Genomic DNA, 55,677 nt, shown 5'->3' on the forward strand with positions numbered 1-55,677 from the left:
GGCGAACTCAGATTTGAAAACCCGACCGAGCCGGAAGCGGCCCTGACAAGTGCAACCAATATCAACGACAAGTCCTGATAGATGATGCAAAACAGAGTACTTCACGCGACGGCGTCGCTCGTTGCCGCAACGTTCATCACGTTGCTGGCATTCACCCGCCTTGCTCATGCAGTCGAGGTTGAAAAGGTTGTCAGTCCCAAGGGTATAGAAGCCTGGCTTGTCGAGGATCACACCGTCCCGATCATTGCGCTGAATTTCTCCTTTGACGGCGGCACGACACAGGATCCCGCCGGGAAAGAGGGGCTGACGCGCCTTCTTGCCGCCTCCCTGGATGAAGGGGCCGGCGACCTCAGCTCCGAGGAATTCCAGGGCAAGCTGGAAGAACTGGCCGTCAGCATTAGCTTCAGTGCCGGCAGAGACCGTTTTTACGGCAGCCTGCGCACGCTGAAACCGATGCTGCCGCAGGCCACAGAGCTTCTGTCTCTGGCAGTGAACGCGCCGCGTTTCGACGACAACCCGGTCGAACGCATGAAAGTGCAGCTGACGACGCAGATCAGGCGTAACGAAAGCAGCCCGAATGCGATTGCAGGTCGTCAGCTTGCCGATTTCATGTTCAGCGATCATCCCTACGCCCGTCCGACGATGGGGACTGTCGACACGATGGCAGCCCTCAGCCCGGACGATTTGCGCGCGCAGCATGAGAAGATCCTGTCGCGGCGCGACCTGAAAATCGGCGTCGTCGGTGCGATCGACGCAGACATGCTCGCCCAGATGCTGGACACGGTTTTCGCGTCCCTTCCGGACGACTCGGACCTTGCAGAAGTGGCCGAACTCATGCCCCAGACCGGTTCGAACCTGCACCGGGAACTCGAGGTGCCGCAAACCACCATCCTTGTGGCTCTGCCCGGCCTGAAGCGTGACGATCCGGACTACCAGGCCGCCTATGTCATGAACCACATCCTCGGCGGCGGCACGTTCACGTCCTGGATGTATCAGGAAGTCCGGGAAAAGCGCGGTCTGTCCTACGGCGCAAGCACCTCCTTGTCTCCCTACCGGCACACGGGACTGCTGATCGGATCGGCAGCGACCAGGTCGGACCGCGCCGACGAAACGGTGGATGTGATGCTGGATCAGCTACAGCGCATGGCGACGACCGGCCCGACGGAAGCGGAACTGGATGCGGCGAAACGCTTCATCACCGGCTCCTACGCGCTCCGGTTCGACACATCGGGCAAGATCGCACGCCAACTGGTCGCCCTGCAGAACGCGGATCTCGGCATCGACTATTTCGACCGCCGCAACAGCGAGATCGAAGCGGTGACGCTGGAAGATGTGCAGCGTGTCGCCAAGCGGCTGCTCGCCGAGCAGACGCCGACAATCGTAACGGTCGGCATGAAGCAGATCTGATCTGAAGGCATCCAAAACGACGGCAGGCTCATCAGGCTGCCCTGGCGGTTTCGGGATCTACCCGGCCGCCGTTCGCGCCGGGCCCGGCGCCGCCGTGCCTTGCAGGACCTCAGCCCTGACGGGGCGCGGTGGCGAGAACAGGTTGCCCTGGGCGAACTTCACGTCATAGTCGAGCAGTTCCAGGACCTGGGACTCCGTCTCCACGTGATCGGTGATCAGTTCCATTCCGTAGCGATGCAGCAGATCGCCGAAATCCGACGGATGAATGTGACCGTGGTTGGCTTCCCGTCTGCCGATCAGATAGTCGCCATGTAACTTGGCGAATTTGAAGCCCCGGCCCGCGAGCGAGTTGAAATCCATCTTCATGTCGCTGATGCGATCTATGGAAAACCGGAAGCCGGCTTCGTAGAGCGCATTCAGGCTTTCAAGTTCGATGCCACCCATTGCGGCGACGTCGGTCTGGGAAAACTCGAACACGAGCACGTCGGCATAGGCCCGGTTGGACTGGACGAATTCAAGGAAGCTCGGGAAAAAGGCGTCATCAATCAGGGACGCCGAAGAGATGTTGCAAAACAGGACCGCATTCCGATTGCGTGACGTCAGCCGCTTGATCACCTGCAGCGACCGCTGCAGAAGCAGGCTGTCGATGCGCGCGATTTGCCCGGAAAGAACGGCTTCGGGAAGAAACACGCTTGCCTCGACCGCATTGCCTTCGGTGTCGCGCAACCTGGTGAAGGCCTCGTAGTATTTCACCTGCCTCTGGGGCAGAGTCACGATCGGCTGCAGGAAAAGTTCGACCCGATTGGCATTGAGGGCGGAGGTGATCAATTCCCGCATGGCCAAGTTCGGTTTCGGCTGATCGGCGGCGGCCGCGCCGGTGTCAGCGAACGGGAAATCGTCTTCCGGACCAGCCTCGTGTCCGGCCTGCGAACCGGCTCCGAAGGGAACAGGCGCAGGCCCGGCCGCCGCGACCGGTGTGACCCCGTATTTGCGGTCCCAGGCATCCATGTCGGCCTGTGCGGCGCTTTCACCGGCCTGCACCTGGCCGTGATGCCAGTGCGGCTGTTCGGCAGGCATGGCTGGCGTCTGACCGGGGCCCTGCTGCTGCCCGGCATGCGGCGTGGTGACAGGCGGCGGGGCGGCGGCGTGCGGCGGGGCTGAAAAGGCAGGAGGCTGTGCGAATGCCTGAGCGCGCATGTCCGGCTGGGTTTGAGGATAGTGCGGCAAGGATGGTGCCGGAGGCGGTGGTGCCAGCGCCTGTTGGTCTTCGACCCGCGTTTCAAGGTCCGACATGGCCTCGGCCATCTGCTTCACCAGGGTTCCCAGAACCTCCACTTCCGCGAAGAGCGGGTCCATCTCGGCACGCGTTCTGCGGGGCATGGTGTGTTCCATGCCGGTCAACCGTCCCTCCAGGTTACCGACATCCTCGTCCAGATCCGCCATCCGGTCCTCGAGGCGATCGACCGCTTCGCTGACCGCGCCGCGATCACGCGCCCGGCCGACCAGCAGGTGGATCAGGATCATGGTGCACATGAGAGCAAGCGACAGGGACACAGCTTCACCGAACGGCCGGCCGAACTGGAATATCAGCACCGTCGCGGACGACAGTGCGATAATGGCCATGCATATTGCTACAAAGATGGTCCCCGTCCGGCCCATGGTGTCTGAGAGTTCCGACCCGAATCAAAATTACCGGTCAATCATGCCTTAAGATCTGGCACACTCCGAATCCGCAAGCCCGTTTCCGGTGCGAAATGCGTGACTTGTCCCCGACTAAGCACAACCAAAGGCGCTGACAATCGGGTTTGCTCCCGAATCCAAGGACGGCGTGCATACCTGCTCGATCTAGAAGACGCTACGTGACGCTGCGGATTTAGGGATTTGCAATCACCTGTAAGTCGGTTAAAATTACGTTAGGGCAATTTGTCGTGGTGCTTTTGGACCGGTTACCATAGGGGACTGGAATGCACGCCGCCGCCCGCACGGGACGTCATCGCACAGATCGAAGAGACCAGGACGACCAGACCGAAACCGGCCCGCTCGCCCGGTCCGGCGCGATCGCCCCCCCTCCCGTGGAGCGCAGCGACGGTCCCGTGTGCAGCGACGAAACCGTGAAGGCCGCCCTGGTCAACGCGCTTGAGAGCCCCGAGTTTCGATCCGCACCGCAGCTCAGGTCTTTCCTCGACTTCATCGTGCACGCGGCGCTGGAGAACAATCAGGAAAAGATAAAGGGCTACACGATTGCCGTGGAAGCGCTGGGGCGCTCCGAGGACTTCAATCCCGTCACCGATCCGATTGTGCGCGTCGAGGCCGCGCGGCTGCGCCGCCGGCTGGCGAAGTATTACGCGGGAACCGGAGCATCCGAACGCGTGCGCATCGTCATTCCGAAAGGAAGCTACGCCCCGGAGTTCGAGGCCATCCCGCAACCTGTGATCGACAAGGACGGTCCATCACCTTCCGACGATGTCGCCACCATGTCGGCTTTACAGGGAAGTGGTGATGCACTCGCTTCGTCCGAAATGCCGGCAAACGCGGACGCTGCCGAGACTCGTCACATTGACCCGGAAGACAGAAATGTCGAGACCTCGCCCCTGGGCACCTACAAGGAAGTGCAAACGTTGAGCGGCGGCACCGCCCAACCCCTGTTCCGCAAGCACGTCTCGTTACCGGTCGCGCTCACATTGGCCCTGGCATGCTTTCTTGCAGGCTTGCTGGCGGGCTCGCTCTGACAGCCGGTTTTTGCCTCACAACTCGTAATCTTGGCGAGATAACTCAGCAAAAACTGCAAATTGCATCATCTGACAACGCTTTGTTTACCCTGTTCTGAGAATTATCAGGATGACGAATCTTTCGATGTCCGTCTGACCCAGATCTAGTGATGGGAGTTGCCCAGCGATGGGGAGTAATGAGGGCAATGCGTTGCCTGTGATTGTACGTGTACTTGATGCATCGGCTTCCGAAGCCGCACGCACCTCCGCTGTTTGCGCAAAACTGTCCACCTCTTGCGCCGATCCAATTCTCTATACGGACTCCGCCTCCTGCCTTCAGGATCTTGCGGACAAGTCAACCGACATTCTCATCATCGACCTGGAAACGATCGGCGGCGACGAAGCCCTGGAGGCCTATGCCGTCAGATGTCCGAAAGCCGTGATCATGGCGGTTTCGGCCAAGGGGTCCGTCTCGCGCGCCGTCAGTGCGATGCGCGCCGGAGCGCACGATTTCCTGACCAAGCCGTTTTCCCTGGACGCACTTGCGTCAAAGATCTCGTTTCAGCTGAAGCAGCGCAGACCGGTCCCGGACGCGCCATCAGTCAACGCGAGTGCACCCCTGGACGTGAGCAGAGCACCCGACCGCCAGCCTTCCAAGGCTCCGCCGGCGCCGGCCATACAGGCCGAAACACCGGGTACCGGCAAACTGATCGGCGTCTCGGTCCAGATGCGCGATGTGCACGAGCAGATTGCCCGGATGGCGCCTTCCCAGGCCCCGGTTTTCATCACGGGTGAATCGGGAACGGGCAAGGAACTGTGCGCGAATGCCATTCACGATCTGTCGGAGCGCAATCCGAACCGGTTCGTCACGCTGAACTGTGCCGCGATCCCGCGCGACCTGATCGAGAGCGAAATTTTCGGCTACATGCGGGGCGCTTTCACCGGCGCCACGGAAAACCGGACCGGCGCCGCCGAGCAAGCCGACGGCGGCACGCTGTTTCTTGATGAGATCGGTGAAATGGATCTCATGCTGCAGAGCAAGCTGCTGAGGTTCCTGCAGACCGGCACGTTCCAGCGGCTGGGTGACACGCAATCCCGCCAGGTCGATGCCCGCATCATTTGCGCGACAAACAGAAACCCGGTTGCGGAAATCACCGCCGGCCGGTTCCGCGAAGACCTCTACTACCGGCTTCACGTGCTGCCGATCCACTTGCCGCCCCTGAGGGAACGCAGGGATGACATCCTGCCCCTGGCGGAAGCCTTCCTGACGCGGTACTCCACCGAAGAGCGCCGGAGCTTCAAGGGCTTCGATGCGGATGCCGAGGCGCGGATCCTGTCCTATTCCTGGCCCGGAAACGTGCGGCAGCTCGAAAACACCGTCCGGCAGATCGTTGTCATGAACGAAGGCGCAGCGGTCACGTTCGACATGCTGCCGATGGTCATCCGCGATCAGAGCGGCCGCCCGAATGCCGTTATCGACCTTTCCAGGGAACGCTCGCGCATCAGCGTGCCAAGCCGGCCGTTCGGTGCCATCGAACCGTTGTGGGCGCAGGAGCGCAAAATCATCGAGGATGCGCTCGACGCCTTTGACGGCAACATCGCGATGGCAGCCGCGGCGCTGGAAATCAGCCCGTCGACAATATACCGCAAACGGCAGTCCTGGACGGCGCGCAGCGTTTAACCGGCTATTGTTTACTGCATTGCACACATTTTCTTGTGTAACGCCTTAAGTCAGTCTATATCGGCAAAAATTCGCCAAGAATCGACAAGACTAAAAGGTGTTCCGGAAAGTGAACATGCTGCGCAACAATCGGATATCCCGAAAGGCCATTTCCGCTCTCCTCGTGACAACGGGCGTCGTTGCTGGGACGTGTTCCGCACTTGCGCAATCCCCCATCATTGCCACCCCCGCCGCAGCCTTCACCACGGCACAGGGCGCCTATGACGCCGCCTGGACCGACAACGGCCTTGCCTTCGTGGTCGCGACCTTCACCCAGGATGGCGGGACGGCTTACGGCCAGTACACACCGCGCAGCGGATCGGTTTTTCGCGACGACGAAGTGATGTCGATCTACGCCGAACCCGTGGGTTACGCCTTCACGGAAACGGATGGCGTTTATGCCTTTGACCTCACCGCAAGCTACAGGCTCCTCAACTCCTCCGGGCAGGTACTGGCCGAACAGGAGAATTTCGCGGCGTTTTCCGGCGAAGGCCGGTCGAAGCAGCGCGAGCTTGCCGCGGCACTTTCGTTCCAGTTCAGCGGGCTTCCGGCCGGCGAATACGAGCTCGAAACGCGTTTCAAGGACCGGGCCGACGGAAAAGAAGCCGGTTTCACCTTGCCATTCACCATCGCCGATCCCAACTAGGTGATGGACTCATAAATGAGACTGAAATGGCATGCGAAATGGCGAAATCCCGTTAGGAAGGGTGTGCGGAGCGGGCTTCCTGCCCGGTCAAGCACGCTGACGACACGGGGTGAAGCCATTTCCATATCCTTCGGATTTGACCGGATTGCGCCTCCCCGGTGTCGCGAAAGGCTTGAAAATGAACCACATTTCCTGCGCTTCCGCTCCTTGAGGAGACGCAATCCGCCTCAAACCATTTCCGCCTCATTTATGGGTCCATCACCTAGGGCGTGAGCGCGTCGCGCGGGCAACGGAGGGCCGGAAACCTGTCCGTACCGCTGCAACCGCGTCGCCGGGTCGCGACGGCAGGCAATCCGGCCGGATCTCCGGATTAAATTCTCGTCACAAAGCATTGACAAAACGGGCGCCGCTGCATAAATCCATGGCGCTGTTAGCACTCGCCTTGAGGGAGTGCTAGCGTGCAGCGGGAATAACGCATTCCTGCTTCAGTCAACCCAATAATCATGTCTCGCGCGCTGCCAATTGCGTGGGGCGCGCTCATGAGAGGAAACAGTCTTATGGCATTTCGTCCACTGCACGACCGTGTCGTAGTTCGCCGCGTCGACTCCGAAGAGAAGACCGCCGGCGGCATCATCATTCCGGATACCGCTAAAGAGAAGCCGCAGGAAGGCGAGATCATTTCCGTCGGCACCGGCGCCCGCAAAGACAACGGCGAAATCGTTGCGCTCGATGTCAAAGCCGGCGACCGCGTTCTGTTCGGCAAGTGGTCCGGCACCGAAGTCAAGATCGATGGTGAAGACCTCCTGATCATGAAGGAATCCGACATCATGGGCGTGATCGCTTAATCCGACAGCGAACCGCTCCTGATCTCTTCAACTTCCCAATTTAGGTGAGACGACTCTATGTCTGCTAAAGAAGTAAAATTCTCCTCCGACGCACGTGAGCGCATGCTCCGTGGTGTCGACACCCTCGCAAACGCCGTCAAGGTAACCCTCGGCCCGAAAGGCCGCAACGTCGTTCTCGACAAAGCCTTCGGTGCACCGCGCATCACCAAGGATGGTGTTTCCGTTGCGAAGGAAATCGAACTGGAAGACAAGTTCGAAAACATGGGCGCACAGATGGTGCGTGAAGTCGCTTCCAAGACCAACGACATCGCTGGTGACGGCACGACGACCGCAACCGTCCTGGCCCAGTCCATCGTCAAGGAAGGCGCCAAGTCCGTTGCCGCCGGCATGAACCCGATGGACCTGAAGCGCGGCGTCGACATGGCTGCGGCTGAAGCCGTCAAGGCTCTGGAAGCCGCCTCCAAAACCATCACCACGTCCGAAGAAGTTGCCCAGGTCGGCACGATCTCCGCAAACGGCGACGTTCAGGTTGGCCAAGACATTTCTGAAGCCATGCAGAAAGTCGGCAACGAAGGCGTGATCACCGTCGAGGAAGCCAAGTCCCTGGAAACCGAACTTGAAGTCGTTGAAGGCATGCAGTTCGACCGTGGCTACCTGTCTCCCTACTTCGTCACCAATGCCGACAAGATGCTGGCTGACCTGGAAAAGCCGTACATCCTGCTGCACGAGAAGAAACTTTCCAACCTGCAGGCCATGCTGCCGATCCTGGAAGCTGTCGTTCAGTCTTCCCGTCCGCTCCTGATCATCGCTGAAGATGTCGAAGGCGAAGCGCTGGCAACTCTCGTCGTCAACAAACTGCGCGGCGGCCTGAAAATCGCAGCCGTCAAGGCACCGGGCTTCGGCGACCGCCGCAAGGCCATGCTCGAAGACATCGCGATCCTGACCGGCGGCACCGTGATCTCCGAAGATCTCGGCATCAAGCTGGAAAACGTTTCCCTCGACATGCTCGGCACCGCCGAGAAAGTTGCGATCACCAAGGAAACCACCACCATCGTTGACGGTGCCGGTTCCAAGGAAGACATCGACGGCCGCGTCGGTCAGATCAAGGCCCAGATCGAGGAAACCACGTCCGATTACGACCGCGAGAAGCTCCAGGAGCGTCTTGCCAAGCTCGCAGGCGGTGTTGCCGTTATCCGCGTTGGCGGTGCGACCGAAATCGAAGTGAAGGAAAAGAAAGACCGCGTCGACGATGCTCTGAACGCAACGCGTGCCGCTGTCGAAGAAGGCATCGTACCGGGTGGCGGCGCAGCCCTGCTGCGTGCGAAGAAAGCCGTCTCCGCTCTGTCTTCCGACAATGCCGACATCGAAGCCGGTATCAAGATCGTTCTGCGTGCTCTTGAAGCTCCGATCCGTCAGATCGCTGAAAACGCTGGTGTCGAAGGCTCCATCGTGGTCGGCAAGATCCAGGAAAACGACGACGACAGCTTCGGCTTCAACGCGCAGACCGAAGAGTTCGTCAACATGATCGAAGCCGGCATCATCGACCCGACCAAGGTTGTCCGCACGGCTCTGCAGGACGCAGCTTCCGTTGCCGGCCTGCTGATCACCACCGAAGCCATGGTTGCCGAGCTGCCGAAGAAAGACGCAGCACCGGCAATGCCGGGTGGCGACATGGGCGGCATGGGCGGCATGGGCTTCTAAGAAGCCTCAGCTCACAAGCTTTGCGGAAAGGGCGGCTCTCGGGCCGCCCTTTTTTACATGACACGCCGCCCACCTTTTTCAGTTTGTGCCGCTGTGCGGCACGGGGGAGCGGCATGGGCTTCCAGGAAGCCTCAGCTCACAAGCTTTGCGGAAAGGGCGGCTCCCGGGCCGCCCTTTTTGCGTGTCGCGCTCTTTGTCTGTCTGTCCCCAGTCTGTTACAGCTAGCGCATGGATCCTGCTTCTCTTCTTCTGCTGGCAACCGCAACCGGCATCCTCGTCCTGATTCCCGGACCCAATGTGGCGCTCTTTATTGCGAACACGCTCGCCCACGGCCCGCGCTACGGTTGCGCAACGGTGGTCGGAACGACGATCGGCGTGGGCGTTCAGCTCGTGATTGTCGTGCTGGGGTTTTCCGCCCTGCTTCAGTTTGCTGCAAGCGCGCTCACCTGGCTGAAATGGGTTGGCGTTGTCTACCTGATCTATCTGGGCGTCCGTGCCTGGCGTCAGGGAATTGACGATGCGGACCAGGTTCAGGCAACCGGAGGAACCTTGACCGGGCTTTTCTTTCAGGGCCTGTTCCTCGCAATTGCCAATCCGAAGACCCTGGTCTTCATCGCGGCCTTCCTGCCCCAGTTCACCGGCGATGTCCCGACTGCGGCCCACATGGCAACGGCGGCGTCCGTCTATCTCACGATCGTCTTTTTCGGTGATCTCTTGTGGGTGGCGGCAGCGAATATCTCCCGGCCTCTGGTCCTGCAATTGGGGCGCATTCGTCACAGACTGACCGGCGCGCTTTTCATAGGCGCCGGCGTCGGTCTCGCGCTGGCCCGCGTCGAGCGCTGACACTCAGTTTTCCTCACATCCGCACCGAAACAGACCTTTTCACAGAAGATCTAGAAAGCGCGTCATGTCCGTTGTCGAGTATGTCTATTCCGCCCATTCCGCATTTGCCTATCTCGGCTCGGCCGAGATCCTGCGCATCTGTGCGGACCATGACGCCGTTCTGGTGCATCGGCCTATCCTTCTTTCGCCCGTCGTCGAAGCGCAGCGAAGTCCCGCCTTCCGCAAGCGGACACAGCAGCATGTCGACTATTTTTTCGGGCGGGAGATCGAACGGTGGGCGGAGTTCCGCTCCGTTCCGATCATCAACCACCGGCCAAGCCAGCATGACGCCGATTACAGCGTCGCGTCGGGCATGATCATCGCCCTCGGGGCAACGGGTCCCGACACCGACAGGATGGCGCACCGGCTCATGGAAGCGCACTGGCGCGACGACGTCGACCTGTCGGATGTGACCGCCCTCAAGGCGATTGCGAGGGAACTCGAGCTCGACCCGGAAGCGCATCTTGCGCAAGCCGCTTCACAGGAAGTCCAGGACAGGCTGAAGGAAAATACACAATGGGCGGTCTCGAAAGCGCTGTTCGGGTCTCCAACCTACGTCGTCGACGGCGATCCGTTCTACGGACAGGATCACCTGCAACTTGTGGAGCGCGCGCTTCAAACCCCGTTCAGGCCGAATGACTGGGCCAATCCGAACGTCGAATGAATATCCCGGCGCTATGCCAACGCCGCCAACCGCGCGCGCAGAAGATTGATCGTCGGCAGATCGGTTGCGAGGGAAATTGCCTTTTCATAGCAGCGTGACGCCGCCTCGCGGTTGCCGCACCCCGCGTTGAGGTCTGCCCGGGCCGCCCAGAGCGGCTGGAAGCCGGTTCCGGCCTGTGCCTCTGCAATCTCGAGCGCCCGCAATCCCGCAGCCGCTCCGTGGAGCCTGCCGGTGATGACAGCCTGCGCAACCAGTCCGCCGGCGGACGGCGCCAGTTGCTGAAGCGCGAAATAGAGCTTGTTCAACGCCTGCCAGTCGGTCTGACCGGTGTCCTTTCGCGCGACATGAACGGCTTCAATCGCCGCTTCGATCTGAAACCTTCCGACCGCTGATTTGCCATAGGCGCGGGTCAGTTGCCGGTTGCCGTAGGCGATGAGGTCGTCGCGCCAGAGGGAGACATCCTGTTCACCGGTCGGCACCAGCATGCCGTCCATGATCCGCGCCCCGGCCCTTGCATGGCTGAAGGCGATCAGCGCCGCCAGGCCAAGAGCCTCGGGATTGTCTGCCATCAGGCGGCTGGAGAGATCGGCAAGATAGAGCGCCTCGTCACCCAAAGTGTCAGCCGGGTCCAGCCAGTCATGAGCATGCAGGGCATAAAGCGCTTCAAACAATGCGGAGCTGCGTTCCTCCAGAACGGCCCCCTCCGGGATCTGGAACGGAATGCCCGCGTCCCTGATTTTGGCCTTTGCGCGGACCAGGCGCTTGGCGAGCGCAGCGGGCGAGATCAGGAACAATCGCGCGATGATCCTGGCTTCCATGCCGAGAACGGTCTGCAGCATCAGCGGAACATGCAAATCAGCCGCGATCGCCGGATGGGCACATACCAGCAGCAGCGACAGCCGCTTGTCAGGCAGGCCCTCTTCCCCCCGATCATCGTCGGGCATATCCGGAATTTCAGATTCGCTCGGAAAACGCAGCTGTTTTCGCTGCCAGTCGGTCAACCTGTTGCGGGCCGTGGTGAGCAGCCACGCATCAGGCTTGTCCGGAACACCGTGCGAGGGCCAGTGATCAAGCGCCTTGGCAAAGGCGTCCGCCAGGGCATCTTCCGCCAGCGCAATATCATGGGTGCGCGCCGACAGGAGCGCCAGGAGGCGTCCATAACTGTCCCGCGCAGCCAGTTCGGCTGCGCGCGCAGCATCCGTCACACCGAGCCCATCGCGGAGGCCCTGATCTCGACCTTTCCGGTCTTGGCGGCGGGGCACTTTTCAGCCCAGGCCATGGCCGCGTCCAGATCCGGAACGTCAATAACGAAAAACCCACCAAGCGTTTCCTTCGTGTCGGCAAACGGTCCGTCCTGCACCTGCCGGCTGCCCCCTTTCAAGGAGAGCGTCGTCGCGGTTTCAACCGGCTGCAGCCAGTCCGTATCCACGAAAACCCCCGCCTTCTGCAGGGCGCCAATATAGGCTCCGTAGACCTCCTTTTCGGCGGCCCAGTCTTCCGGTGTCATGCCAGCGAGATCGGCCGGGTCGGTGTAAAGCAGAAATGTGTAACGCATGTTCAATATCCTTGTTGTCTCAATCTGATCAGGTGGCGGACGCCAGGTTGTCAAGGCCCTGCTCGAAGCTCCTGCCCACCATACCGTCCAGGAATAGGCCGAACACGCGGGCAACCGGATTGAAGCCGAGGTCCATATCCATGGTCCAGGTGACTTTCGTACCGTCGGGCAGGCCTTGCGCGGAGATTTCCTGCACCGGTTTGCCCATCGCGCCCAGGTCGATGTCATAACGCACGCTGGTTTCCGTCACCTTGGCGACGGTCTGGGTGCCCTTGCCTTCCTTGCCGTCGAAGTGAAATCCGGATCCCAAGCCCGTATCCGGTCCGAAGGGTTTGATTTTAAGCTCCGGATCGGAGGTCAGATACGGGTTGAATGTCTGATAGCCGTGGTTCGAAGCCGCCAGTTCCAGAACGGTTTCCGGTGATGCGGCAATCTTGGCATGGCGCTCCACATGCACGTTTTTCGGCAGCAACAGCGTCCCGGCACCGAGCAGTGCAACCACGCCCGCACCACCTGCGAGGATCGTCCAGATCGTCATTTCCATCTCCTGTCAAATCAGCAAAGGCGACATTGCCTTCACTCACATGACGAACGGGGTGATGCCCGATGGACATCTGCCGCATTTTTTTTCAAGCCCGGCCGATTTCGGTGGTCATGACACGGCTGCGGTGACCCGGTACCATCCATGCATGACAGGCTGCCAGGATACGGATATGGAAATGCTGCTGTTATGCGCCGGTGCGCGTGACAAGACGTGGACGGGCGCAAAGACCGCTTGCCCGCTGCGTACGAAAGGCAAGCGGCAGGCACAGAAAATCGGTTGCTGGCTCGGCCGGAACGGCCTGCGCCCGGATGCCGTCTTTACCGAACCTGCGAACCGCGCGAAGGTAACGGCGGAAAAAGCTCTGAAGGCCGCTGGTTGGACGGCGGGTGGAATAAAAGCTTCGAAAGACCTGTCCGACGGGCGCCTCCCCCCGGTTTCGGCCGAAAACCGTGTGCTCCTCGTTGCCGCCCCGAAACGTATCAAGGCCTTGGCGACCCGTTTGGCACTTGAGATTGTTACCCGTTCCGGCGGGCTTTTGATTGTCGAAACCCGGGGGGGCCGCGCCAATTTGCGCGAATGCGTCGACCCACGGGATCTGCCGGAGCTGTTTCCCTATCCGTCTCCGGACGGACCCGAGCGCAGACCACGGCCAGCCTACTACTACACCCAATCGGCGGTCATTCCCTTTCGAAGAACGAAGGCGGGCACGGAAGTTCTGATCATAGGGTCCAGCAGCGGCCGCAACTGGGTCGTTCCAAAGGGAATTGTCGAACCCGGTTTGAGCCCGGCACGGTCGGCCATGATCGAAGCCCGCGAGGAAGCCGGTGTGGAAGGCTCGACCGGCGATGAGCCTCTTGGCTCTTACAGCTACGTGAAGTGGGGTGCGTCCTGCAATGTCGCCGTCTATGCCATGGAGGTCAGCCGCGTACTGCCGGATGACGAGTGGGAGGAAAATCACCGGAACCGGCGCTGGGTATCCGCTGAAGAAGCAGCGGTGCTTCTGAACGAGACCGCCTTCAAGGAATTCATTCCGCTTGTTTAGCGACGACCCGGATCGTCCTTCACGCCCAGTCGAATCGTACGCCTCCGAGACAGAAGATCGCCATGCTGACGGTCGTGGCAAGAACGCCTGTGCCTGCGGCTTCCAGCCATTCCCCGTTAGAGGGGGCAGCCGTGTTGAGCGCGCCGTCGCGGATCGAGACCGGACTTTCGAGCATGGGTTCGTTGGACCAGCCATCTTCCTGAAGACTGGTTGCAACAATCGCCGCAGCCGGCTCGTCGAGACGCAAGCGTTGCTGGACCCTAGTGATTTCGCGCCTGGTCAGGTTTTCATAGTATAGGGTCTCGAAGGCATAGAACGGACCCGTTCCGTTGTTCCTGGCAACGGCAGCGGTGGCAAAGATCACTGAGATAAGTGCCACGGCGACAAACCGGACAAGGCCGCCACGTGTTCGACTGATTGCCCGCATCCTTGCTCCTTCAATATGATTTTCAACAGAAACGCCGTTGTTTCCCGCGAACGCCTTAGGGTACGGACCCTAATCCAAATCTTTACGAAACTTCGGTATTTTTTGCCGTGTTTCAAGATCCAGGCATGTCTCGACATGCCCAGAAGCGGTGTGTCTCTTGGCGGTTAGACTGGCATCCATCAGGACGATTTTCGGAATAGATCTTCGTACGCTGGCGCTGTTTCGCGTCCTTCTGAGCCTGTGGATCCTGATCGATCTTTTCATGCGCACACGCGACCTCGTCGCCCACTACACAGACGCCGGTGTGATGCCGCGCAGCGTACAGATAGAGCATCTGTATGCCACCACGTGGTCGTTCCACCTGGCAAACGGATCAGCCTGGTTCCAGGCCCTGCTGTTCATCGTGGCCGGACTTGCCGCCCTTGCGCTCATGCTCGGCTGGCGCACCCGCCTGATGACCGTAATTTCCTGGGCGCTGCTTTTGTCGCTGCAAAACAGGAACACGTTCATCCTGTCCGGCGAGGACAATCTTGCACTGATGCTGCTGTTCTGGGCCATGTTTCTGCCGCTTGGCGCGCGCTATTCGATCGATGCCGCCTTGTCGCGGCGGCCTGTCTTCACCGGAAATACCTATTGCACGATCGCAACCGCCGCCCTGCTGCTTCAGGGCATGTCGATGTATTTCTTCAGCGCGCTGTTGAAGACGCACCCTATCTGGACGCAGGACGGGACTGCCGTCTACTACGCGCTGCAGCTCGATTACCTGGTCACTCCGTTCGCGCTCTGGTTCCGGCAGTTCGAAGGTCTCCTGACGGGATTGACCTTTTACGTCTACCTCCTGGAACTGGTCGGCCCGATCCTGATATTTTCACCGCTGTTTCACCGCACATTCCGAACGGTGCTGATGCTGGCCTTCATCACCATGCATCTGTCGTTCGCGCTCTTCCTTGAGATCGGCTTCTTTCCGTTCATCTCGATCATCATGAATCTGACCTTCATGCCGGGCTGGATGTGGGACAGGCTCGCGCGCCTCCTGCCTGCGCGCGCGGACAGGCCCGTCGCCATCTGGTTCGATCGCGGCTGCGATTTCTGCGAGAAGACGTGCCAGATCCTGAAGGTGTTTCTGTTCCTTCCCGCAACGCCCGTCCGGCCCGCGCAGGACGATGCGGAGATCGGAGCCGAGCTCGAAGCGCGCAATTCCTGGGTACTGACCATCGGAAACGATCGCCACTTCAAGTTCGACGCGCTGAGCAGGCTGGTCGCGATCTCGCCGGTCTTGTTTCCGCTCGGGACGCTTCTGGGCCTCAAGGTCTTCCGGAAACCCGGTGACCGGTTTTATGACTGGGTCGGGCGCAACCGGTCCTCGTTCTCGCGCGTGACGGCATTCGCGCTGCCGTGGCGTGACCGGCCACCGCGCTTCGGTGCCGTCACGCAGATGCTTGCAGCAGCCGCCTTCGTGTTCGTTACCGTACAGAACATATCGACCATTCCGGCAAGCGGCCTGACGCTGCCCGCACAGTTCGTCGGCGTACGACAGGCGCTCGGGCTTTACCAGAACTGGACCATGTTTGCGCCCTATCCGGAAATGACGAGCCCCTGGCCGGTGATCGAAGGTGAACTTGCGGACGGGACGATGGCGGACGTTTACAACGGCAGGACCGGACTGGGCGATTTCGAAAAGCCGGAGATCGTTTCGCAGCGTTATGCGAATTACCGGTGGCGCAAGTTCCTGTCCAATCTCGAGGACCAGTCCTATGAAGACGAACCCCAGGTCCTGTCGCTCAACTATGCCCGTTACCTTTGCCGGAGCTGGCCGGACAGCGTGGCGAACGTGGCCGCGCTTTCCAACTTCGTCATCTATTTCCAGATCGAGCGAACGCCTTCTCCGGGCGACCGCAAGACGGTCGAGACGCGGCAGGTCTGGAACCATGACTGTTTTGGCTAGACGCGATCAAACGCGTTCAGCCCGAGATCCTCAGCGTCATAAAGTCATCGTCATGCGAGCGGCCATCAATCCGCACACTGTCGATAAACCTTGCTGCCTGCGCAAAGCCGAAGCGCTGGTAGAACCGGATTGCCCGGACATTTTCGGTATCGACGAACAGTTCCAACTGCTCGACACCTCCTGTCCGTGCTTCCTCGATTACTCCCGACATCAGGACATCGGCGGCACCGCTACCCTGAAAACGCGCCGTAACGAAAAACGGTCCGAGCTCCGCTCGATGACGCAGGCGCTCAAGTTGCGAACGGCGGAACCCGCAAAACCCGGTGAGAACCTTGCCTGAAAAAACACCGCGTGTTGTCCCGGACGCAAGAATATCGGCTGCGCGCTCAAGGCTTGTCGTTGCAGCTTCTTGTTCCGTCACCAGAAACCCGACCGGAAAGTCACGAGTACCTTCAAGGCGCAGGCTCTGCCACTGTTGCGCATTCTCCCGCGTCAAAGCGGCGTAGCGAAAGTCCATTTTTCAGCCTTTCCCAAGGTGCAATTGCCGCCCTTTTCAGCAACCCTGCATCAAATTCGTCCTATAAGCTTCATCTGTCGGTTGTAGAATACCAAGCATAGCAAAAGGATGCTTTCCCATGACCGACGCTACTGCCACAGCACCCGCCGGCGATGTTCTGAAACTGTTCGATGATTTGCGGTACCGACGGATACCGACAAATTTTTTCGATGTCATCAACAACCGCAACGCGCTGTTGGACCGACTCTTTTACAACACGTCCAACCTGTCGGAGGACGAACTGGCGATGCTGCTTTCGCAACGAAATGACGAGGGCAGCATTCTTGTCGTGTCACCGTCCGACCGGACGCGGAAGGACGCAGTGCGCAAGTTTGAGGATTTCGCTTCGTTTCGTGCGGCGCCGGGCGAACTTCTGCAGCGCTTCGTGATTGCGGGCGTCGGCAGCTCCGATATCGGTGCAGCAGCCTTTGCCCGTTCGGTTGCCAACCGCTACGACACACCGGTCGGCGCGATTGTCGCGGGCTACGGGATAGCCGATCTGATGACCGAAGCCCTGGGTGGCTGGTTTGTACTGGGTGCCGCGAACCGCATGCTGGACACCTACCAGCGGTTCTTCAATATTCCGGGTTCCACCGCGCCCGCTGACAAACCCCTGACGACCACTGCAGCACCACGACTTGGAGGCAATGCGTACCAGTCGGACACGCAGACGCTGCTGAGGCTGTTGCGGGAGCCTGAGCGCAACGTGGTCTCGGTCGCCGGGCACAGCAAGGGTTGTCTTTCGATTGCCTATGCAATGAACGCGCTTGCCCTTGGTGATGACGAAGCTGCGCTGGAAAGAGCCAGACAGACACGTGTTGTCACAGTCGGCGCCGTGACAGCGTTCCCCACGGGTTTCAACAACTGCGCCCAGTATATCGGCGATATCGACTGGTTCGGCGGGATGAATTCAAGGCTGAAAGTGCCGCATACCAAGGTGGACAAAGCCTGGCATCACCTGAACACGGAGCTGCCTTATGATCTCGATTTTGACGCGGTCCTTGCGGGCGAACCGGATTGACGGCCAGGCGCGCAGAGCGCGCCCGGTCTCGACACCCTAAGGTACGGACCCTAGTCCCGGGCTGGAATGTTGATCGCCTTCTGGCTGGCAGGACGCGCCAGGCAGGTGTCGACCCACCGGACGACGTTCTTGAAATCATGGTAGCCGACGACGTCGGCCGCCTCGTAAAATCCGTTGATGTTGCGCGCCCAGGGCCATGAGGTGATATCGGCGATCGTGAACTGATCGCCCATGATGTAGTCACGACCGTCAAGCTGCCGGTCGAGCACGTTCAAGAGGCGCTTGACCTCGTCGCGGTAGCGTTCGAACGGACGGCGGTCTTCATATTCGCGGCCCGCGAACTTGTGAAAGAAGCCGAGCTGCCCGGTCATCGGGCCGAAACCGCCCATCTGCCACATCACCCACTGGATCGCCTCATATTTCTCGCCCGGATCGGAGGGGATGAGTTTCCCGGTCTTTTCTGCCAGGTAGATCAGAATCGCACCGGATTCCCAGAGTGCGAGCGGTTTGCCGCCGGGACCGTCCGGATCGATGATCGCGGGGATCTTGTTGTTGGGATTGAGCGACAGGAATTCCGGAGTAAGCTGATCGTTCGTGCCGAAGTCGACCTTGTGGGGCTCGTAGGGCAAGCCGGTTTCCTCGAGCATTGCCGAGACCTTGATCCCGTTCGGCGTCGGCAGCGAATAGAGCTGGAGGCGCTCCGGGTGCTGGGCTGGCCATCTCTTTGTGATCGGGAAATCGGACAAGGCGGTCATGAAAATCTCTTTCGTTGTGCCCCTGCAGGTGGCGCGGGGATCCCGTTGCTCATATAGCACTCACGCAGCGCGATTAAACCCATCGGCATGTTACGATGAATAAATTTGTTTTCGGGACCCGTTTCGGCCTGTATCACCGGCGCCCGACACAAGACAGGGGATGTTCCATGCCAACAGATCATGAAGCACGGATCGAGCAGCTTGAAATCGACCTGGCGCATGCCGGCCGCACGATCGAGGATCTCAACGGCGTGGTCGTGGAACAGGGCAAGCAGATCGATCGCCTGACACGCCTGGTGGACAAGATGACCGACCAGGTGGAGGAGCTGGCGGAGCAGGTTCTTCCCGCCCATCATGTCGAGAAACCACCGCATTACTGAATAGAAGCCGCGAAGGCGAGCCATTGTTCGGAATCGTTTCCCGGGTGTGTCATCCCGGTTTGCCGTTCGAGCGGCAAGACCGGGACTCAGAATTCCCTGCGGCCAGAGGTAGAAAGGAGACGGAGGAACCATTGGTTTCTGGTTTCCGGCCTTCCCGGAATGACAAGTCCATTCACCCGGGATCGCCTCGCAAGACCCGTTTCCAGGTAAACCGGGCCGCAATGGGTCGGAATTGATCCATGACATGGACGCGGTAATGGCAGACCCTAGTGTGATGATCCTGAAACATGCCTCCCCTGGCGGCAATCGCCGGAGCGTGTTTCGGATTGAAGCGACTCACGTCGTGACAACACACACGGATGCCACATGCGTTCACTTCGCTATCCAGTTCTGCTTTCCCTGCTCGCTGCCGTGATCGCGGCCGCATACTGGTGGGCCAGCCGTCCGCCGGAGGTCAACGTTATCCGGCCTCACCGGGGGAGTGCCGCCGAAGTCGTTTATGCCACCGCAGTGGTGGAGCCGGTCCGGTGGGCGAAGGTCACGAGCATCATTCGCGAGCGCATCATTTCGCTCTGCGGCTGCGAGGGCGCGGAGGTCCGCCAGGGCGACCAGCTCGCGGAGCTTGACAGCGGCGATGCCCGCGCGACGCTCGCGGAGCTGGAAGCGCGCCGCGAGCTTGCGCAATCAGACCGGGAGCGCGCCCTGCAGCTGCTCGACCGGCGTGTCGTCAGCCAGCAGGTCTACGACAAGGCGCAGAACGAGGTGATCCGCATCAACGCCATGATCGCGGCCCAGAAGGAACGGCTCCGGGACTACCTGATTACCGCGCCCATGGACGGTGTCGTCCTGCGTCAGGACGGATCCGTCGGCGAAGTCGCGGAACCTGGCGAAATCCTGTTCTGGATCGGGCAGCCCCTGCCCCTGCAGCTGGTTGCGGAAGTGAACGAAGAGGACATTCCGAAAGTCCGCAAAGGCCACAAGGCGCTCATCCGCTCCGATGCATTCCCGGACGAGATGCTCACGGCAACGGTCGCAAGCATCACCCCGAAAGGCGATCCCGTTCTCAAGAACTACCGTGTCTATCTCGAGCTTCCCCGCGACACGCTGCTGCGGATCGGAATGACCACGGAAATCAACATTGTCACCCGCGAAAAGGACGATGCCCTGCTGCTGCCGCTCGCAGCCTTTGACGGATCGGTCCTGCAGATGCTGAAAGAGAAAAACCGGATTTCACGCGTGGACGTCAAGACCGGCATTCGCGGCACGAGAACGGTCGAGGTGCTGGAAGGTGTCAGCGAACAAGACCAGATTGTTTTCCCGTTCCTGGAAGATCTATCGGAAGGAGACAAGGTCAGCCCGAACGCCGAAGGAGCCAGGTAGTGCTGCTTCTCCGGATCGCATCGACGCATGTCCGCAACCGACTGCGGCAAACCATTGTTTCCACGCTTGGCGTTGCGCTGGGTGTCGGCTTTTCGGTCGCCATGGCCAGTCTCATGGAAGGCTCGCAACGAGATTTCATGACGACCCTGATAGAAGCCATTCCGCATGTCGAAATTCTGGACGAGAAACGCAATCCGGCCGAACAGCCCGCGACCGCCATCTACGACGCGGTTGCCTTCCACGGTCTCCGGCCCCTGGAAGACTTGCGCGGCATCCGCAATCCGACCGAGGCGATCGCCTCGCTGCGCGAGTGGGTCGAGGGCGACTTCGCCCAACGGCTGAGCGGGCAATCCGTGCTGCGCTACAGCGGACAGGATATAGGTATCACGCTGGTTGGCGTGGTGCCGAAGCGCGAACTGAAGGTTTCCAAGATCCGGGATGACATGCGGACCGGCAGTTTCGAAGCGCTCGATTCGACCGCGAACGGCCTGGTGCTCGGCCGCAAGGCCGCGGAGCGTCTCGGCGCCGAACTCGGCGATACGGTGACGCTGACATCGGCAAACGGTCTCGCGAAACGCTTCAAGATCGTCGGGCTGTTCCACACGGGCATCACGACAAGCGACGAGGGCCTAGCCTATGCGCCTCTCAAGGCGGTGCAGATCCTCCTGGAAAAACCGGACATCATCAACAGCATTTCGGTCAGGCTTGCCGACATCAACGACGCGACCGAGATCGCGGCACGTGCCGAGCGTCAGCTGGGCTACAAGGCCGTTTCCTGGGAAGAGGCCAATGAAGGTCTCATGGAAGCCTTCGTCGTGCGCAATGCGATCATGTACACGGTTGTCGGCGCCATCCTCGTGGTTGCCGGCTTCGGTATCTTCAACATCGTGTCCACGATCGTGCATGAAAAGGCCCGGGACATTGCAATCCTGAAGTCTCTCGGTTTTCCCGAAACCGACATCCAGCAGATCTTCGTTCTCGAGGGACTGGTGATCGGCATTCTCGGGGCGATGGCCGGGTGCCTGCTCGGCTTCGGGCTTTCAAGTTATCTCGCCACGGTCAAGTTCGAGGTCACGACCGACATCGAGATGACCCGGCTGCCGATCCACTTTTCGTATGTGCACTATGTCCTTGCCTGCCTTCTCGCGTTGTTCTCGTCCGGAATAGCGGGGCTCATCCCGGCCAGAAAAGCCGCAAAACTCAATCCCGTCGACATCATCCGGGGGGCGACATGAGCGCAGCCCGGCCTCAGGCGGCACCCGGTGCCGAGCCGCTTCTCCAGACCCGCAGCCTCACCCGCATTCTGCCCGCAATTGTTCCGGCCACCCTGGTTGAGGATATTGATTTCAGCGTCGGGACGTCGGAGTTTGTTGCCATCACCGGCCCGTCCGGCTCCGGGAAGTCGTCGCTGCTCTACCTGCTTGGCCTGCTCGACAGGCCGACATCCGGCGAAGTGCTGATCGAAGGCTGCCCCACGGCGGATCTCACCTCGGGCGAAATGGCGTCGATGCGCCTTGAGAAGATCGGTTTCGTGTTTCAGTTCCACTTTCTCCTGCCGGAGTTCACGGCCCTGGAGAACATCCTGATCCCGATGCAGAAACTCGGACGTCTTTCCGCAAAGGACCAGCTCGAGCACGCGACAGGGCTGCTCGTGGATCTCGGACTGGAAGACTTTCTGCATCGCCGGCCGGCGCAGCTGTCGGGCGGACAGCGGCAGCGGGTCGCCGTTGCGCGCGCGCTCGCGAATGCCCCCGACCTGATCCTGGCGGACGAACCGACCGGCAGTCTCGATTCCGCGTCAACCGAGCAGGTGTTCGAGAGCCTTCAGGCCATCGTGGAAACGCAAAAGACGACGGTGGTCGCGGTGACGCACGACATGGATCTTGCCGCGCGCATGCAACGCCGGGTTCATCTTGTCGATGGCCGGGTCGACTATGACCGGATCCAGTCCTGACGGGCATATCAACTTTTTCTGTCCGGCTTGCCAAGGCCGCTGTCTCATGTCATAACCGCGCCATCATCAAGAGAAGGGCTGGCGCCCTCGCCAACCTGCCAGACCGGGCAAGGTGGTTTCCGCAACAGGGATGCGGTCGTCTGGAACCTCAAAGAGGCCATTCGGCAACGAATCGGTTTGATTGCATGCGCCAGTCCTCCTCGGGAAACCGATGGAGGATTTTTTGTATCAGGAGCCTATCGCGGGACGCGCGGCAGTTCTCATTGAAGATCACCTGGCGGCGCATGCGTCGCACGCCGATCTGGCCGTGTGGCAGCAAGCTGCCGAGAACTGCGTGATGATGCGCATCCGGAGCCTGCGTGTGCTTGGCGGCCTGCCGCGGCACAAGGCGCCGCTGTCACAGGAGCAGCGCGTCACCCGCCTGAAAGATCTGCTCAGGCTGTGGGCGAACGGGTGTACCTGTGCCGTCGACGAGGATCTTTTCGCCGATATCCTGAACCGCCGGAGCTGAAGGACGGGCGGCGGCCTATTTCGGCACCGGTATCGGGCGCCCGTTGTCATCCACGCAGACAAAGGTGAACTGCGCTTCGGTCACCTTCTCGCGGATACCGAAGCGATGGCGCAGGGCCCAGGCCTCCAGCTTGATTTCCATGGACGTGTTTCCGACCCGCATGATATCCGTGTAGACGCAAAGAACATCCCCGACATGGACCGGCCTGATGAACTTCATGCCGTCGACGGCAATGGTGACGACCCGGGCAGATGCGCGCTGACCGGCGGCAATGCCCCCTGCCAGGTCCATCTGGGAGAGCACCCAGCCGCCGAAAATGTCGCCCGCCGCGTTGGTGTCTGCCGGCATGGCCATGGTTCGCAGCGTCAGCTCACCGCTGGGTTTGTCAGTTTCGTCGCTCACGCCGCACCCCTCCGTTCTCTGTCGGGAAAAGACTAACGGCAGCCGGACAGATCACAAGGGTTTCCTGTCAGATCACCAGCATCAGAATTGCCATGATCCACAGGGGAAGCGGTGCTGCGACCCAGATCAGCAAAATGGGCAGGCCGCGCGGCATGAGTTTGGACAAGGTCATTTTGTTTTCCTTTTAACCTAAGACCGGCAACTCGAAGACGGTCAGTGCGCCGAGCGCCACGAGCCCCGTGACAAAGGCGAGTTTCGCGCTGCCGATCAGCGTGCGTCCGGCGACGTCGATCTTCGGCACCGGCATCTGCCGGGAGTCCAGATACATGGACAGAAGCATGAGCGAGAAAATTGCGAACCAAACGACGACAAGGATTTCGGCAACAAGAACAATCGCTACCAGCATGATCCACTCCATTGTGATTGTTGCGAGGTGAGATTCGGAGGTGGTGAGGACCCGGCATGGCCGAACGTGGCCAGCCAGAGGCTTTGCGCGATCCGTTCCGCGACCGCTACGATCTCATCGGCCAGTTCGGGCACGAACAGTTCACGCACGACCGGGCGGAAGACGGACAGCCACTCGCCATAGTCGGAACTGACCACTTCCTTGAGCTTCAGATGCGCCGGAACAGGCTTGCCCTTGTATGCCCCGTTCTTCAAGAGAACGGATTGCCAGAAGGCTTCCATCTTCGGCAGATGCTCATCCCACTTGCCGTCCAGGCGTCCGTTGAAAATGAGACCGAGACGCGGATGTTCACGAATGCAGCCGTAAAACGTGTGCACCATCACCTGAATGGCCTGTTCGTCGACGGCCTCGTAGCGGCGCAGGCGATCGCCTGTCCTGTCGTCCGGGCGCAGCCGCAGCCTGTACTTCTCGGCATTCAAACCGTGGGCTTCCATCGAAACCTCCATAACATTCATTTTAGATGCATCTTTTAAATGACACGAACACACACTAAAATCAACATCTCAGATGAATGTTTTTTAGGACCCTGCCATGCGCCTCAGTCAGGCCAGCGATTTTGCCTTGAGAATCCTGATGGCAACCGGTCAGACGGACAGCCCGCAAACCGTCGACGGCCTGAGCAAAAAGCTCGGGTTGGCAAAATCACATGTCATGAAAATCGTCGCCCAGCTCGCACGGGCCGGATATCTGGAAACCACACGCGGCCGCGGCGGCGGCATCCGTCTCGGCCGGTCGCCGGAGGAGATCCGGCTCGGTGATGTGGTCCGGCTGATCGAACCGGACCTCGGCGTCGTCGCCTGCCTCAAGCCCGAGGCCGCCAGTTGCGCATTCCTGCCGCGCTGTGCGCTGAAGGGCGCCATGGCACATGCCGCGGAGGCCTTTCTCGACAGTCTGAACACGCAGACGCTGGCGACGATATTGGCTGGAACACAGCGGGTCGTTGCGCCTGAATAGGCACCAATAATGTTCGGATTAACGCGATAAGAATCTTGTGATGCGATCACCCGTCAATGATCTTGTCATTTCGGCCGAAACGCAGCGAAAGACCACCCAGTCATCACTGGATTCTCATTTTTGTCTCCGACCACAAAGGATACTGGTTCCCCATCTTGCCGCTTTCGCAGCAAACCGGGACGACAAACCCGGGAAACAATTCTATGTCCCGGCTCGACACCGGATGGAACTATACCGCCTTCCGAACGGCTTTTGTTCGACAGTGTTTTCCAATTCAGACAGCAGTGAAAAAGTTCCAGGCGGCGTGTCCGCTTTTCTACAAGGCGAGACCAGCGCCAGCGCCGTATCCTGCTGCTCGGTGTCGTTACAGCGTTGAAGCCTGCTCCAGGAAGTCCATGTCTTCCAGGCAATAATAGCCGGAGATCCGGCTGATCGTGCCGGAGCGCTTCCAGTCGTTGAGAACGCGGCTGACATTTTCACGCGCCGCGCCGGCCATGTTGGCAATGTCCGCCTGGCTGAGCTTGTAGTGAATGAGCGTCCGGCCGTCGTCCAGCTTCTTGCCGAAAGTCTCGGACAGCTGCAGCAGCGTCTGGGCAACCCGTCCGGGCAGTGGCAGGAAGGATCTCGCCGCCAGAACGTCATTGGCATGCCGCAGGCGCTTGCCGACAATTGACAGCATGTGGCGGTAGACAGCCGGATGATCATCGGAAAAGCGCTGGAAAGCCGCCTTGTCGATAAAGGCAAGATTTGCTTCCTTCAGGGCACTGACCGTGGCCGAACGCGGACGGCCGTCGAGAAGCGCCAGCTCGCCGACCAGATCGCCCGGCCCCAGAACTGCCAGAAGCTGCTCGTCACCTTCCACGGACAGAAGGGACACCTTCAACGAGCCTTCCAGAACGGCGTAGCAACCGTTGCCAGGATCCCCGTTCTCGAAAAGAATCGTACCGGCCGCCAGCTTCATCGGTCTGGCGAGACGGGACAGTCCGACAGCAAGCTCCGGCTCCAGCCCTTCCAGGGAAAAGCTGTTCTTCAAGAAGTCTTTTATTTCTGCCACACCCACCCCCTGCCAAGGATCTTCACGACACAAAAAATTTAAGGCCACGCGCAATCCTGTGATTTCCATCACGTGCGTTCAAGAAAAAAATACCTATATCAGAGTCATGGAAGCGGGGCCGCCCCTCCCCCCTTCCTGACCTCCACGAAAAACGGCTCTGTTCCCCGCAGAGCCGTTTTTTCGTTCAAACGGTAAAAAAACCGCAGGAAGTCGGGCGTTTCTCAGCGCAGAAAAATGTTCTTGCGGTCGAGGGTCTGAAAAAAACGGTCGCTTCTCAGGACTTCGTACTGACACTCGCGCACGGCGATTTTTTTCCGCGGCTCCTCACGCATCAGCCGGTCATCCGACTTTCCGGGAATGGCAGCGACGAAGCTCCGGTCGCTCATGCCATCGAAATGATTGAGCAAAAGCTGTTGTAATTCCTCGGAATCCGCGGTTGGCGGCAGCGGTTCCGAGCTGGGCAGAACCGGCAGTCCGTGGCTTTTCGCAAGCCGCGCCAGGCGCAGGGTCTTCAGACCCGATTGCAGCGGCGAAATCACCAGGGGCGGTTTCTCGAAATCCGAGCGTTCCACGGCCTTGAAGATGATGCGTGCCAGGGATGTTCGCGCAAGGAGACCCTCGCGCACAGCCACGAAATCGGGCGGTCTTTGCATCAGCACGCTGTACCGCGCCAATTGGGCAATCGCTTCATCCATCAGCAGTTCGTCCGGCAGAAGCCGGAAGAAGGCGCGCCTGTTCAACTTCTCGCGAGTGAACATCCGCCCGCCGTATATCTCCTGCATGCGCGAGCTGACCGGCATGACCCTGTCGCCGCTGAAGGCAAGCGTGATTCCGAAAAGCGTCTGCTGCCCGACCTTTTCCGCCACTTCCTGAAGCGGCCGGAATTCGCGCGGCCAGAGCTCGGTCGTCACGAGCGCACCAACGGCGCTCAACCGCCCGTTCTCGGCAAGGTCGCGCAATGCGCGATCAACGCCGAAGGCGAGACCATAATCCAGTGCACCGAGTGTAATTCGCTTCATGAAGTCTGACGGGCGGCCGTGTGAGTCGGAAAGTTCTCTTTCCCTGCGGCATTCGTGAAGTCAATGCAAGCCTCAACTCCGGCGGACAGGCCCGTTTTTCGGGATCACCTGACCGAAAACGGCTCAAAGACCGGGCCTTTCAGACCCTCCACCTTGTAAACGACAAGCTCTTCCAGCGGCACGCCCTCCACCTTGCGCTCCAGAACGGCCAGTTCCTTGACCGTTTCGAACGCGCGTTCGAGGTCACCTGCCCTGTTGCGGCGTTTTTCGGTGATGTAGAGGCCCGGCCTTGCGAAAAGCCGTTCGTCGGGATCCGGCATCATGATGTAGCGGATCCGCTCCGTCGTCTGATAGACGGGCAACCGATCCTTCATCAGATAGTCGGCCTGACCGTTGAGGCCGTAGCTGGTGGTCAGCATGAAAGCGGCCTGTTCCTGCTCGGCGAGTTCCGCCAAGGCCGCACCGATCTTATCCCAGCCGCGCAACTGGAAGGTCGGGTCCTTGCGGGCAAGTTGCCCCGTGACCGGGTGGACGGCATGGACCTGGACCACGACAGCGGTGAGCACACCGACGGCGACGCCCGCAATCGCGACCCTGCGCCAGAGTGCCTGGTCTGCGCGCAGGGAGGTAACGAAGACGCCGGCCATGATGGCGAATGCCGGAAAGAGCGGCGCTGGCCAATTGGCCTGAACACGCGAATGGAGCGCGTGATAGAGAAGGTATGCCAAAAAGGGCAGCGTGGTCAGCAGAACCAGGGACGCCGCGCCGTCCCGCGCCCGGAAAGCCCTGAACAGCATCGCCGCACCGCCCGCCGCCAGAAGCGCGATCAGCGGGTTCAAAAGCCCGACAAGCGCACCCAGAAACTCGAAGATGTATTTTGCCGTGTATCCGCTGCTGCCGGCGCGGCCGAACTGCTTGTAGAAGCTTACCCACTCGTGGGCGTGGTTCCAGTAGAGCACCGGCGAGAAACACAAGAGCGCGAGCGCGCCGCCTGCCCAGAGCTGCCAGGAGGTCCACCAGCGCCTGGCGTCCGGAACCCACAGGAGCCAGAGCACGATCCCCGCGCCCAGAAACAAGAGCGAGTACTTGGAGAGAAGACCGAGGCCGGCCATCAATCCGACCACCAGCCACCAGTTCGGGTTTTTCGATACGTTCAGTTCGGCCAAGGCCCAGAATGTCAGACCCCAGAACACTACGGACGGTGCATCCGGTGTCGCCAGAATGCCGCCGATCCCGATCATCAGGCTGGTGTTGAGAAAGAGAACGGCCCAGCCGGCGGTGCGCGCATCGAAAAGGATCGCCGCCGTGCGCCAAAGCGCAAGGGAACCGATCACGCCGGAGAAGACGACGATTGCGCGCAGGCCGAATACGGTGTCGCCGAAAAGCACCTGTCCGGCGGTGATCCACCATCCGATCATCGGCGGGTGGTCGTAGTAACTCAGCGCCGGATACAGGCCCCAGATCCGGTAATAGGCTTCATCCTCGACAATATACGCATTGGCCGCCGCGAAAACCTTCAGCGCCGTCAGGAGGCCGACAATGACGACAAGTCCGGTTGGCCGAAGCCAGAACGGCAGATCCGAAGTCTGTGACACGCGTGTTTCAGTCCGCTCTTCAGGAACGCCGCCAGGTCAGTGCCGAGCTGGCGGCATAATTCCAAACCGCTCCCATGACAGCACCGGCGGTGCCCGCAACCCACCAATAGGCCGGATCCGCATAGATCAGGTTCGCGACCCCAACATTCGCAAGCACGCCGACCGAACAGACCGCATAGAAGGTCACCAAACCGATCAGCGCCCGGAAGCCGCGCAGGCGGCGGTCCCGATAAGTCAGCTGATTGTTCAGGAAGAAGTTGGACGTCATGGCAACGAAGGACGCCGCTGTCTGCGCAAGATTGAACTCCATCCCGCCCAGCAGAAAGAACCGCAGCGCGACAAGATGCACGAACAGCCCGCTGGCACCGACCAGTCCGAACATCAGGAACCGGACGGAGACGATGTCGCCGAAATACTTGGCCAGCAGGAGACCGAAATAGTCCAGCGTCACCAAGGTATCGAGCTTGCTTTCACCGTGCTGGCGCTCGCGGAACGTGAACGGAAGTTCCTTGATTTTCAGCGAGCCGTTTGCGCTGGAAACGAGATCGAGCAGGATCTTGAAACCCTGCGGCGACAGGCGCGGCGCCAGAGCCTCCGCCTTTTCCCGCCGCACCATGAAATACCCGCTCATCGGGTCAGTCAAAGTGACGTTCAGCAGCTTTTGCGCCAGGCCATTGGCGATATTCGAGCCCCAGGCGCGTATCTTGGAAAGCCCCTCACCGACCGTTCCGCCCTCGACCTTCCGGCTTGCCACGACGAGATCCGTCCCGTCCGCCTTGATTTCCTGCAGCATCGCCGGCAGCAACGTTTCGTCATGCTGCAGATCGGCGTCCATGACCGCGACGAAAGGCGCGGACGACGACAGGATGCCTTCGATGCAGGCCCCGGATAGTCCCCTGCGGCCAATGCGGCGGATGACCCTGACCCGCGGATCAGTGGCCGCCAGACCACGCGCCACCTCCGTCGTGCCATCGGGCGAATTGTCGTCAACGACGATGGCCTCCCAAGCGATCCCGGCAAGCGCCTTGTCGAGCAGTTCAATCAGGGGCGGAATGTTTCCGGCCTCGTTGAAGCTGGGCAGGACAACGCTGAGCTCGGCAACCCGCGCACCGGACGCCTGCCGGGTGTCGTCCCAGCCCGCTTCCTCCGTGCCGTGTGCAATACTGGCTGCGCTGTCCATGTTTCAACCTTGTGGCCCGTCCGGTTTCCAGCGTTTGGACCGTGAGGGCTTCGCATCTTTCAGAATTTGCGCGGACCATAGCCCGGCAAGCGTTAAATACAAGCAAAGAGATGACGCATCCCGGCGGCAGCCCGACTTTCCACGCCTGTTTGCAGAGGTCCTGCGCGTTTGACCGCCTTTTGACGGGCAAGTGTGATGCAATCATGGCTGCGGCGAAAACTTCGAGCTTTCCGATCTGCCCATCGGGCATGGCTGCGTCTTGCCCTCACCTGCCGTTTCGTCTAGGACAACCGCAACTTATTTAAGGTCGGTGTCCGCTTTTGTCTGCCGCCGGCCTGGAACTCGCCGGGATCTGACGACTTCATGGCCAAAAAACCGAACAAACTGAAGGCCCGCCTGCCGCGGGGCTTTGTCGACCGCTCTGCCGACGACATCCGGGCAACGGATGAAATGATCGGCAAGATCCGCGCGGTCTACGAGCAATACGGATTCGACCCGGTCGAAACGCCCGCCTTCGAATACACCGACTGCCTCGGCAAATTCCTGCCGGACACCGACCGGCCGAATGCCGGGGTGTTCTCCGTGCAGGACGATGACGAGCAATGGATGAGCCTGCGCTACGACCTGACCGCGCCGCTGGCCCGTCATGTCTCGGAAAACATCAACGACATCCAGCTGCCCTACCGCACCTACCGCGCCGGCTGGGTGTTCCGGAACGAGAAGCCCGGACCGGGCCGGTTCCGGCAGTTCATGCAGTTCGATGCCGACACGGTCGGCGCACCCGGCGTGCAGGCGGATGCGGAAATGTGCATGATGATGGCCGACACGATGGAGGCGCTCGGCATCGCGCGCGGCCAGTACGTTATCCGGGTCAACAACCGGAAGGTTCTCGACGGTGTGCTGGAAAGCATCGGTCTTGGCGGCGAGGAAAACGGCGAGCGCCGACTGACGGTGCTGCGCGCGATCGACAAGCTTGACAAGTTCGGAATTGAAGGCGTCCGTCTCCTGCTCGGCGAGGGCCGCAAGGATGACAGCGGCGACTTCACCAAGGGTGCGGGTCTCGACACGTCCGCCATCGACACGATCGCGGACTTCGTTTCCGGCACCGGATCGCTGGAAAACGAGGGCATCACGGAACTGAACACGATGGCGGCCATGTTCGAGGCCTGCGGATATGGCGACGACCGGATCAAGATAGACCCTTCCGTGGTGCGTGGCCTCGAATATTACACGGGGCCCGTCTACGAGGCCGAGTTTCTGTTCGACGTCACCAACGAAAAGGGCGACGTCGTCCAGTTCGGGTCCGTCGGCGGCGGCGGGCGCTATGACGGTCTGGTCAAGCGTTTCACCGGACGCGACGTTCCGGCGACGGGCTTTTCGATCGGCGTCTCGCGGCTGATGACGGCCCTGAAGAACCTCGGCAAGCTCGACACGTCGGACGTCGTCGCACCGGTTCTGGTCACGGTGATGGACGGCGATGTCCAGGCGCTCGGGCGCTACCAGAAAATGGTTCAGGACTTGCGCAACGCCGGGATCCGGGCGGAAATGTACCAGGGCAACTGGAAGAAGTTCGGCAACCAGCTGAAATATGCCGACCGGCGCAATTGCCCTGTCGCCATCATTCAGGGATCGGACGAGCGCGATACAGGTGAACTTCAGGTCAAGGACCTGATCGAGGGCAAGCGCCTGTCTGCCGAAATCACCGACAACATCACCTGGCGCGAAAGCCGTCCGGCGCAGATCACGATCAGGGAAACGGACCTGATCGAGACCGTGCGCAGCATTCTGGACGGTCAGGCAGACGACCGCAGGCGTCAGAGCGAGGGCTGAAACATGACGGCGGCTCCAACATCCGGGCTGGACCCGGCCAGGATCGAAGCGGTTCTGACGCTTTTCAAGGATGCGGGCCATGCATTCGTCAATCCGCCCATCCTGCAGCCGGCAGATGTCTTTCTCGACCTGACGGGCGAGGATATCCGGCGGCGTCTCTACCTTACCCAGGGCAGCGATGGCACCGATCTTTGCCTGCGGCCGGACTTCACCATTCCGGTGTGCCGTCAGCATGTCGCTTCCGGTGGCGCAAACCTTCCGGCGGCCTATTGCTACAACGGACCGGTTTTCCGCCAACGCCCGGACGGGCTCGGCGAGATCCCGCAACTGGGTGCGGAAAGCCTGGGACGTACGGATACCGCACAGGCGGACGCGGATCTTCTTGCGCTTTCCGTGCGCGCGCTGGATGCCTTCGGCGTCTCGAACACCCACATCCGGATCGGTGATGAAACCCTGTTCGCAGCCGTTCTCGCCGGCCTGGGCCTGCCGAGCGTCTGGCAGCGGCGGCTGCGCGATCTCTTCGGAGAAACCGACAAGCTGATGGCAGCGATTGATCGCATGGCGGGAGGCAGCAGCACCGACGATGACAGCCGGGATGTCCGGCTCGGTTTCCTTTCCGCGCTCGAAGGCGCAGATCCCGAAGCGGCACATGCCGTTGTCGAGGACCTCCTGTCGATTGCCGGCATTTCCGCCGTCGGCGGACGGACGCCAAGTGAAATTGCCGACCGGTTCCTCGAACAGGCGGCCCTGGCCAGCGCCGGGCGGGGGCACGAAATGGCGGCCGCCTCGCTGCGCGCCTACCTTGCCCTGAAGGCGGACGGTGCCGAGGCGGTTCCATCCCTTCGCGCGTTCAGCTCGACGCATGGTCTTGATCTGGCGGACCCCATCGCGGCATTCGAACACCGTCTCGCTGCGCTGGACGCCAAGGGCATTGCACCCTCCAGCCTGTCATTTGCCGCGGAGTTCGGCCGGCGTCTCGACTATTACTCGGGCTTCGTGTTCGAGATCCATTCAGCAACCGGCGAAACGAGCGGACCGCTGGTCGGCGGCGGGCGCTATGACAGGTTGCTCACGCTTCTGGGCGCCGGTGCCAACGTGCCGGGAATCGGGTTTTCCATGTGGCTCGACCGCATCGCCGCGCATACCGGGACGGACTCATGAGCAAGCTGATCATCGCCATTCCCTCCAAGGGCCGCCTTCAGGAAAACACCCACGCCTTCTTCGGACGGGCGGGACTGCAGGTTCTCCAGCCGGGCGGCGCAAGAAACTATCGCGGAGCGATCAAGGGATTGCCCAGCGTCGAGATCGCTTTCCTGTCCGCATCGGAAATCGCGCGGGAGCTTGCCGAAGGCTCGGTTCATTTCGGCGTCACCGGTCTTGATCTGGTCGAGGAAAACATCGCGGATCCGGCGGCAACGGTCCATGTCGTCACGCCGCTCGGCTTCGGCCCGGCCGATGTCGTCGTCGCGGTTCCGAAAGCCTGGATCGACGTGGAAACCATGTCCGATCTCGGTGATGTCGCTTCCGACTTTCGCGGCCGCCACGGCCGCCGCCTGCGCGTTGCCACCAAATATGTCAATCTCACACGGAGCTTCTTCGCGCGCCACGGGATCGCCGATTACCGGATCGTCGAAAGCGCCGGGGCAACGGAAGGCGCTCCCGCTGCCGGTGCCGCCGAACTCATCGTCGACATCACCACGACGGGATCGACCCTCCACGCCAACAATCTGAAAATCCTCGCCGATGGCGTGATGCTGAAAAGCCAGGCCAACCTCGTTGCGTCCCTCAACGCGGACTGGACGGAGATCGCGCTTGACGGCGCTCGATCCATCCTTGACCGGGTGGCGGCGGAAGAGGCGGCCAGGAACGTCAAGCTGGTCAAGGCGGTGGTCGATGACCGGACCCAGGCGCTGCGCTCGGTCAGCAGGGTCGGTGCGATCCAGAGGTTTTCGGAGAGCGACAGCCCCAACCGGGTCAACGTGCTGTGCCCAAGCGACTCGGTGGCGGAATGCGCCAAGCTCCTGATCGAGGAAGGTGCGGACACGGTCACGGTCGAAACGCTGGACTATGTCTTCTCCCGTGAAAACCCGCTTTTTGCGCCCCTGAAGCAGAAGGTCGGCGGGTGAGGCGGCCGGACCGCTCCGGACCGCCTGACAGCGTTCAGTTCAGCACCGTCGACTGTCGGAGCCGGTCACGCGCCAGGTCCAGGAAACTGCGCACCTTCACCGAGACGCGGCGGCCCTCGTAGTGCACGAGATGAACCGGCAAGGGCTCCGGCTCATATTCCTCCAGCACGGTCTGCAAGGTACCGGACTGCAGGTCCGGCCCGACCTGGTAGGACAGCGCCCGTGTCAGCCCCCAGCCGGACCGCGCCAGAGAGGTTGCGGTCGCGACACTGGTGACGGACAGCCTCGGAAAGACCTTGACGACCCTGTCCTGCGCCTTGCCGAAACGCCATTCGTTGCTCGGTGTAACCGTGGCGGCGGCGACGATCTTGTGACCCGTCACGTCCTCCGGTGACTGCGGCACGCCGTGTTCCCTGAAATAGTCCGGCGATCCGCAAACCACGCGGCGCACGGTGCCGACCTTGACCGCCATGAGACCCGATGCCGACAGCGGACCGATCCGCACGCCGACATCCAGGCCCTCCTCGGCCAGGTTCACGATCCGGTCGACCATCAGCATGCTTGCGGAGACACCGGGAAACCGGTCGAGATATTCCGCGACGATCGGTGCCACATAGATGCGTCCGAACTCGACCGGCGACGTGACCCGCAGATACCCCCGGGGCCGCCCGACCGCGCCAGACACCGCCTCGTTCGCCGCGCTCAGATCCGCAAGAATTCCTCGCACTTCTTCCAGATAGGTCCGGCCGACATCCGTAAGCCGCACCACGCGCGTGGTGCGCGTGAACAGGCGCGCCCCCAGGCGCTCCTCCAGTTCGTTGACCGCGCGCGTGGCCGAGGGCGCACTGATGTTCATTTGCCGGGCGCCTCCGGCAAAACTCTCCGCTTCGGCAACAGCCACGAACACGTCCAGCGCCTGCAGTCTGTCCAAGCTGACCTCCCGTTCATTTCAGAAACTGAAATAATAACTTTCATATTTCCATTATTCTTTCAAGACGGCAGTGACGCTACATGTGGCTCATCGAATGGCACCGGGTTTCGGCCCAGACAGTTTGGATGACCGCATGACACATGAAGCCCCCCGACATCCCCTGCCACCTTTCACGGCAGAAACCGCGCGTGAGAAGGTCCGCCTTGCCGAAGACGGCTGGAACTCCCGCGATCCGGCCAAGGTGGCGCTCGCCTATACGCCCGACAGCTTGTGGCGGAACAGAGCCGAGTTTCCGCGCGGCCGGCAGGAGATCGCGGACTTTCTGACACGCAAGTGGGACAAGGAACTCGACTACCGGCTGATCAAGGAGCTCTGGGCCTTCTCCGGCAACCGCATCGCGGTGCGCTATGCCTATGAATACCACGACGACAGCGGCAACTGGTTCCGCGCCTATGGCAACGAGAACTGGGAGTTCGACGCGAACGGCTTCATGGCCCACCGCCATGCCAGCATCAACGAAAAACCGATCCGGGAGGACGAACGGAAATTCCGGTGGCCGCTCGGCCGGCGTCCGGACGATCACCCGGGCCTGAGTGAATTCGGCTTCTGAACCTCCAATCCAGCAAGGAAAGACAATCCCATGACCACACCAATCAAGCTTTACAGAAATGCCAAGTCCGGCCACTGCCACCGGGTTGAACTGATGCTGTCCCTGCTCGGCCTTCCCTACGAGGCGATCGATCTCGACATGGCGAACGGAGCGCACAAGGCACCCGACTTCCTGAAAATCAGCCCGTTCGGGCTGGTGCCCGCGATTGATGACGGCGGCTACACGCTCGCCGACAGCAATGCCATTCTCATTTACCTGGTGAAGACCTACGCAAAGGGATCGGACTGGCTGCCTGACGACCCCAAGGAAGCCGCCGAGGTACAGCGCTGGCTGACCGTTGCCGCCGACAACATCTATGCAGGCCCGTGCGCTGCGCGCCTGGTGAAGGTCTTCAACGTGCCGCTCGATCATCAGGCCGCGGTGAACAAGGCGCATGACCTCTTCAAGGTCATGGACGCGCATCTTGCCGATCGTAACTGGCTTGCAACGGACAAGATCACCGTCGCCGACGTCGCGGGCTACAGCTACATCGCCCACGCGCCGGAGGGCGGTGTCGACCTGGCGCCCTATCCAAACATCCGTGCCTGGCTGGAACGGGTTGAAAACCAGACCGGCTTCGTCGGCATGGCAAAATCGCCGATCCCGGAACTCGTCTAGGCACGACCGGGCGCGCCGGTGCCCCTCCTCTCCGGCGCGCCAGTTCTCACCACAAAGGAACACCAAGATGTTGACGTCACCCGCGAACAACCCGTTTCATTCCGGAGAACTGGAAGCCCAGGCACGCGCCGGCGTCGGCGACGTGGCGAAATGGGCCGGCGGCTTCATCCGCGATTACCTGCCCGAGCAGCATCGCCTGTTCCACACGTCTCAGCCGTTTCTGGTGGTTGCCGGAGGCGATCTCGAGGGGCGCACATGGATCACCGTCGTCGACGGGCCGGACGGCTTCGCGGCCTCTCCCGATCCGCGCCGGATCACGCTGGCAACCGAACTGGAAGCCAGCGATCCGCTTGCCGGAGCCTTCCGGGAAGGGGCCGATATCGGCGTTCTGGGCATCGAGCTAGCCACGCGCCGACGCAACCGCTTCAGCGGACGGGTGAGCACCAGTGCGGGCGGATACACCATCGATGTCCGCCAGACCTTCGGCAATTGCCCGCAATACATCCACGAACGTGCCTGGTCGCGGGCTCCCAGGACCGGGGCGGTCGAGGCCGTTCGCAGCACATCCCTCAGTGCAGATCAGATCAAACGGATCACATCCGCCGACACGCTGTTCATCGGATCAGGCCATCAGGGCGACGACGGCGCCGCGTCGAACGGCTATGACGCGTCCCATCGCGGCGGTGCGCCGGGCTTCGTGAAGGTGGTGGACGGCACGCATCTGCGGATACCCGACTACGCCGGGAACAACTTCTTCAACACGATCGGAAACATCCTGTCGAACCCGCGGATCGGTCTGTTGTTCGTCGACTTCGAAACGGGCGGCCTGCTGCATCTTGCCGGGCGGGCCACGATCGACTGGGATCCGCAGGGCGCTCAGGACCAGGACGCCTGGCGCGTCATCGACGTGGAGATCGATGCCGTACTCGATCGTCCGGGCGCGGTCGGACTGCGCTGGACGAAACAGGACCACCTCTCGCGCCCCCTGCGGCTGGCGGAGCGCGTTCAGGAAACGCCGACAATCACCTCGTTCTACCTTGAAGCTGCCGACGGACGCCCTTTGGAGCCGTTTGCACCCGGTCAGCATCTGCCGGTCGAGATCCGCATTCCCGGGCAGGCCGAGCCTTCAAAGCGCAGCTATTCGCTGTCAGGTTCGCCGGCGGACACGACGCGGTACCGGCTGAGCGTCAAGCGTGAGGACCAGGGGCTCGTATCGCGGCGTCTGCATGAGCACCTGCAGGTCGGCGCCCTGATCGAGGCACGCCAACCGTCGGGAGACTTCGTCATTCCCTGCGACGACTGCCCCCTGGTGCTGGTCAGCGCCGGCGTCGGACTGACACCGGTGCTGTCAATGCTGCATGCAAGCGCATTGCAGCAGAAACGACCTGTCTGGTACGTGCATGGCACCCGCAACGGCCGTGACCATGCGCTGCGCGCGGAAGTCGACCGGCTGGTCGCCGCCAATGACCAGCTTCGGCAGAAAACCTATTACAGCCAGCCGGACGATACCGATCTGCCCGACCGGGACTATGACGGCAAGGGCCGTGTGACTGCAGAGAGGCTGCTCGCGCTCAATGCCGGCCCCGAGGCCAGATACATGCTTTGCGGCCCGGCTGCGTTCCTGTCGGACATCCGCAACGGGCTCGAAGCCGCCGGCGTCCCTGAAGATCACATTCACTTCGAAACATTCGGACCGACGGGATGAATGCAACGCCCAGGTCAGGAACACCAGCGAGACACGCTGACGCCGCATCGATGACCGATCGGATCAGGCTGCTGGAACAAATGCTTGAGGCGCGGGACAGGAAGATCAGACGCCTGTCGGACGAGTTGCAGGCCTTGCGGCAGAAGGCCTGGGCGACAGATGCCTGCGGTGATGACCTCTGGGATCTCGATTGACGATGGCGCGCATGCGGATCGCAGCCGTTTCGACCCGGGACAAATCGCCCTCGAGGCGGACAAGCAATTGATCGCGGAATGCATCCGGTGTTTCATGCCGCATCGTATCACCTGCCGGCAGCGAACCTCCGGCCCCGCTTCCCGTTTTTGCAACCGAAACAGAGACAGCCCATGACCGAGCTTCCCGTCACGATCTCCCGCCTGAACCGTTTTCCGGTCAAGGGCATGAGCGCGGAACCCATGGGCTCCGTCATGCTCAAAGCAGGCGAAGGCATTCCGGGGGATCGTCTCTACGGTTTTGCACGATACGATAGCGGCTTCGATCCGATGAACCCCGAACCGTTGCCTAAGGAACGCTTTGTCGTCCTGGTCAAGGAGGCGGCGCTCGCAGGCCTGAAAACACGCTTCAGTCCGGACGGCGAAGTGCTTGAGATCGATGTGAGCGGCGAAACGCACCGGTTCGACATGAGGGAACCGGAGACACGCGGCGAAGCTGCCCGCTTCCTGCACGATGTCCTGAAGCTGAGCGACCCGGAACCGCCCGTTTTCGTATCTTCGGCGCCGCACCGATTCACGGATGTCTCGGTCGTGTCACCGCAGATGATGAATGCGATTTCGGTTCTCAACCTCGCGTCCGTAAAGGCCCTCGGCGAGCGACTGGGTACCGAAGTTCACCCGGGCCGCTTCCGCGCCAATATCGAGATTGACGGATTGCCGCCCTTTTCAGAACTCGATGCGATCGGACAGGTCCTGGCATTCGGCGATGTCCGGCTGCGCATCCTGTCGCGCACCAGACGCTGTGCTGCGACGGAGGTGAACCCGGTGACGGCGGAAAGGGATCTGAAGGTACCCTACCTTCTGCGCAAGGAACTCGGACACATGGACATGGGTGTCTATGTCGAGGTTGAAACCGGCGGCCAGATCCGTGCCGGACAGGACGGGGCGCTGAACCCCCAAGTGAACCAGGGGCTGTTTTGACGTCCTCGACCTACCAGCACCGCGCCGGATAAATCAACATATTCGCCTCTAAGATGCACTCCGGCTGCAGTGCAATTCGTTTGCAAGGCGCCACCGGTCGGTGGCAGACTGCCCGCCTGCTACAAAGCGGGTGTTCAGATGTTCAATCGCCAAGCGAACAATATTGCCAACGCGGTCCGGCTGCTCGTCGCCATGAGCGGTATGCTTTCGGCTCCCGGCCTGAAATCCGGCCTCGGTGTTTTCGACACCATACGAAAGGTTGCCGCCCGTCCGCCAAAGTCACTCACGACCATGGCAGACGAGCTTGATCGCGCGGCCCGCACGGTTTTTGACAGCTTTCGCGAGCTGCCGGTAGATGCGGATATCCGTTTCGTTCAGATGGTGGAGATCGGCCTGCTGACCCCTGCCGAGATCACCGAGGCAGGCATGGATGCCGAAGCATGCGCCGGAGCCATGCTAGCCAAGCTCAAGGACGAAACGGACCCGTCGCGCGAGTTGCGTCACGCCGGGATGCAAAGCGTTTTTCGCGCGATCGTCGAACCCACGCTCGGCCGCCTGTTCCGCACGAAGGAATATGCTGCCGATCTGACCCCGGCCTTCATGACAGACATGCTTCAGACGGCGCGCCGCTCGGAAGACAAACTGGACAATGTCGCGGAGCGGCTGGACGATCTCGAAGAACAGACACGCGGGACCCTCGACCTCCTCGCCTACCATTTCGGCCAGAAAGATCCGGAAGCCATGTCGCTCCAGGACGTGCGCGGCTTCTTGAACAAGAAGGCCCAGGACTACCACGCCCTGAAGGAGGAAGTCGAAGCCCTGCGCGGCACACTGGCCAGTGAGGACGATGCCTTTGCGGATGTCGACAAGGCCATCGAGAGACTGGACCTCGACGAGGCCAACCGTCTCCTGAGCGACCTAAGGGAAACGGCAACCGCTTCCTTGCAAGCACCTCTGGAGCGGAACGCCAGGATCCTGGAGGCGCAGGCGCGCGTCGCGTTTCTGAAGGGAGACCCCGCATCGGCGAAGCAACGTCTTTTGATGGCAGCCGACAGCCTTGCCGTGGTCAGCGAGGAAGCGTATCACCGCAAGCGCTTCAACGCCGCCCGGCTCCTGCACGAACACGGCTTGAGTTATGGCGGGGATGCCATTGCGCAGGCCATCGAGCTGGCCGAGGAAACCCTGCCCGCGGCGATGGAAACCGTGCCCACGGCAGAATTGCTCGTGATGCACCACGCCTATGCTGCGATGCTTGAGAACCAGGGACGCCGCCTTGCGGAACCGGACGCGTCGCAGTGCTTTGACCGTGCCGCACAAATTCACGAACTCATTATTCAAACACTTGCCATGGACCACGGTAACGAACCCATCCGCGCCGCGGCCCTGACAAGTCTTGCCGGCGTGTTGACCGAAAAGGCCAGACGCCAACCCCGTGAAAGCGCATATGCGCTCTTGCAGCGTGCGCAAAGCTGCCACGAGGAAGCGATCCAGATCCTGGACCCGAAGGAAGACCGGGGCAACTGGATCAGTGCGAAGTCCGGGCTCGCCGCCACGCTGCGGCACTTGTCCGGCCTGGATCCCGAAGCGTCCCCGAAGCTCCTTGATGCTGCCGCAACTGCATTGAACGACATCGACAGCACAGTCTCGAGGGAAGAAGACCCGGAGGCCTGGCGGATCAACCTCTACAATCTGGCGAACATATATGCGCAGCAGGCCGAGCATGCGGACGGATCGGACAGGCGCGGATTGCTGACCGCCGCTCTGCAGAACTACGGCAAGGTGCTGGATGCCCTCTCGCCCGGCAAGCAGCCCGTGACCTGGGCTTCAACCCTCTTTGCGCGCGCCCTTTGCCTGTCGCAGATGGGTGCAATGGGGGGCGAGGACGGGCTCAGCGCGATGACCGCCGCCGTGAGCGACCTGCTCGATGTCTACGAAGTTCAAACACGTGTCGGGTCCACCTTCGAAACGGGGGCCACGCTGCGCACCCTGGCGACTGTTCATGAAAACTCTGCGGCGCTGGAAATCTGCACCGACCCGGTCTGCGAACTCGAAAAGGCGGCACACTTCCTTGAGCTGGCGCACCAATCCTTCTTGGAAGCCGGAGCGGAGCAGGACGCGCTAGAGATCGCGGCAGCTCAGGAACGCGTCGCGGAGAAGCTTTCGAAGGTGTCCTGACCGGGCGCGCCGGATACCGGTCTTGCTGCATATCACCAATAGGGACCGAAGGGCCGGCAAAAGGGTTTGCGTTCACGCGGGTTTCCGCTGGCCGCGCCACAGGATGAACAGGCCGGAGACCACGATCAACCCCGAACCGACAAGCATCTCGAAACTGAGGTGTTCGCCGAACACGAAGACCCCGAGGCCAATTCCGAAAAGCAGGCGCGAATATCTGAAAGGGGTAACGGCCGACACTTCACCCGTCCGCATTGCCTTCATCAGGAAGGCATAGGCCGCGACGCCGGCAAGGACAGCTCCGAGCAGCAGGGCAGACAGCACCAGCCCGGGAAGAACGAAGGCTTCACCCTGCACGAAGGTATAAAGGACGCCCGCGACGACGACGGACAGGAAACCGTAGAACCCCAGCAGCACGGTTCCGATCGTGGCCGGTGCAATCCGGCTGGCAAGATCGCGTCCGGCAAAACCGATCATTCCAATAACCGCGAGAAGTGAAAGCGGCGAGAATCCGTCCGTGCCGGGTTGAACGATGACGATGACGCCGGCAAGCCCGATCCCGATCGCAAGCCATCGGCGCCAGCCGACTTTCTCCTTGAAGACCAGCACCGCGCCCGCGACGACCACGATCGGGGTCGCCTGAAGAATGACGGTGGCGGCTGACAAGGGGATCAACGCGACCGCAAGCACGTAGAACAACCGGCCGGTGATCTCGAATCCGGCCCTGACAAGCATAGGACGGGAAACCACATCGCGGACGAACAGCGGCTCCCTGTTCCAAAGTGCCACGGCCGCAAATACGATCATGCCACCGACGCCGAAGAGGCACAGGATCTGGCCGATCGGAAGCGCACTTGCGGCCGCTTTGACAAAGACGTCCTCGATGGCGAAAGCCCCCATCGACAGGATCATCCAGCAGCTGCCGGCGAGGTTCGCCTTCCGGTCCGTTGCAATTGTCGTGGTCAAGAAGCCTCCAAGGGGGCGGGAGGGGGGCGGAGTTCCGAACTGCGGTTGGAGATCGGTCAGCCGGACCAACCGTCTCCGACCCGTGCGCCATTTGTCCTGCCCGGTCAAGCGGGAAGATGCGTTGTCAGAGGAAAACGACACGCGGCCGCGGCGGGTTTCACAAGCCCGGCTCCTTATCTAGGCACCGGTCTTGCAAATGCGTTGCGCGCGTCTTCAACAGGTTCTCGGCAACAGCAGCCTTCGAGATGGTCGTTGACCATACCCATCGACTGCATGAAGGCGTAAACGGTCGTCGGGCCGACAAAACTCCAGCCGCGTTTTTTCAGATCCATGGAGAGCGCCGTGCTTTCGGCGGTCTTTCCGAGCGTCCTTGCGGTCGCAAAATCTATTTTCGGCGGCCGGTTTTCGGGCGCCGGTTCGAAGGACCAGAAATATGCGGCCAGCGAGCCGAACTCCTTGTGCAATTCCAGGGCGCGGCCGGCATTGTTGATGGTCGACTCGATCTTCTTGCGGTGGCGCACGATGCCGGCGTCGGCGAGACAGCGCTCGACATCGTCTTCGGTGAAGGCTGCGACCTTGTCGAACTCGAAATTGGCGAAGGCCGCCCGGAACGCCTCGCGTTTCCTCAAGATGGTCAGCCACGACAGCCCGGACTGGAAACCTTCAAGACAGATTTTTTCAAAAAGACGGCGGTCATCCTCGACCGGCCAACCCCATTCGGTGTCGTGGTAGTGCATGTAGTCGTCCAGGCCGCCGTGCCACCAGCAGCGGTCCTTGCCATCTTCTCCCCGGAGAAGTCCCGTGACGGGATCACGTTCGGGTTTCGCGCCTTTGGCCGTGGTCTGTTCGCTCATGTCTCACCCAATATTCACTGTTTGTTCTTTTTCTATCGATCCATCAGACGATATTCAAGGCGCGCCGGACACAAAAAAGCCCGGCACAGGCCGGGCTCTGGATCACCTTGCTGTTCCGAGATCACGCAAACAGGGCGTCGATGTCGTCCTGCGTGGCAACATCCGTGTCGCTTTCCAGCGCCGGACCATTGAGGAGGGCCGCATCGCCTTCCTTGATGTCGCGTTCCTCGACCGAAATGTCCTTGAACGTCTCGATGCCGCCCCAGATGTCCATCATCTGCATGATCCTGTCCTCGACGAAGCGCAGCGTGCCGACGACCTTGGTGATGCGCTGGCCGGTCAGATCCTGGAAGTTGCAGGCCTCGAAGATCTGAACGACCTTGTCCTGGATGTCATTTGCCAGCTCTGAATCCTCCTGGCCGACCCGGGCGGACAGGGTGTTGGCGGTTTCATCAATGAACTCGGCGGCTGCGAGGATCGTTTCGGTCGCGCCTTCGGTGCCATCGACGACTGCATCCAGTTCGTTGGTCACGCGGGTCATTTCCTCACCCTTGGACCCGGTCGTATGGTGCAGCGTAGCGATTTCCTTCTTCGTCTGCGCGATCGCTTCGTAAATCGCATCGAGCTCGACTTTCAGCTTTGCCGCTTCCGAAAGCTCCTTACGGAACTCGGCCATGAATTTTTCGCTCATCTCTTCCGGATTGAGCGCATTTTCCTGAGCGACCCCGCCTCTACTGATAAGGGATTTGAGACTGCTGATCTCCGAAAGGACTTCCTGGTGCCGACGTTCTTCGGCGAAGACGGGATCGTTGTCGACCCCGGAATTCATACGTATCAAGCTTTCCGCCCGAAAGGATCTCTTCACCGCGGCCATGCCAACTCCCGTCCCTTGCCCCACTGGCGCATTTAAGTACCCGTTAGCCGATTGATAGCAGGGGAAGTTTAAGGAAATGTTTTTGCGGTACCTGCTGAAATTTACAAAGGTCGAGGCACATTTAGTTCCCCGTCTCATGTTTTATTCCCAAACGGTTTGGTTATCTTTTTCTGCGAAAACTTGAGGCCATCGATTTGTGATTTGTACCGGCTCGATCACGAATGCCGTGAAACCGGTGAACTTGTGTGGCTGTGAAAGGCGTTCTGAAATATATGAAGAGTATGCGTTTTCGAAACCTGCCCGCTCTGTTGCTCAGTCTGCTCATCCCGGCGCTCGTCGCCGCCGGGCCGGTTCGCGCCGCAAACGATTCATTTTCGACCGAAGAAATCCTGAAGGGGTTTGAGAAAACCGTCTTCGGGCTGGAATATCGCAGCTGGAGCTGGCGGCCTTATCTAGTGAAGAAATTCACCCAGCCGGTCACCTTCTACGTTCACAATCTTTCCCGCCGTGACCGCACGCGCGTGGTGCACCGCTTCGTGCGCGAGATCGATCGCCGGATCGGCGGACTGAAAACCAGTATCACCAACGACCCGGCTGCTGCGAATTTCGAGGTCTTCGTGGTCGATCGCGCGCAGTACGTTCCCGTTGTTCAGCGCGATATCTACAAGAACAACCGGGCCAAGGTGCCCGGACGGTGTCTCGTTCGGGTCGTGTCGGGCCGGAACGGGATCAAAAGGTCCGCCGCGGTCATCGTGTCCGATGAGGGTGAGTTCCTGTTCAACCGCTGTCTCGTGGAAGAAATCCTGCAGGGCCTCGGCCCCATGAACGACAACCGCGATCTGACGCATTCCGTCTTTAACGATGCATCGCGTCACAGCCGCTTCACGATCTTCGACCAGATCATTTTGAACATGCTCTACGATCCGCGGATCCGGCCGGGCATGTCGATGAAGCAGACCAAGCCGCTCCTGCCCCTGGTGGCGCGCGATGCACGCCGGCGCGTGCGTTAACCAACGATCCGCGAAAACGGCAAGGATATCAGTGCGCCAAACGGCTGCGTTGCGGGGCAGCGGCACGCCACAAAGATTCCATTAATCCTGTTTCGCAAGACTTGGATAACCATAAGAAACATTTACCGAATTTCTCACTTCGGGATTCACTTTTGAAAGAACTTGCGTCCGTATCATCCTTGCCAGTTCGTTAACCGGTCCGTTCAATTGCCGGTGGACTTGGTCGAAGTTGAGTAAAGAGTGCCGCCATGTTCTTTCAGATGAAACGTTCCTGGAACGTCTTGTTTCTTGCCGGAGCCGTCCTTGCCGGCACCGCGTTTTTCTCAGGTCCGGCAATCGCCGGACAGGTTGCCCCTCCGCCGCTGGTCCTCAGCCCCAATCTCACGGAGCCCTGGATGATGCAGCTGCAGCCGGGAGCCGCCCGCCGCGCTGCGCCCGTCCAGCGCCGGCAGGTTCAGCAGCCCCAGGTGCGCCGCGCCAACTGGTGGTCCCGGCGGATGGAACCGGCCCGCCAGCAGCCGAAACGGCAGACACGCCAGATCGCACCGCAGTTCCTGCCGACGATCGTCGAGTACAACGGCAAGCATAAGCCCGGCACAATCGTGATCGACACCAATGCCCGCTTTCTCTATCTCGTTCAGTCGGACGGCACCGCGCGCCGGTACGGCGTGGGCGTCGGCAAGCCCGGCTTCGAATGGGCCGGATCCCACCGCATAACACGCAAGGCGGAATGGCCGGACTGGCGTCCGCCCGCAGCCATGCGCAAGCGCCGTCCCGAGCTGCCGGCCTTCATGGCCGGTGGGCCGGAAAATCCGCTCGGCGCACGTGCGCTTTATCTCGGATCGACCCTCTACCGCATTCACGGTTCCAACCAGCCCTGGACCATCGGACACGCGGTCTCGTCCGGCTGCATTCGCATGCGCAATGAGGATGTCATGGACCTTTACGAGCGCGTCGGCGTCGGCACCCGGGTCTACGTCCTTTAAGGCAGCGCCCCTGGCCCAGATTTCTGACACGGAAACGCACGGCTTGCCCGTGCGTTTTGCGTCCGGGGGCAAGCGACGCCTTGCACAAATTCCCGTTTCTTTGCAGTTTGTCTGCGTGACCGAGCGAATCCCCGCTCCGATTTTTCAGGACCAAAGGGTATGGCCCGGCGCTCCGACATTTTCTCCGCAAGTTCCGACACGGCCTATTTCCTAAAGGCCGCACTGGTCGGTCTTCTTGTCGGCGGACTTGCGACCGGCTTTCACGCGGGCCTGGAGTTCCTGTTTGCGCAATATGCCGCCCTGAGAAGTTCGCTCGGCGGAGGGGTTCTTCCCTACGCGGTTTCGATCCTCCTGTCCGCATCCTGCGTGACCGCTGCCTTTCTGCTCGTGCAGCGGGTTGCGCCCGAAGCCGCAGGCAGCGGGATCCAGGAAATCGAAGGCGCGATGGAGGACAAGCGACCGGTACACTGGCCACAGGTCCTCATCGCCAAGTTTTTCGGAGGGCTGCTCGCGCTCGGGTCCGGGCTTGTGCTCGGGCGGGAAGGACCGACCATCCACATGGGGGCGATGACGGCGGAAGCACTGTCGCGATCGCACAACATGTCGTCCGCCGACCACAAGGGGTTGCTAGCTGCCGGCGCTGCGGCCGGACTGGCCGCCGCGTTCAACGCGCCGCTTGCCGCCATATTATTCATCGTCGAGGAAACACGGCGCCAGTTCCCGTTCGGCTACCGGACCTACATGGCCGTGATCATCGCATCGATCCTCAGCGCCGCCGTGACCGAACAGCTGACCCAGACCGGGCCGCTGCTCGTCGTCGACGTCAATTACCTGCCCGTGTGGAGCTATGTTCTTCTGGCGGTGCTGGGCATCTTGCTGGGAGCTCTCGGCGTCTTCTTCAACCGGGCACTGATCACCGTGATGGATCTCTTCCTGAAGATCCCGAAACGTCTGCGCTGGCTGCCCGCGCTGGCGATCGGTGCGGTCACAGGCATCTTGCTGAACGCGTTTCCGGACGCGACCGGCGGAGGCGAAGATCTCGTTCATGACCTCATCTCCAGCCACTACGGTGTGCTTGCCCTTTTGCTGCTGACCTTTTTGAGATTCGGCGGCGTCCTGTTTTCCTACGCGTCCGGCGTCCCCGGCGGGATCTTCGCCCCGATGCTTTCCATCGCGACCTGTGCCGGTCTTGCCTTCGGCGTTCTGGCGGTCGAAACGCTTCCCATCGAAGACGATTTCCGCTCGGCCTGCGCCGTTGCCGCGATGGGCGGTTTTTTCGCCGCTTCCGTCCGTGCGCCGCTTGTCGGCGTCGTGCTGGTCATGGAGCTGACGGGAGCGTACGCGCTGATCATGCCGGTCCTGGTCACCTGTACGACGGCATCGCTGACCGCGCATCATCTCGGCGGCAACCCGATCTACGAAGAGCTGCTGGAGCGGACATTGCGGCTGTCGGGACAACCGCAGGATACGGAGCCGGACAAGACGCCGGTTCAACTGGGCACGCGCGAAAGCTGATAGCGCGCAGCGTTTCTTCTACTCCGCTGCTTCCGCCGGGCGCGAGGCAAGCGCTTCGGGCTGTTTGCCGCCATAGACCCAGTCAAGAAGCTCGGCCGTATGCAGGATCGGGATCTCCGTTCCCAGGCCGATCTGCGTCATGCAGCCGATGTTGCCCGTGGCGATCACATCGGGTGCCGTTTTCTCGATGTTGGCGACTTTGCGGTCCCGGAGCCTGCGCGCGATTTCGGGCTGCATGATGTTGTAGGTTCCCGCAGAGCCGCAGCAAAGGTGGCCTTCCGGCACGTCCTTGACGTCGAACCCCGCGGCCTTGAGCAGATCTTTCGGCTGCCGCGTGATTTTCTGGCCGTGCTGCATGGAACAGGCCGAATGATAGGCGACCGTCAAACCGGGTTTGAGAGCGGGGGCGCCGAGATCGACTTCCGTCAGGAACTCGGTGATGTCCTTGGCAAGCGCGGACACCCTGGCCGCCTTTTCGGCGTAGGCGGGATCCTCGCGCAGCATGAATCCGTAATCCTTGATGGTGGTGCCGCAGCCGGAGGCAGTGATCAGAACCGCATCGAGCCCCTCACCGTCAGCCTCGTTGATCCACACGTCCACATTCCGCCTGGCATTTTCCAGTGCGCTGTCTTCCTTGCCCATGTGATGAACGAGCGCTCCGCAGCAGACTTCGCCCCTGGGCAGGACGATTTCGTAGCCGGCCCGCCGCAGCAGCCGGATCGTGGCGTCGTTGATGGCCGGGTTGAGCACCGGCTGGGCGCAGCCGCTCAAAAGCGCGACGCGTCCTTTCTTCGATGCTGTTTCAGGTTCGAAAACGCCCGGTCCCTCCAGCTCTCCGCGTATCGGCGCAGCCGCCGGGGCCAGTTCCAGCATGGCCCCCATTCTGGCGAGCGTTCCGCCCATCGACTTCAGGATGCCGGCGAACGGCCGGCCGAAGAACGCGCCGATCAGGGCGAAGCGGAAACGTTTCGGATATGGCAGGACAAAAGAAAGGATGCCGCGCATCAGCCGGTCCGGCAACGGACGCTTGTACGTCTTTTCGATATGCGCGCGGGCATGGTCGACGAGATGCATGTAGTGCACCCCGGACGGGCATGTCGTCATGCACGCCAGACAGGACAGGCACCGGTCGATATGCTTGACGATCTTGTCATCCGCCGGGCGATCGTTCTCGAGCATGTCCTTGATGAGGTAGATGCGGCCGCGCGGGCTGTCGAGTTCGTCGCCAAGCAGCGTGAAGGTCGGGCAGGTGGCCGTGCAAAACCCGCAATGCACGCATTTGCGCAGAATTTTCTCTGACTCCGCAACATGACTGTCCTTCAGTTGCTCAGCGGTAAAATTCGTCTGCATTGCGCCGTGCGCCCTCTCCGTTGCTCCAGATCGCGCGATGGTAAGCTTTGGCCCTAGGGGGCACAAGGTACGTTTCGGGCATAAGGGTTTTGCAAAAAGGGACATTCTGTCCCATGCAGTTTCCGCCGATGCCCGGTGCCGGAACACAGGGCATCCCCGCAATCAACCGGTTTTGAAACAGGTGTCCGGTGCTCAGAACATCCAGGTCTGAGGATTGGGAACCGGTTCTCCGCGCCCGGCAAGCTGCAGGCCCTTGATGCAGCGGATGATGGCCCAGACCAACGTTGCGATCAGAACAAAAATACCGATGAACACGAACATCAGGACAACGCCGATGATGCTGAACAGGAACCCGATCCAGAATGTCCTGATCTGGTAGACGTAGTGGGTATCCACCCATTCGGCCGCCTTGCCCTTGTTCAGATAGGCAAGGATCACACCGACGATCGACGTGATCCCGACGATGATGCTCACGAGATAAAGGATGTAGATCAGCGTGGCATTCTTGCCGCCCGGTTCCATGTACCCGGCGACATCGCTTTGGTCGTTCATTTCCCCCACCTCCGCTCAAAAAAATGCATCAAACATGCGCACCCGCCGCAAGCGAGGCAACACGGGTTTCACCCTATGCGACGGACCCGGAATTGCAACATCTTTGGCAGGGTGCGCGCTGACAGCACCGGGGAAGCGAAGGCCATACGACTAGGGTACGGCCTCATAAATGAAGTCAATTTGGTTTGGATCGTTTTGACCAACTGCGAGGAGCGAAAGCGCAGGAAATGTGGTTCATTTTCAAGCCTTTCGCGACGTGGCAGATGGTCAAAACGGCCAAATCCGAAGGACGGCAAAATGGCTTTACCTCGCAGCGTCACCGCGCTTGACCGGGCATAAAGCCCGCTCTGCGCACGCTTCCTCGCGAGATTTTGCCATTTCTGCCGCCAAATCGGCTTCAATTATGGGTCCGTGCCCTAGGTACGGCCTCATGAATGAGTCCGTGCCTAGACGCCCGCCGTCATGCGTCCCGGATTGAGGATACCGCTGGGATCGAACTGCGCTTTCAGACGCGCTGACAGAGACGCGAGCGGCGCCGGCTGCGGCTGAAAAACGTCCATGTTGGAGCGGACAGACGGAACAGCGCGCACCAGGGTGGCATGGCCGCCGCCGGCTTCCTGCAACGTGCCGCGTATGTCGCTCTCGTGCACGAGGCCGTCGACAAGAGACACCCAGACGAGGCCGCCGCTCCAATCGTAATAGGCCTCGATATCCAGCTTCCCGCGCAAAAGCTCGACCAGTTTCGGGCCCTGCGTCGGAGCAACCGAGATGCGCCAGACGGGAGCATTCGATCCGGCAAACGGTTCGACATCCCGGATCGTCCGCCACAGCGACCGCGAATCATTTTCGGCAAGCCGTTCGGGTGAGCCGAAGGCGCTCAGCAGCTGCTGAAGCCCCTTGAACCGGTAGTCGACCGATGTCTCGAAGCCTTCCAGCCGGAGGATCGTGCGGCTCTTTTCTCCGCCGACACCGGCCGGGAGATGTGCTGCGCCGGACACCTCCGCCGACGAACCCATCGCCTGGCACAGGGCCGCAATGGCGCTTTCGTCTCCGAGCCCGGTGAGGACGAACGAGGCCGACGTTTCCGGTTTCGGGTTGACCTTCAACGTGACGGTCGAGGCGACGGCCAGCGTCCCGAAGGAACCGCACAGCGCGCGCGGCAGGTCGTAGCCGGTCACGTTCTTGACGACCTTGCCGCCCGAATTGAAGATTTCCCCACGCCCGGAAACGGCCTCCATTCCGAGAACATGATCGCGGGCCGCGCCGGCCTTGATGCGCCGCGGCCCCGACAGGTTCGCAGCAAGAACCCCGCCGACTGTCCCCTTGCCCGCGTCGACACCCTGCAAGGGTCCGTAATCCATCGGTTCGAAGGAGAGTTCCTGCGCGTTTTCGTCAACGAGTTTTTCAACCTCGGCGATCGGCGTCCCGGCCTTCACGGTGAGGATGAGCTCCGCCGGTTCGTAGCTGTCAACACCCGAAATGTCCGACAGGTCCAGAACATGTGCGGCCTGAACCGGCCGTCCCAGGCCCCGCTTGGAGCCCTGGCCAATGATCTCAAGCGGCTGTTCCTCGGCGGCCGCCCATTTTACCGCATCCTCGAGTTCCTGGGTCGTCCGCGGTTTCAGTGTCGCATCCATTTGTCGTGATCCTCAGAACCGGGGAATGTCGGGGAAAGGCAACTGGCCCTTGTGGACGTGCATCTTGCCCAGCTCCGCACAGCGATGCAGGACGGGAAACACCTTGCCCGGGTTGAGCAGGTGTTTTTCATCGAAGGCGCATTTGACGCGCTGCTGCTGTTTCAGGTCCGCGTCGGAGAACATGTCCGTCATCAGATCGCGCTTTTCGATGCCGACACCGTGCTCACCGGTCAGGACACCGCCGACCTCCACGCACAGGCGCAGGATATCGGCACCGAATTCTTCCGCTGCATCCAGCTCGCCCGGCTTGTTCGCGTCGTAGAGAATGAGCGGGTGGAGATTGCCGTCTCCCGCATGAAAGACGTTGGCGACGCCGAGCCCGTGCTTTTCGGACAATTCGCGCATGCGTGCCAGGACCTTCGGCAGTTCGCGGCGGGGAATGGTGCCGTCCATGCACAGATAGTCCGGCGAGATCCTGCCGACAGCGGGAAAGGCGGCCTTGCGTCCGGCCCAGAAGGTCATGCGCTCTTCTTCGCTTTCCGAAATGCGCACATGGCTCGCCTGATTCTGCCTGGCGATTTCCTCGACGCGCCCGATCAGGAAATTGACCTCATCCTCCGGCCCGTCCAGTTCGACGATCAGAAGCGCTTCCACGTCCCGCGGGTAACCTGCATTGACAAAATCCTCGGCCGCATGGATCGCCGGCTTGTCCATCATCTCCATACCACCGGGAATGATGCCGGCCGCGATGATGTCGGCGACGCAGCGCCCGCCGTCTTCGCTTGTCGGGAACCCGATCAGGAGCGCGCGCGCCGTTTCCGGCTTCTGCAGGATCCGGACGATCACTTCCGTCACGACGCCCAGCAGTCCCTCGGACCCTGTCATCAGTGCCAGGAGATCGTATCCTTCGCTGTCGAGATGCTTACCGCCGAGGCGAACCACCTCGCCATTGATCAGAACCATTTCCAGACCAAGCACGTTGTTGGTTGTCAGGCCGTATTTCAGGCAGTGCACACCACCGGAGTTTTCAGCGATGTTGCCGCCGATGGAACAGGCGATCTGCGACGACGGATCGGGCGCGTAGTAAAAGCCCTCGTGCTCCACCGCCCGCGTGATTCCCAGGTTCGTGACCCCCGGCTGAACGACAACCGCGCGGTTGTCGAAATCGATATCCAGGACCCTGTTGAATTTCATCATGGACAGGAGGACGCCATCTGCAAGCGGCAACGCGCCGCCGGACAGGGACGTTCCGGCACCGCGGGGCACGACCTTCACGTCGTTGTCATGGCAGTATTTCAGGATCTTCGAGACCTGCTCGACGGTTTCGGGCAGCACGACGATCAGTGGCAACTGGCGATAGGCAGTCAGCGCATCAGTCTCGTAAGCGCGCATTTCGCGTTCTTCATGGATCACACCTTCGCCGGGCACGATTGCCTGAAGGGCTTTCAGTATGTCCTCACGGCGGGCAAGAACGTCCTCGTCCGGTGCAGGCATCGCGATCGCGGTCACGGCTGTCTCCTCGCGGTTTTCATAAAATTGATCCAGTCGGCTCGCCCTGTCGTAACAGGTGCTGGTAGTTCATCGGCTTTTCCAGAATGTGACAAGTCTGGTCGCGTTGGGAAGTGTTCGCTGAACAATAATTGTCTTTCTGAGAGATTGAAAATGAGCAATCTTACGGACATGGAAATCTTCGCACGCGTGGTCAGCTCGGGCAGCATGTCGGCGGCCGGTCGTGAGATGAGCCTGTCGCCGGCCGTGGTTTCCAAGAGGATCCGCCGGCTCGAAGAAAAGCTCGGAACGCGCCTCCTGCAGCGGACCACACGCCAGATCGCCATGACAGAGGCCGGTCAGGGTTTCTATGAACGCGTCGTCGCGATCCTCGCCTCCGTGGAAGAGGCGGAGTCCTTTGTCTCACGCGGCTCGGCGAAGGCACGCGGCAACCTGCGCGTCGCCGTCCCGACATCATTCGGACGGCTGCACATCGCGCCGCATCTCGGACGGTTCCTTTCCGAAAACCCTGATCTGGCGGTCAATCTCGACCTGTCCGACGACTTCGTCGATATCGTCGGCGACGGCTACGATCTGGCGGTCCGGATTGCCGAACTGTCGGATTCCAGTCTGGTCGCCCGCCGCCTCGCGCCCGTGCATCGCATCTTGTGCGCGAGCCCGGAGTATCTCGAAAAACACGGAGTTCCCCAGAGTATCGAAGATTTGGCAAGCAATCATGTGACGCTTGCCGCGACGAACCAGGATCCGTGGCGGCTGGCCGGCCCGCAGGGCATCGAGACCGTGAGAACGCAAGCACCGATCAAGACCAATTCGAACGAAGTCGTGCGGGAATGCCTGCTTGAAGGCGTCGGCATTGCCCTGCGCTCGACTTGGGACGTCGGTCCGGAATTGCGCGAAGGCAAACTGAAAATCCTGTTGCCGCAGTACCGCGCCTCCAAGGATGTCGGACTTTATGCCGTTTACCCGAGCCGGCAGTTCCTCCCGGCCAAGGTCCGGGTGTTCATCGACTTCCTGGCAAAGCTCTACGGTTCTTCGCCTTACTGGGACGCGGGACTTGACGACTGGCTGCGGTTGCCAAGCAACGCGAAGGCAAGCTGATCACCCGCTTTTGAGAGTGCTGCCGCCCGGATGCGGATTAGTATCTCTCCCGATGCGACCGTGCGTCACTTGCACTTTCGAGTTCCATCCTGTTGTGTGTGTGCGTGCTCCTGCACGCAAATTGAGGGAGAGATGTATGCATCGTCTGCTGATGATCGCCGGAAGCGCGCTTCTGGCACTGACCGCTCAGGCAAGTGCCGAGGGCGACCCTGTCAAGGGTGAGAAAGTCTTCAAGAAATGCGCCGCGTGCCACGCCGTTGGCGAAAACGCGAAGAACAAGGTGGGGCCGCAATTGAACGGGGTCGTTGGAAGCCCTTGGGGCCGCATCGACGGGTTCAAGTATTCCAAGGCTCTCATCGAAATCGGTGACGGCAAGGTCTGGGACGAGGAAACCCTCTCCGTTTACCTGACCAAGCCGCGGGACCTCATTCCAAAAGGCAAGATGGCTTTTGCCGGCCTGCGGAAGGAAGAAGACCGCGCCAACGTGATTGCCTACCTGGCGCAGTACAAGGAAGACGGCACGACCGAATAGCGGCACGCCTGACTTACCGGACCAAAGCAAAGGCTGGGATTTCCCAGCCTTTCGTCTTTTCTGATCGCCGTTTCAGTGCTCGCCGTGATGCTTGCGGATCCGGCGGACCACCCACCAGATCAGAAGGACGACCAGCGGGACAGCGAGACCCGTCGTGATATTCGCGTTCGGAACCGGAAGACCCGCCTCCTTGCCCGCTTTTGCCAGATAGGAGATCAGGCCGACGACGTAGTAGCTGACGGCCGCGACCGACAGGCCTTCGACCGTCTGCTGCAGTCTCAGCTGCAGCCGGGCCCTGCGGTTCATCGACTGCAGCAGGCTCCGGTTCTGGCGCTCGAGTTCGACATCGACCCGGGTGCGCAACAGCGTTGTCGCCCGGGCGAGCTTTTGTGACAACATCGCCTGCCTGTCCTCGATCGCCTGACAGGTACGCATCGCGGGTGCAAGGCGACGCCCCAGAAACGACGACATGGACAGCTCACCGGGTGCGGCAGCCTCGTTCAAGGTTGCGAACCGCGCCTTGACGATTTCGTCATATGCCCGGCTCGCACCGAAACGGAAGCTGCTTGCGGTTGCACCGGCTTCGAGAACGGCGGCCAGTTCGGTGAACTTGTCCAGCAGTTCCTGGTTTGCGCCGAGGGCCGAGGCATCCTTCATCTGCCCGGTCAGTTTGGCGAGTTCGATCTCCGCGCGCCTGATCTCCGGTTGCAGGCCTCCCGCCTCGAACAGGCCGAGCATCGCCAACGTTCGGTAGGTTTCGATTTCCAGAAGCCGCTGCACCACGGCTCCGGCCTGCACGTCGCTCAGTGACCGGTTGAAGACCAGAATGCGTGTCAGCCCATCGCCGTCCTGCCGGAAATCCGTTGCCGCAAGGGCCGCGCCGTCCTCCAGTGTCGACACCGTCAGGCTGCTTTCGTCGAAATGGCCGCGCCAGTCGGTTTCCTCGGCGGGCTCGCGCAGTTCCAGCCGGACGGCAACCAGAAGATCGCCCGGCGCACGGAACGCCGCGCCAAAGGGATGAGCCGCCGGCAGGTCGCCGAAAATCCGGTCTGCCCGTGCCGCCCCGTCCCAGGTGTAGGTGATGAACTCGGCATGCTGCTCCCAGCTCAAGGTGCCGCCGCCAAAGGACAGGGTGTGGTGCCTGGTTCCGGGGGCTGGACCCGGTGCTCCCCTGGAAACGCAGAACTCCGACAGCCATGCCTGATCGGCAGCCGCTTCCTCCGTATTGGCGAGGAACGCGTAGTGCAGGATCGTCCGGGGACCGGCAAGCGGACGGAAGGGACGCGCATGTACCTCACCCAGCACCCGCTCGCGCATCGGCGATGTGCGAAAGGCCGGCAGTGTCGACCCGTTTTCTGATCCCTGTCCCAAGATTCCCGCCTCGCCCCTATGAAGACTGCGCTTACTTTGCTCACACCGGACGCGTTATACCAAGGTCTAATATTGTCACAGGTGGTGATGGCAGCGCCGGTGTCGCCACGATACAGCAAATTGGATAAAAAATTGACCAATTGAGAAACCGCCCCTATTGTGCGCCGAAACACCGGGGACCCCGCGGACATGTTCCAGCCTGTCGATCATCAGAAAACCGCCGATGCCGCAGTCGAGCAGATCGAGAATCTGATCCTGAAAGGCGTCCTGCATTCAGGCGACCGGCTGCCCTCGGAGCGGGACCTTGCCGAACAGATGAAAGTGTCGCGGCCGGTCCTGCGGGACGCGCTCAAGATCCTTGAAGAACGCAGGCTGATCGAGGCGCGCCGTGGCGGCGGAACCTTCGTTTGCGACCTGATCGGGCCGATCTTTTCCGATGCCGTCATCGAACTGATTGCGCGGCACCCGTCCGCGATCAGTGACTATTTCGAGTTTCGAAGGGGCATCGAGGGACAGGCGGCCGCCCAGGCGGCGATGCGTGCCGCACCGTCCGACATCGAACGCCTGGAAGAGATCGTCCGGCAGATGCACAGCGCACATGAGGCGGAAGACCTTACTGCCGAAGCCCTGCTTGACGTCGACTTTCACCATGCGGTCGGCGAAGCCGCCCACAATGTCGTCATGCTGCACACGCTGCGTTCGTGCTACCGCCTGCTTGAAAACGGCGTCTTCTATAATCGGGGCCGGCTCTATCACCATCCCACGGCGCGCAGTGAATTGCTGCAGCAGCACAGCGCGATCGCGGCCGCCATCTGCAACGCGGACCCCGCGGGCGCACGGCGCGCTTCGGAAGAACATATCGACTATGTACGCGGCACGCTGAGCGAAGCCGAACAGCTCGATCAGC

56 protein-coding genes and 1 riboswitch (2 of these 57 only partly in view) are annotated in these 55,677 nt (G+C 61.0%); of the genes, 33 read left to right on the plus strand and 23 right to left on the minus strand.

From position 1 onward, the window contains the following. Positions 1 to 78, plus strand: the end of a protein-coding gene (locus ACO08A_RS04235; RefSeq protein ID WP_422039975.1) for a M16 family metallopeptidase. The gene continues 1,344 nt to the left of window position 1, outside the view; the window shows 78 of its 1,422 coding nt (coding positions 1,345-1,422); the start codon falls outside the window, past its left edge; the stop codon is at positions 76 to 78. 3 nt (positions 79 to 81) lie between these two features. Then, the gene (locus tag ACO08A_RS04240; RefSeq protein WP_422039976.1) at positions 82 to 1,407 is read left to right on the plus strand and encodes a M16 family metallopeptidase; all 1,326 of its coding nucleotides are present in this window, start codon (positions 82 to 84) and stop codon (positions 1,405 to 1,407) included. A 57-nt stretch (positions 1,408 to 1,464) separates the two neighbouring features. On the opposite strand, the gene ACO08A_RS04245 is transcribed toward ACO08A_RS04240, so the two are convergent. Further along, a complete protein-coding gene (locus ACO08A_RS04245) occupies positions 1,465 to 3,030 on the minus strand; it encodes an EAL domain-containing protein (protein ID WP_422039977.1) in 1,566 nt (521 codons plus the stop codon). A 341-nt stretch (positions 3,031 to 3,371) separates the two neighbouring features. Between ACO08A_RS04245 and ACO08A_RS04250 the strand changes: the two genes are divergently transcribed. The 7 genes from ACO08A_RS04250 to ACO08A_RS04280 all read left to right on the plus strand — a co-directional run bounded on the left by ACO08A_RS04250 (position 3,372) and on the right by ACO08A_RS04280 (position 10,573). Further along, entirely contained in the window at positions 3,372 to 4,136 is a 765-nt protein-coding gene (locus ACO08A_RS04250) for a hypothetical protein (protein ID WP_422039978.1), read from the plus strand. Between the two features lie 166 nt (positions 4,137 to 4,302). Next, entirely contained in the window at positions 4,303 to 5,796 is a 1,494-nt protein-coding gene (locus ACO08A_RS04255; RefSeq protein ID WP_422039979.1) for a sigma-54 dependent transcriptional regulator, read from the plus strand. 115 nt (positions 5,797 to 5,911) lie between these two features. Further along, positions 5,912 to 6,481 (plus strand): hypothetical protein, encoded by a 570-nt coding sequence (locus tag ACO08A_RS04260; RefSeq protein WP_422039980.1) that lies wholly within the window; start codon positions 5,912 to 5,914, stop codon positions 6,479 to 6,481. A gap of 557 nt (positions 6,482 to 7,038) precedes the next feature. After that, a complete protein-coding gene (gene groES / locus ACO08A_RS04265) occupies positions 7,039 to 7,326 on the plus strand; it encodes a co-chaperone GroES (protein ID WP_306141045.1) in 288 nt (95 codons plus the stop codon). Between the two features lie 57 nt (positions 7,327 to 7,383). Continuing rightward, on the plus strand, positions 7,384 to 9,027 hold the full coding sequence (groL, locus tag ACO08A_RS04270) for a chaperonin GroEL (protein WP_422039981.1): 1,644 nt from the start codon (positions 7,384 to 7,386) through the stop codon (positions 9,025 to 9,027). Between the two features lie 228 nt (positions 9,028 to 9,255). Next, the gene (locus ACO08A_RS04275) at positions 9,256 to 9,870 is read left to right on the plus strand and encodes a LysE family translocator (protein ID WP_422039982.1); all 615 of its coding nucleotides are present in this window, start codon (positions 9,256 to 9,258) and stop codon (positions 9,868 to 9,870) included. 64 nt (positions 9,871 to 9,934) lie between these two features. After that, entirely contained in the window at positions 9,935 to 10,573 is a 639-nt protein-coding gene (locus tag ACO08A_RS04280; protein WP_422039983.1) for a 2-hydroxychromene-2-carboxylate isomerase, read from the plus strand. Between the two features lie 11 nt (positions 10,574 to 10,584). Here ACO08A_RS04280 and ACO08A_RS04285 read toward each other — a convergent pair whose 3' ends face one another. The 3 genes from ACO08A_RS04285 to ACO08A_RS04295 are packed head-to-tail and all read right to left on the minus strand — an operon-like array spanning position 10,585 to position 12,666. Continuing rightward, a complete protein-coding gene (locus tag ACO08A_RS04285) occupies positions 10,585 to 11,778 on the minus strand; it encodes an RNA polymerase sigma factor (RefSeq protein ID WP_422039984.1) in 1,194 nt (397 codons plus the stop codon). After that, positions 11,775 to 12,128 (minus strand): YciI family protein, encoded by a 354-nt coding sequence (locus ACO08A_RS04290; protein ID WP_319386009.1) that lies wholly within the window; start codon positions 12,126 to 12,128, stop codon positions 11,775 to 11,777. The genes ACO08A_RS04285 and ACO08A_RS04290 overlap by 4 nt, the downstream gene beginning before the upstream one ends. A gap of 28 nt (positions 12,129 to 12,156) precedes the next feature. Further along, the gene (locus ACO08A_RS04295) at positions 12,157 to 12,666 is read right to left on the minus strand and encodes an SRPBCC family protein (RefSeq protein ID WP_422039985.1); all 510 of its coding nucleotides are present in this window, start codon (positions 12,664 to 12,666) and stop codon (positions 12,157 to 12,159) included. A gap of 181 nt (positions 12,667 to 12,847) precedes the next feature. Between ACO08A_RS04295 and ACO08A_RS04300 the strand changes: the two genes are divergently transcribed. Next, complete coding sequence (locus ACO08A_RS04300) at positions 12,848 to 13,714, plus strand: NUDIX domain-containing protein (protein WP_422039986.1); 867 nt, start codon at positions 12,848 to 12,850, stop codon at positions 13,712 to 13,714. Between the two features lie 19 nt (positions 13,715 to 13,733). On the opposite strand, the gene ACO08A_RS04305 is transcribed toward ACO08A_RS04300, so the two are convergent. Next, the gene (locus ACO08A_RS04305; protein WP_422039987.1) at positions 13,734 to 14,141 is read right to left on the minus strand and encodes a hypothetical protein; all 408 of its coding nucleotides are present in this window, start codon (positions 14,139 to 14,141) and stop codon (positions 13,734 to 13,736) included. A gap of 157 nt (positions 14,142 to 14,298) precedes the next feature. On the opposite strand from ACO08A_RS04305, the gene ACO08A_RS04310 reads away from it, so the two are divergent. Continuing rightward, a complete protein-coding gene (locus ACO08A_RS04310) occupies positions 14,299 to 16,086 on the plus strand; it encodes an HTTM domain-containing protein (protein ID WP_422039988.1) in 1,788 nt (595 codons plus the stop codon). A 16-nt stretch (positions 16,087 to 16,102) separates the two neighbouring features. Here the strand turns inward: ACO08A_RS04310 and ACO08A_RS04315 are convergent, their stop codons facing one another. Beyond that, positions 16,103 to 16,603 carry a GNAT family N-acetyltransferase gene (locus ACO08A_RS04315; protein WP_422039989.1) on the minus strand — a complete coding sequence of 167 codons (501 nt, stop codon included), beginning with the start codon at positions 16,601 to 16,603 and terminating at the stop codon, positions 16,103 to 16,105. A 118-nt stretch (positions 16,604 to 16,721) separates the two neighbouring features. Here ACO08A_RS04315 and ACO08A_RS04320 point away from each other — a divergent pair, with 118 nt between their 5' ends. Continuing rightward, positions 16,722 to 17,663 (plus strand): hypothetical protein, encoded by a 942-nt coding sequence (locus tag ACO08A_RS04320; protein WP_422039990.1) that lies wholly within the window; start codon positions 16,722 to 16,724, stop codon positions 17,661 to 17,663. 50 nt (positions 17,664 to 17,713) lie between these two features. On the opposite strand, the gene ACO08A_RS04325 is transcribed toward ACO08A_RS04320, so the two are convergent. After that, positions 17,714 to 18,418, minus strand: coding sequence for a glutathione binding-like protein (locus ACO08A_RS04325; protein ID WP_422039991.1), 705 nt, complete (start codon positions 18,416 to 18,418; stop codon positions 17,714 to 17,716). 167 nt (positions 18,419 to 18,585) lie between these two features. Between ACO08A_RS04325 and ACO08A_RS04330 the strand changes: the two genes are divergently transcribed. The 5 genes from ACO08A_RS04330 to ACO08A_RS04350 all read left to right on the plus strand — a co-directional run bounded on the left by ACO08A_RS04330 (position 18,586) and on the right by ACO08A_RS04350 (position 22,643). Next, positions 18,586 to 18,798 carry a SlyX family protein gene (locus ACO08A_RS04330; RefSeq protein WP_319386003.1) on the plus strand — a complete coding sequence of 71 codons (213 nt, stop codon included), beginning with the start codon at positions 18,586 to 18,588 and terminating at the stop codon, positions 18,796 to 18,798. 366 nt (positions 18,799 to 19,164) lie between these two features. Next, entirely contained in the window at positions 19,165 to 20,178 is a 1,014-nt protein-coding gene (locus tag ACO08A_RS04335) for an efflux RND transporter periplasmic adaptor subunit (RefSeq protein ID WP_422039992.1), read from the plus strand. Further along, positions 20,178 to 21,413, plus strand: coding sequence for an ABC transporter permease (locus tag ACO08A_RS04340; protein WP_422039993.1), 1,236 nt, complete (start codon positions 20,178 to 20,180; stop codon positions 21,411 to 21,413). The genes ACO08A_RS04335 and ACO08A_RS04340 overlap by 1 nt, the downstream gene beginning before the upstream one ends. After that, a complete protein-coding gene (locus tag ACO08A_RS04345; RefSeq protein WP_422039994.1) occupies positions 21,410 to 22,132 on the plus strand; it encodes an ABC transporter ATP-binding protein in 723 nt (240 codons plus the stop codon). Before ACO08A_RS04340 ends, ACO08A_RS04345 begins: the two co-directional genes overlap by 4 nt. 58 nt (positions 22,133 to 22,190) lie before the next feature. Then, positions 22,191 to 22,314, plus strand: a riboswitch (SAM-I-IV-variant riboswitch). A gap of 41 nt (positions 22,315 to 22,355) precedes the next feature. Continuing rightward, positions 22,356 to 22,643: a hypothetical protein gene (locus ACO08A_RS04350; RefSeq protein ID WP_422039995.1), complete on the plus strand. Its 288-nt coding sequence runs from the start codon at positions 22,356 to 22,358 to the stop codon at positions 22,641 to 22,643. A 15-nt stretch (positions 22,644 to 22,658) separates the two neighbouring features. On the opposite strand, the gene ACO08A_RS04355 is transcribed toward ACO08A_RS04350, so the two are convergent. The 3 genes from ACO08A_RS04355 to ACO08A_RS04365 form a co-directional block, all read right to left on the minus strand. Next, positions 22,659 to 22,997, minus strand: a complete 339-nt coding sequence (locus tag ACO08A_RS04355) for an acyl-CoA thioesterase (RefSeq protein ID WP_422041709.1) — start codon at positions 22,995 to 22,997, stop codon at positions 22,659 to 22,661. 232 nt (positions 22,998 to 23,229) lie between these two features. Continuing rightward, entirely contained in the window at positions 23,230 to 23,451 is a 222-nt protein-coding gene (locus tag ACO08A_RS04360; RefSeq protein WP_422039996.1) for a hypothetical protein, read from the minus strand. Continuing rightward, entirely contained in the window at positions 23,442 to 23,945 is a 504-nt protein-coding gene (locus ACO08A_RS04365; RefSeq protein ID WP_422039997.1) for a group III truncated hemoglobin, read from the minus strand. The genes ACO08A_RS04360 and ACO08A_RS04365 overlap by 10 nt, the downstream gene beginning before the upstream one ends. A gap of 97 nt (positions 23,946 to 24,042) precedes the next feature. On the opposite strand from ACO08A_RS04365, the gene ACO08A_RS04370 reads away from it, so the two are divergent. Beyond that, positions 24,043 to 24,465, plus strand: coding sequence for an RrF2 family transcriptional regulator (locus ACO08A_RS04370; RefSeq protein WP_422039998.1), 423 nt, complete (start codon positions 24,043 to 24,045; stop codon positions 24,463 to 24,465). Between the two features lie 364 nt (positions 24,466 to 24,829). Here ACO08A_RS04370 and ACO08A_RS04375 read toward each other — a convergent pair whose 3' ends face one another. The 4 genes from ACO08A_RS04375 to ACO08A_RS04390 form a co-directional block, all read right to left on the minus strand. Further along, the gene (locus ACO08A_RS04375; protein ID WP_319385995.1) at positions 24,830 to 25,519 is read right to left on the minus strand and encodes a Crp/Fnr family transcriptional regulator; all 690 of its coding nucleotides are present in this window, start codon (positions 25,517 to 25,519) and stop codon (positions 24,830 to 24,832) included. A gap of 221 nt (positions 25,520 to 25,740) precedes the next feature. After that, positions 25,741 to 26,538 (minus strand): ChbG/HpnK family deacetylase, encoded by a 798-nt coding sequence (locus tag ACO08A_RS04380; RefSeq protein WP_422039999.1) that lies wholly within the window; start codon positions 26,536 to 26,538, stop codon positions 25,741 to 25,743. A 104-nt stretch (positions 26,539 to 26,642) separates the two neighbouring features. Next, complete coding sequence (locus ACO08A_RS04385; RefSeq protein WP_422040000.1) at positions 26,643 to 28,133, minus strand: ArnT family glycosyltransferase; 1,491 nt, start codon at positions 28,131 to 28,133, stop codon at positions 26,643 to 26,645. A 19-nt stretch (positions 28,134 to 28,152) separates the two neighbouring features. After that, on the minus strand, positions 28,153 to 29,313 hold the full coding sequence (locus ACO08A_RS04390; protein WP_422040001.1) for a glycosyltransferase: 1,161 nt from the start codon (positions 29,311 to 29,313) through the stop codon (positions 28,153 to 28,155). A gap of 363 nt (positions 29,314 to 29,676) precedes the next feature. On the opposite strand from ACO08A_RS04390, the gene hisS reads away from it, so the two are divergent. The 3 genes from hisS to hisG are packed head-to-tail and all read left to right on the plus strand — an operon-like array spanning position 29,677 to position 33,269. Next, complete coding sequence (hisS, locus tag ACO08A_RS04395; protein WP_422040002.1) at positions 29,677 to 31,143, plus strand: histidine--tRNA ligase; 1,467 nt, start codon at positions 29,677 to 29,679, stop codon at positions 31,141 to 31,143. Between the two features lie 3 nt (positions 31,144 to 31,146). Beyond that, on the plus strand, positions 31,147 to 32,304 hold the full coding sequence (locus tag ACO08A_RS04400; protein WP_422040003.1) for an ATP phosphoribosyltransferase regulatory subunit: 1,158 nt from the start codon (positions 31,147 to 31,149) through the stop codon (positions 32,302 to 32,304). After that, the gene (hisG, locus tag ACO08A_RS04405) at positions 32,301 to 33,269 is read left to right on the plus strand and encodes an ATP phosphoribosyltransferase (RefSeq protein ID WP_422040004.1); all 969 of its coding nucleotides are present in this window, start codon (positions 32,301 to 32,303) and stop codon (positions 33,267 to 33,269) included. The genes ACO08A_RS04400 and hisG overlap by 4 nt, the downstream gene beginning before the upstream one ends. Positions 33,270 to 33,303: 34 nt before the next feature. On the opposite strand, the gene ACO08A_RS04410 is transcribed toward hisG, so the two are convergent. Continuing rightward, positions 33,304 to 34,200 carry a LysR substrate-binding domain-containing protein gene (locus ACO08A_RS04410; RefSeq protein WP_422040005.1) on the minus strand — a complete coding sequence of 299 codons (897 nt, stop codon included), beginning with the start codon at positions 34,198 to 34,200 and terminating at the stop codon, positions 33,304 to 33,306. Between the two features lie 133 nt (positions 34,201 to 34,333). On the opposite strand from ACO08A_RS04410, the gene ACO08A_RS04415 reads away from it, so the two are divergent. The 6 genes from ACO08A_RS04415 to ACO08A_RS04440 all read left to right on the plus strand — a co-directional run bounded on the left by ACO08A_RS04415 (position 34,334) and on the right by ACO08A_RS04440 (position 40,519). Beyond that, positions 34,334 to 34,810, plus strand: a complete 477-nt coding sequence (locus ACO08A_RS04415; RefSeq protein WP_422040006.1) for a DUF1348 family protein — start codon at positions 34,334 to 34,336, stop codon at positions 34,808 to 34,810. A gap of 30 nt (positions 34,811 to 34,840) precedes the next feature. Then, positions 34,841 to 35,467: a glutathione S-transferase family protein gene (locus ACO08A_RS04420; RefSeq protein WP_422040007.1), complete on the plus strand. Its 627-nt coding sequence runs from the start codon at positions 34,841 to 34,843 to the stop codon at positions 35,465 to 35,467. A gap of 67 nt (positions 35,468 to 35,534) precedes the next feature. Beyond that, entirely contained in the window at positions 35,535 to 37,172 is a 1,638-nt protein-coding gene (locus ACO08A_RS04425; RefSeq protein ID WP_422040008.1) for a pyridoxamine 5'-phosphate oxidase family protein, read from the plus strand. 50 nt (positions 37,173 to 37,222) lie between these two features. Next, positions 37,223 to 37,366, plus strand: coding sequence for a hypothetical protein (locus tag ACO08A_RS04430; RefSeq protein ID WP_422040009.1), 144 nt, complete (start codon positions 37,223 to 37,225; stop codon positions 37,364 to 37,366). A 171-nt stretch (positions 37,367 to 37,537) separates the two neighbouring features. Beyond that, a complete protein-coding gene (locus ACO08A_RS04435) occupies positions 37,538 to 38,344 on the plus strand; it encodes an MOSC domain-containing protein (protein WP_422040010.1) in 807 nt (268 codons plus the stop codon). Positions 38,345 to 38,482: 138 nt separating this feature from the next. Next, positions 38,483 to 40,519 (plus strand): hypothetical protein, encoded by a 2,037-nt coding sequence (locus ACO08A_RS04440; protein WP_422040011.1) that lies wholly within the window; start codon positions 38,483 to 38,485, stop codon positions 40,517 to 40,519. 72 nt (positions 40,520 to 40,591) lie between these two features. Here the strand turns inward: ACO08A_RS04440 and ACO08A_RS04445 are convergent, their stop codons facing one another. From ACO08A_RS04445 to ACO08A_RS04455, 3 genes are all read right to left on the minus strand, one after another. Continuing rightward, on the minus strand, positions 40,592 to 41,482 hold the full coding sequence (locus ACO08A_RS04445; RefSeq protein WP_422040012.1) for a DMT family transporter: 891 nt from the start codon (positions 41,480 to 41,482) through the stop codon (positions 40,592 to 40,594). Positions 41,483 to 41,655: 173 nt separating this feature from the next. Next, positions 41,656 to 42,336, minus strand: coding sequence for a DNA-3-methyladenine glycosylase I (locus ACO08A_RS04450; RefSeq protein ID WP_422040013.1), 681 nt, complete (start codon positions 42,334 to 42,336; stop codon positions 41,656 to 41,658). A 121-nt stretch (positions 42,337 to 42,457) separates the two neighbouring features. Then, positions 42,458 to 43,165, minus strand: a complete 708-nt coding sequence (locus tag ACO08A_RS04455) for a protein phosphatase CheZ (RefSeq protein WP_422041710.1) — start codon at positions 43,163 to 43,165, stop codon at positions 42,458 to 42,460. A 326-nt stretch (positions 43,166 to 43,491) separates the two neighbouring features. Here ACO08A_RS04455 and ACO08A_RS04460 point away from each other — a divergent pair, with 326 nt between their 5' ends. The 3 genes from ACO08A_RS04460 to clcA all read left to right on the plus strand — a co-directional run bounded on the left by ACO08A_RS04460 (position 43,492) and on the right by clcA (position 46,721). Beyond that, entirely contained in the window at positions 43,492 to 44,220 is a 729-nt protein-coding gene (locus ACO08A_RS04460) for a DUF2927 domain-containing protein (RefSeq protein WP_421981565.1), read from the plus strand. 260 nt (positions 44,221 to 44,480) lie between these two features. Then, positions 44,481 to 45,206: a L,D-transpeptidase gene (locus ACO08A_RS04465; RefSeq protein WP_422041711.1), complete on the plus strand. Its 726-nt coding sequence runs from the start codon at positions 44,481 to 44,483 to the stop codon at positions 45,204 to 45,206. A 159-nt stretch (positions 45,207 to 45,365) separates the two neighbouring features. Further along, the gene (gene clcA, locus ACO08A_RS04470; protein ID WP_422040014.1) at positions 45,366 to 46,721 is read left to right on the plus strand and encodes a H(+)/Cl(-) exchange transporter ClcA; all 1,356 of its coding nucleotides are present in this window, start codon (positions 45,366 to 45,368) and stop codon (positions 46,719 to 46,721) included. An 18-nt stretch (positions 46,722 to 46,739) separates the two neighbouring features. Here clcA and glcF read toward each other — a convergent pair whose 3' ends face one another. The 4 genes from glcF to ACO08A_RS04490 all read right to left on the minus strand — a co-directional run bounded on the left by glcF (position 46,740) and on the right by ACO08A_RS04490 (position 51,754). Next, on the minus strand, positions 46,740 to 48,071 hold the full coding sequence (glcF, locus tag ACO08A_RS04475; protein ID WP_422040015.1) for a glycolate oxidase subunit GlcF: 1,332 nt from the start codon (positions 48,069 to 48,071) through the stop codon (positions 46,740 to 46,742). 192 nt (positions 48,072 to 48,263) lie between these two features. After that, the gene (locus ACO08A_RS04480) at positions 48,264 to 48,623 is read right to left on the minus strand and encodes a DUF4870 family protein (protein WP_319385976.1); all 360 of its coding nucleotides are present in this window, start codon (positions 48,621 to 48,623) and stop codon (positions 48,264 to 48,266) included. Positions 48,624 to 49,069: 446 nt separating this feature from the next. Then, positions 49,070 to 50,260 carry a glycolate oxidase subunit GlcE gene (gene glcE, locus ACO08A_RS04485; protein ID WP_422040016.1) on the minus strand — a complete coding sequence of 397 codons (1,191 nt, stop codon included), beginning with the start codon at positions 50,258 to 50,260 and terminating at the stop codon, positions 49,070 to 49,072. Positions 50,261 to 50,272: 12 nt separating this feature from the next. Next, positions 50,273 to 51,754, minus strand: a complete 1,482-nt coding sequence (locus ACO08A_RS04490) for an FAD-linked oxidase C-terminal domain-containing protein (protein ID WP_422041712.1) — start codon at positions 51,752 to 51,754, stop codon at positions 50,273 to 50,275. A gap of 168 nt (positions 51,755 to 51,922) precedes the next feature. Here ACO08A_RS04490 and ACO08A_RS04495 point away from each other — a divergent pair, with 168 nt between their 5' ends. Both ACO08A_RS04495 and ACO08A_RS04500 read left to right on the plus strand, forming a co-directional pair. Next, a complete protein-coding gene (locus tag ACO08A_RS04495) occupies positions 51,923 to 52,867 on the plus strand; it encodes a LysR family transcriptional regulator (protein ID WP_421981558.1) in 945 nt (314 codons plus the stop codon). A gap of 136 nt (positions 52,868 to 53,003) precedes the next feature. Beyond that, the gene (locus ACO08A_RS04500) at positions 53,004 to 53,399 is read left to right on the plus strand and encodes a c-type cytochrome (protein ID WP_422040017.1); all 396 of its coding nucleotides are present in this window, start codon (positions 53,004 to 53,006) and stop codon (positions 53,397 to 53,399) included. Positions 53,400 to 53,471: 72 nt separating this feature from the next. On the opposite strand, the gene ACO08A_RS04505 is transcribed toward ACO08A_RS04500, so the two are convergent. Next, positions 53,472 to 54,716, minus strand: coding sequence for a DUF3422 family protein (locus ACO08A_RS04505; RefSeq protein ID WP_422041713.1), 1,245 nt, complete (start codon positions 54,714 to 54,716; stop codon positions 53,472 to 53,474). Positions 54,717 to 54,959: 243 nt separating this feature from the next. Between ACO08A_RS04505 and ACO08A_RS04510 the strand changes: the two genes are divergently transcribed. Continuing rightward, positions 54,960 to 55,677 carry the 5' portion of a FadR/GntR family transcriptional regulator gene (locus tag ACO08A_RS04510; RefSeq protein WP_319385971.1) on the plus strand. Its footprint extends 59 nt past the window's final position, so 718 of the gene's 777 nt are visible here — the first part of the coding sequence; its start codon is at positions 54,960 to 54,962; the stop codon falls past the right edge of the window.

It is taken from the genome of Roseibium sp. (assembly GCF_965232425.1).
GTDB lineage: Bacteria > Pseudomonadota > Alphaproteobacteria > Rhizobiales > Stappiaceae > Roseibium.

Bases quoted from the DNA above. Each gene is read 5' to 3' on its own strand.
- ACO08A_RS04460 (WP_421981565.1), top strand. From the start codon at position 43,492: ATGCGTTTTCGAAACCTGCCCGCTCTGTTGCTCAGTCTGCTCATCCCG.
- ACO08A_RS04420 (WP_422040007.1), top strand. From the start codon at position 34,841: ATGACCACACCAATCAAGCTTTACAGAAATGCCAAGTCCGGCCACTGC.
- ACO08A_RS04250 (WP_422039978.1), top strand. From the start codon at position 3,372: ATGCACGCCGCCGCCCGCACGGGACGTCATCGCACAGATCGAAGAGAC.
- ACO08A_RS04425 (WP_422040008.1), top strand. From the start codon at position 35,535: ATGTTGACGTCACCCGCGAACAACCCGTTTCATTCCGGAGAACTGGAA.
- ACO08A_RS04465 (WP_422041711.1), top strand. From the start codon at position 44,481: ATGAAACGTTCCTGGAACGTCTTGTTTCTTGCCGGAGCCGTCCTTGCC.
- ACO08A_RS04315 (WP_422039989.1), bottom strand. From the start codon at position 16,603: ATGGACTTTCGCTACGCCGCTTTGACGCGGGAGAATGCGCAACAGTGG.
- ACO08A_RS04255 (WP_422039979.1), top strand. From the start codon at position 4,303: ATGGGGAGTAATGAGGGCAATGCGTTGCCTGTGATTGTACGTGTACTT.
- ACO08A_RS04500 (WP_422040017.1), top strand. From the start codon at position 53,004: ATGCATCGTCTGCTGATGATCGCCGGAAGCGCGCTTCTGGCACTGACC.
- ACO08A_RS04490 (WP_422041712.1), bottom strand. From the start codon at position 51,754: ATGCCTGCACCGGACGAGGACGTTCTTGCCCGCCGTGAGGACATACTG.
- ACO08A_RS04430 (WP_422040009.1), top strand. From the start codon at position 37,223: ATGACCGATCGGATCAGGCTGCTGGAACAAATGCTTGAGGCGCGGGAC.
- ACO08A_RS04345 (WP_422039994.1), top strand. From the start codon at position 21,410: ATGAGCGCAGCCCGGCCTCAGGCGGCACCCGGTGCCGAGCCGCTTCTC.
- ACO08A_RS04355 (WP_422041709.1), bottom strand. From the start codon at position 22,997: ATGGCCATGCCGGCAGACACCAACGCGGCGGGCGACATTTTCGGCGGC.
- ACO08A_RS04300 (WP_422039986.1), top strand. From the start codon at position 12,848: ATGCTGCTGTTATGCGCCGGTGCGCGTGACAAGACGTGGACGGGCGCA.
- ACO08A_RS04320 (WP_422039990.1), top strand. From the start codon at position 16,722: ATGACCGACGCTACTGCCACAGCACCCGCCGGCGATGTTCTGAAACTG.
- ACO08A_RS04390 (WP_422040001.1), bottom strand. From the start codon at position 29,313: ATGGACAGCGCAGCCAGTATTGCACACGGCACGGAGGAAGCGGGCTGG.
- ACO08A_RS04295 (WP_422039985.1), bottom strand. From the start codon at position 12,666: ATGACGATCTGGACGATCCTCGCAGGTGGTGCGGGCGTGGTTGCACTG.
- ACO08A_RS04505 (WP_422041713.1), bottom strand. From the start codon at position 54,716: ATGCGCGAGCGGGTGCTGGGTGAGGTACATGCGCGTCCCTTCCGTCCG.
- clcA (WP_422040014.1), top strand. From the start codon at position 45,366: ATGGCCCGGCGCTCCGACATTTTCTCCGCAAGTTCCGACACGGCCTAT.
- hisG (WP_422040004.1), top strand. From the start codon at position 32,301: ATGAGCAAGCTGATCATCGCCATTCCCTCCAAGGGCCGCCTTCAGGAA.
- ACO08A_RS04495 (WP_421981558.1), top strand. From the start codon at position 51,923: ATGAGCAATCTTACGGACATGGAAATCTTCGCACGCGTGGTCAGCTCG.
- hisS (WP_422040002.1), top strand. From the start codon at position 29,677: ATGGCCAAAAAACCGAACAAACTGAAGGCCCGCCTGCCGCGGGGCTTT.
- glcE (WP_422040016.1), bottom strand. From the start codon at position 50,260: ATGGATGCGACACTGAAACCGCGGACGACCCAGGAACTCGAGGATGCG.
- ACO08A_RS04290 (WP_319386009.1), bottom strand. From the start codon at position 12,128: ATGCGTTACACATTTCTGCTTTACACCGACCCGGCCGATCTCGCTGGC.
- ACO08A_RS04240 (WP_422039976.1), top strand. From the start codon at position 82: ATGATGCAAAACAGAGTACTTCACGCGACGGCGTCGCTCGTTGCCGCA.
- groL (WP_422039981.1), top strand. From the start codon at position 7,384: ATGTCTGCTAAAGAAGTAAAATTCTCCTCCGACGCACGTGAGCGCATG.
- ACO08A_RS04370 (WP_422039998.1), top strand. From the start codon at position 24,043: ATGCGCCTCAGTCAGGCCAGCGATTTTGCCTTGAGAATCCTGATGGCA.
- ACO08A_RS04435 (WP_422040010.1), top strand. From the start codon at position 37,538: ATGACCGAGCTTCCCGTCACGATCTCCCGCCTGAACCGTTTTCCGGTC.
- ACO08A_RS04365 (WP_422039997.1), bottom strand. From the start codon at position 23,945: ATGGAAGCCCACGGTTTGAATGCCGAGAAGTACAGGCTGCGGCTGCGC.
- groES (WP_306141045.1), top strand. From the start codon at position 7,039: ATGGCATTTCGTCCACTGCACGACCGTGTCGTAGTTCGCCGCGTCGAC.
- ACO08A_RS04325 (WP_422039991.1), bottom strand. From the start codon at position 18,418: ATGACCGCCTTGTCCGATTTCCCGATCACAAAGAGATGGCCAGCCCAG.
- ACO08A_RS04450 (WP_422040013.1), bottom strand. From the start codon at position 42,336: ATGAGCGAACAGACCACGGCCAAAGGCGCGAAACCCGAACGTGATCCC.
- ACO08A_RS04380 (WP_422039999.1), bottom strand. From the start codon at position 26,538: ATGAAGCGAATTACACTCGGTGCACTGGATTATGGTCTCGCCTTCGGC.
- ACO08A_RS04415 (WP_422040006.1), top strand. From the start codon at position 34,334: ATGACACATGAAGCCCCCCGACATCCCCTGCCACCTTTCACGGCAGAA.
- ACO08A_RS04280 (WP_422039983.1), top strand. From the start codon at position 9,935: ATGTCCGTTGTCGAGTATGTCTATTCCGCCCATTCCGCATTTGCCTAT.
- glcF (WP_422040015.1), bottom strand. From the start codon at position 48,071: ATGCAGACGAATTTTACCGCTGAGCAACTGAAGGACAGTCATGTTGCG.
- ACO08A_RS04400 (WP_422040003.1), top strand. From the start codon at position 31,147: ATGACGGCGGCTCCAACATCCGGGCTGGACCCGGCCAGGATCGAAGCG.
- ACO08A_RS04260 (WP_422039980.1), top strand. From the start codon at position 5,912: ATGCTGCGCAACAATCGGATATCCCGAAAGGCCATTTCCGCTCTCCTC.
- ACO08A_RS04305 (WP_422039987.1), bottom strand. From the start codon at position 14,141: ATGCGGGCAATCAGTCGAACACGTGGCGGCCTTGTCCGGTTTGTCGCC.
- ACO08A_RS04335 (WP_422039992.1), top strand. From the start codon at position 19,165: ATGCGTTCACTTCGCTATCCAGTTCTGCTTTCCCTGCTCGCTGCCGTG.
- ACO08A_RS04330 (WP_319386003.1), top strand. From the start codon at position 18,586: ATGCCAACAGATCATGAAGCACGGATCGAGCAGCTTGAAATCGACCTG.
- ACO08A_RS04275 (WP_422039982.1), top strand. From the start codon at position 9,256: ATGGATCCTGCTTCTCTTCTTCTGCTGGCAACCGCAACCGGCATCCTC.
- ACO08A_RS04455 (WP_422041710.1), bottom strand. From the start codon at position 43,165: ATGAATTCCGGGGTCGACAACGATCCCGTCTTCGCCGAAGAACGTCGG.
- ACO08A_RS04245 (WP_422039977.1), bottom strand. From the start codon at position 3,030: ATGGCCATTATCGCACTGTCGTCCGCGACGGTGCTGATATTCCAGTTC.
- ACO08A_RS04440 (WP_422040011.1), top strand. From the start codon at position 38,483: ATGTTCAATCGCCAAGCGAACAATATTGCCAACGCGGTCCGGCTGCTC.
- ACO08A_RS04480 (WP_319385976.1), bottom strand. From the start codon at position 48,623: ATGAACGACCAAAGCGATGTCGCCGGGTACATGGAACCGGGCGGCAAG.
- ACO08A_RS04360 (WP_422039996.1), bottom strand. From the start codon at position 23,451: ATGCTGGTAGCGATTGTTCTTGTTGCCGAAATCCTTGTCGTCGTTTGG.